At 61.3% G+C, this 56005-nt stretch carries 56 protein-coding genes (1 of these 56 cut by a window edge); 28 read left to right on the forward strand and 28 right to left on the reverse strand.

The window, feature by feature from the left end:
* The first annotated feature begins 112 nt into the window (after nt 1-112).
* The 13 genes from CLV78_RS20120 (at nt 113) to CLV78_RS20180 (ending at nt 10057) form a co-directional block, all read left to right on the forward strand.
* Nucleotides 113-898, forward strand: coding sequence for an IclR family transcriptional regulator (locus CLV78_RS20120; protein ID WP_106207422.1), 786 nt, complete (start codon nt 113-115; stop codon nt 896-898).
* A gap of 378 nt (nt 899-1276) precedes the next feature.
* Entirely contained in the window at nt 1277-1693 is a 417-nt protein-coding gene (locus tag CLV78_RS20125) for a cupin domain-containing protein (protein WP_106207424.1), read from the forward strand.
* 62 nt (nt 1694-1755) lie between these two features.
* Nucleotides 1756-2739, forward strand: coding sequence for a TRAP transporter substrate-binding protein (locus CLV78_RS20130; RefSeq protein ID WP_106207426.1), 984 nt, complete (start codon nt 1756-1758; stop codon nt 2737-2739).
* 59 nt (nt 2740-2798) lie between these two features.
* Nucleotides 2799-4073: a TRAP transporter large permease gene (locus tag CLV78_RS20135; protein ID WP_106207428.1), complete on the forward strand. Its 1275-nt coding sequence runs from the start codon at nt 2799-2801 to the stop codon at nt 4071-4073.
* A gap of 4 nt (nt 4074-4077) precedes the next feature.
* The gene (locus tag CLV78_RS20140) at nt 4078-4584 is read left to right on the forward strand and encodes a TRAP transporter small permease (protein WP_106207430.1); all 507 of its coding nucleotides are present in this window, start codon (nt 4078-4080) and stop codon (nt 4582-4584) included.
* 31 nt (nt 4585-4615) lie between these two features.
* The gene (locus tag CLV78_RS20145) at nt 4616-5344 is read left to right on the forward strand and encodes an SDR family NAD(P)-dependent oxidoreductase (RefSeq protein WP_158263618.1); all 729 of its coding nucleotides are present in this window, start codon (nt 4616-4618) and stop codon (nt 5342-5344) included.
* Nucleotides 5345-5426: 82 nt separating this feature from the next.
* Nucleotides 5427-5771 carry a hypothetical protein gene (locus tag CLV78_RS20150; RefSeq protein ID WP_106207434.1) on the forward strand — a complete coding sequence of 115 codons (345 nt, stop codon included), beginning with the start codon at nt 5427-5429 and terminating at the stop codon, nt 5769-5771.
* A 213-nt stretch (nt 5772-5984) separates the two neighbouring features.
* Complete coding sequence (gene rplB / locus CLV78_RS20155) at nt 5985-6827, forward strand: 50S ribosomal protein L2 (protein WP_106207436.1); 843 nt, start codon at nt 5985-5987, stop codon at nt 6825-6827.
* A 3-nt stretch (nt 6828-6830) separates the two neighbouring features.
* Nucleotides 6831-7109 carry a 30S ribosomal protein S19 gene (gene rpsS / locus CLV78_RS20160; protein WP_106207438.1) on the forward strand — a complete coding sequence of 93 codons (279 nt, stop codon included), beginning with the start codon at nt 6831-6833 and terminating at the stop codon, nt 7107-7109.
* 6 nt (nt 7110-7115) lie between these two features.
* Entirely contained in the window at nt 7116-7496 is a 381-nt protein-coding gene (gene rplV / locus CLV78_RS20165; RefSeq protein WP_106207440.1) for a 50S ribosomal protein L22, read from the forward strand.
* Nucleotides 7496-8218, forward strand: a complete 723-nt coding sequence (gene rpsC / locus CLV78_RS20170; protein WP_106207441.1) for a 30S ribosomal protein S3 — start codon at nt 7496-7498, stop codon at nt 8216-8218. Before rplV ends, rpsC begins: the two co-directional genes overlap by 1 nt.
* A gap of 13 nt (nt 8219-8231) precedes the next feature.
* On the forward strand, nt 8232-8645 hold the full coding sequence (gene rplP, locus CLV78_RS20175; RefSeq protein WP_106207443.1) for a 50S ribosomal protein L16: 414 nt from the start codon (nt 8232-8234) through the stop codon (nt 8643-8645).
* A 410-nt stretch (nt 8646-9055) separates the two neighbouring features.
* Entirely contained in the window at nt 9056-10057 is a 1002-nt protein-coding gene (locus CLV78_RS20180; RefSeq protein ID WP_281261158.1) for an AraC family transcriptional regulator, read from the forward strand.
* Between the two features lie 182 nt (nt 10058-10239).
* Here the strand turns inward: CLV78_RS20180 and CLV78_RS20185 are convergent, their stop codons facing one another.
* The 5 genes from CLV78_RS20185 to glpD all read right to left on the reverse strand — a co-directional run bounded on the left by CLV78_RS20185 (nt 10240) and on the right by glpD (nt 18413).
* Nucleotides 10240-12132, reverse strand: a complete 1893-nt coding sequence (locus CLV78_RS20185) for a glycosyltransferase family 2 protein (protein WP_106207447.1) — start codon at nt 12130-12132, stop codon at nt 10240-10242.
* Nucleotides 12133-12191: 59 nt separating this feature from the next.
* Nucleotides 12192-13421: an NAD-dependent epimerase/dehydratase family protein gene (locus CLV78_RS20190; protein ID WP_106207449.1), complete on the reverse strand. Its 1230-nt coding sequence runs from the start codon at nt 13419-13421 to the stop codon at nt 12192-12194.
* Nucleotides 13422-13528: 107 nt separating this feature from the next.
* A complete protein-coding gene (locus CLV78_RS20195; RefSeq protein WP_146136739.1) occupies nt 13529-14797 on the reverse strand; it encodes a porin in 1269 nt (422 codons plus the stop codon).
* 426 nt (nt 14798-15223) lie between these two features.
* Nucleotides 15224-16708, reverse strand: coding sequence for a glycerol kinase GlpK (gene glpK, locus CLV78_RS20200; protein ID WP_106207453.1), 1485 nt, complete (start codon nt 16706-16708; stop codon nt 15224-15226).
* 109 nt (nt 16709-16817) lie between these two features.
* Nucleotides 16818-18413 (reverse strand): glycerol-3-phosphate dehydrogenase, encoded by a 1596-nt coding sequence (glpD, locus tag CLV78_RS20205; protein ID WP_106207455.1) that lies wholly within the window; start codon nt 18411-18413, stop codon nt 16818-16820.
* 209 nt (nt 18414-18622) lie between these two features.
* On the opposite strand from glpD, the gene CLV78_RS20210 reads away from it, so the two are divergent.
* On the forward strand, nt 18623-19381 hold the full coding sequence (locus tag CLV78_RS20210) for a DeoR/GlpR family DNA-binding transcription regulator (RefSeq protein ID WP_106207627.1): 759 nt from the start codon (nt 18623-18625) through the stop codon (nt 19379-19381).
* A gap of 3 nt (nt 19382-19384) precedes the next feature.
* Here the strand turns inward: CLV78_RS20210 and CLV78_RS20215 are convergent, their stop codons facing one another.
* Together CLV78_RS20215 and CLV78_RS20220 are read right to left on the reverse strand one after the other, a co-directional pair.
* Nucleotides 19385-20089, reverse strand: coding sequence for a winged helix-turn-helix domain-containing protein (locus CLV78_RS20215; protein ID WP_106207457.1), 705 nt, complete (start codon nt 20087-20089; stop codon nt 19385-19387).
* Nucleotides 20061-20354, reverse strand: coding sequence for a hypothetical protein (locus CLV78_RS20220; RefSeq protein ID WP_106207459.1), 294 nt, complete (start codon nt 20352-20354; stop codon nt 20061-20063). Before CLV78_RS20220 ends, CLV78_RS20215 begins: the two co-directional genes overlap by 29 nt.
* Nucleotides 20355-20534: 180 nt before the next feature.
* Between CLV78_RS20220 and CLV78_RS20225 the strand changes: the two genes are divergently transcribed.
* From CLV78_RS20225 to CLV78_RS20235, 3 genes are all read left to right on the forward strand, one after another.
* The gene (locus CLV78_RS20225) at nt 20535-21152 is read left to right on the forward strand and encodes a hypothetical protein (RefSeq protein WP_146136740.1); all 618 of its coding nucleotides are present in this window, start codon (nt 20535-20537) and stop codon (nt 21150-21152) included.
* A gap of 152 nt (nt 21153-21304) precedes the next feature.
* Nucleotides 21305-21946 (forward strand): ribonuclease HII, encoded by a 642-nt coding sequence (locus CLV78_RS20230; RefSeq protein WP_106207463.1) that lies wholly within the window; start codon nt 21305-21307, stop codon nt 21944-21946.
* A 91-nt stretch (nt 21947-22037) separates the two neighbouring features.
* Nucleotides 22038-23153, forward strand: coding sequence for a site-specific DNA-methyltransferase (locus tag CLV78_RS20235; protein WP_106207465.1), 1116 nt, complete (start codon nt 22038-22040; stop codon nt 23151-23153).
* Nucleotides 23154-23265: 112 nt separating this feature from the next.
* Here CLV78_RS20235 and CLV78_RS20240 read toward each other — a convergent pair whose 3' ends face one another.
* Complete coding sequence (locus tag CLV78_RS20240) at nt 23266-23673, reverse strand: hypothetical protein (RefSeq protein ID WP_106207466.1); 408 nt, start codon at nt 23671-23673, stop codon at nt 23266-23268.
* Between the two features lie 78 nt (nt 23674-23751).
* Nucleotides 23752-24654, reverse strand: coding sequence for a formate transporter FocA (gene focA / locus CLV78_RS20245; protein ID WP_106207468.1), 903 nt, complete (start codon nt 24652-24654; stop codon nt 23752-23754).
* A gap of 229 nt (nt 24655-24883) precedes the next feature.
* On the opposite strand from focA, the gene CLV78_RS20250 reads away from it, so the two are divergent.
* Complete coding sequence (locus CLV78_RS20250; protein WP_158263619.1) at nt 24884-26329, forward strand: O-antigen ligase family protein; 1446 nt, start codon at nt 24884-24886, stop codon at nt 26327-26329.
* A gap of 47 nt (nt 26330-26376) precedes the next feature.
* On the opposite strand, the gene CLV78_RS20255 is transcribed toward CLV78_RS20250, so the two are convergent.
* The 9 genes from CLV78_RS20255 to hslO all read right to left on the reverse strand — a co-directional run bounded on the left by CLV78_RS20255 (nt 26377) and on the right by hslO (nt 36190).
* Nucleotides 26377-26874, reverse strand: a complete 498-nt coding sequence (locus CLV78_RS20255; protein WP_106207472.1) for a L,D-transpeptidase family protein — start codon at nt 26872-26874, stop codon at nt 26377-26379.
* Between the two features lie 73 nt (nt 26875-26947).
* Entirely contained in the window at nt 26948-27766 is an 819-nt protein-coding gene (locus CLV78_RS20260; RefSeq protein ID WP_106207474.1) for an ion transporter, read from the reverse strand.
* Entirely contained in the window at nt 27655-29031 is a 1377-nt protein-coding gene (locus CLV78_RS20265; RefSeq protein WP_146136741.1) for a class I SAM-dependent RNA methyltransferase, read from the reverse strand. The genes CLV78_RS20260 and CLV78_RS20265 overlap by 112 nt, the downstream gene beginning before the upstream one ends.
* Nucleotides 29032-29131: 100 nt before the next feature.
* Complete coding sequence (locus CLV78_RS20270) at nt 29132-30964, reverse strand: ABC transporter ATP-binding protein (RefSeq protein ID WP_106207476.1); 1833 nt, start codon at nt 30962-30964, stop codon at nt 29132-29134.
* Nucleotides 30961-32814, reverse strand: coding sequence for an ABC transporter ATP-binding protein (locus tag CLV78_RS20275; protein WP_106207478.1), 1854 nt, complete (start codon nt 32812-32814; stop codon nt 30961-30963). Before CLV78_RS20275 ends, CLV78_RS20270 begins: the two co-directional genes overlap by 4 nt.
* 50 nt (nt 32815-32864) lie before the next feature.
* Nucleotides 32865-33446 (reverse strand): LysE family translocator, encoded by a 582-nt coding sequence (locus tag CLV78_RS20280; protein ID WP_106207629.1) that lies wholly within the window; start codon nt 33444-33446, stop codon nt 32865-32867.
* 8 nt (nt 33447-33454) lie between these two features.
* Nucleotides 33455-34606 carry a CCA tRNA nucleotidyltransferase gene (locus CLV78_RS20285; RefSeq protein ID WP_106207480.1) on the reverse strand — a complete coding sequence of 384 codons (1152 nt, stop codon included), beginning with the start codon at nt 34604-34606 and terminating at the stop codon, nt 33455-33457.
* Nucleotides 34606-35208 (reverse strand): CoA pyrophosphatase, encoded by a 603-nt coding sequence (locus CLV78_RS20290; RefSeq protein WP_245925200.1) that lies wholly within the window; start codon nt 35206-35208, stop codon nt 34606-34608. Before CLV78_RS20290 ends, CLV78_RS20285 begins: the two co-directional genes overlap by 1 nt.
* Nucleotides 35195-36190, reverse strand: a complete 996-nt coding sequence (gene hslO, locus CLV78_RS20295) for an Hsp33 family molecular chaperone HslO (RefSeq protein WP_106207482.1) — start codon at nt 36188-36190, stop codon at nt 35195-35197. The genes CLV78_RS20290 and hslO overlap by 14 nt, the downstream gene beginning before the upstream one ends.
* A 76-nt stretch (nt 36191-36266) precedes the next feature.
* Between hslO and CLV78_RS20300 the strand changes: the two genes are divergently transcribed.
* The gene (locus tag CLV78_RS20300; protein ID WP_106207484.1) at nt 36267-36704 is read left to right on the forward strand and encodes an NUDIX domain-containing protein; all 438 of its coding nucleotides are present in this window, start codon (nt 36267-36269) and stop codon (nt 36702-36704) included.
* Nucleotides 36705-36710: 6 nt separating this feature from the next.
* On the opposite strand, the gene CLV78_RS20305 is transcribed toward CLV78_RS20300, so the two are convergent.
* A complete protein-coding gene (locus CLV78_RS20305; protein ID WP_425427973.1) occupies nt 36711-38018 on the reverse strand; it encodes a PP2C family protein-serine/threonine phosphatase in 1308 nt (435 codons plus the stop codon).
* A gap of 141 nt (nt 38019-38159) precedes the next feature.
* Between CLV78_RS20305 and CLV78_RS20310 the strand changes: the two genes are divergently transcribed.
* Entirely contained in the window at nt 38160-38492 is a 333-nt protein-coding gene (locus CLV78_RS20310) for an Hpt domain-containing protein (RefSeq protein ID WP_106207485.1), read from the forward strand.
* Nucleotides 38493-38501: 9 nt separating this feature from the next.
* On the opposite strand, the gene ilvA is transcribed toward CLV78_RS20310, so the two are convergent.
* Nucleotides 38502-39746: a threonine ammonia-lyase IlvA gene (gene ilvA / locus CLV78_RS20315; RefSeq protein ID WP_106207635.1), complete on the reverse strand. Its 1245-nt coding sequence runs from the start codon at nt 39744-39746 to the stop codon at nt 38502-38504.
* Nucleotides 39747-39978: 232 nt separating this feature from the next.
* On the opposite strand from ilvA, the gene CLV78_RS20320 reads away from it, so the two are divergent.
* Both CLV78_RS20320 and CLV78_RS20325 read left to right on the forward strand, forming a co-directional pair.
* The gene (locus tag CLV78_RS20320) at nt 39979-41202 is read left to right on the forward strand and encodes an argininosuccinate synthase (RefSeq protein ID WP_106207487.1); all 1224 of its coding nucleotides are present in this window, start codon (nt 39979-39981) and stop codon (nt 41200-41202) included.
* Between the two features lie 132 nt (nt 41203-41334).
* Nucleotides 41335-41622, forward strand: coding sequence for an SCP2 sterol-binding domain-containing protein (locus tag CLV78_RS20325; RefSeq protein WP_106207489.1), 288 nt, complete (start codon nt 41335-41337; stop codon nt 41620-41622).
* 10 nt (nt 41623-41632) lie between these two features.
* Here the strand turns inward: CLV78_RS20325 and CLV78_RS20330 are convergent, their stop codons facing one another.
* Nucleotides 41633-42355, reverse strand: coding sequence for a sulfotransferase-like domain-containing protein (locus CLV78_RS20330; protein WP_106207491.1), 723 nt, complete (start codon nt 42353-42355; stop codon nt 41633-41635).
* A complete protein-coding gene (locus CLV78_RS20335; RefSeq protein ID WP_106207493.1) occupies nt 42352-43272 on the reverse strand; it encodes a D-amino acid aminotransferase in 921 nt (306 codons plus the stop codon). The genes CLV78_RS20330 and CLV78_RS20335 overlap by 4 nt, the downstream gene beginning before the upstream one ends.
* Before the next feature lie 135 nt (nt 43273-43407).
* Between CLV78_RS20335 and msrA the strand changes: the two genes are divergently transcribed.
* Nucleotides 43408-44070 (forward strand): peptide-methionine (S)-S-oxide reductase MsrA, encoded by a 663-nt coding sequence (msrA, locus tag CLV78_RS20340; protein ID WP_106207637.1) that lies wholly within the window; start codon nt 43408-43410, stop codon nt 44068-44070.
* A 74-nt stretch (nt 44071-44144) separates the two neighbouring features.
* On the opposite strand, the gene CLV78_RS20345 is transcribed toward msrA, so the two are convergent.
* Both CLV78_RS20345 and CLV78_RS20350 read right to left on the reverse strand, forming a co-directional pair.
* Nucleotides 44145-45038 (reverse strand): ribokinase, encoded by an 894-nt coding sequence (locus tag CLV78_RS20345; protein ID WP_106207495.1) that lies wholly within the window; start codon nt 45036-45038, stop codon nt 44145-44147.
* 3 nt (nt 45039-45041) lie between these two features.
* Nucleotides 45042-47297, reverse strand: a complete 2256-nt coding sequence (locus CLV78_RS20350; RefSeq protein WP_106207497.1) for an NADP-dependent malic enzyme — start codon at nt 47295-47297, stop codon at nt 45042-45044.
* 234 nt (nt 47298-47531) lie between these two features.
* On the opposite strand from CLV78_RS20350, the gene mutS reads away from it, so the two are divergent.
* Nucleotides 47532-50159 (forward strand): DNA mismatch repair protein MutS, encoded by a 2628-nt coding sequence (gene mutS, locus CLV78_RS20355; protein ID WP_106207639.1) that lies wholly within the window; start codon nt 47532-47534, stop codon nt 50157-50159.
* 52 nt (nt 50160-50211) lie between these two features.
* Here mutS and CLV78_RS20360 read toward each other — a convergent pair whose 3' ends face one another.
* Both CLV78_RS20360 and hrcA read right to left on the reverse strand, forming a co-directional pair.
* Entirely contained in the window at nt 50212-50790 is a 579-nt protein-coding gene (locus tag CLV78_RS20360; RefSeq protein ID WP_106207499.1) for a nucleotide exchange factor GrpE, read from the reverse strand.
* A gap of 8 nt (nt 50791-50798) precedes the next feature.
* Nucleotides 50799-51863 carry a heat-inducible transcriptional repressor HrcA gene (gene hrcA, locus CLV78_RS20365; protein ID WP_106207500.1) on the reverse strand — a complete coding sequence of 355 codons (1065 nt, stop codon included), beginning with the start codon at nt 51861-51863 and terminating at the stop codon, nt 50799-50801.
* Nucleotides 51864-51992: 129 nt separating this feature from the next.
* On the opposite strand from hrcA, the gene rph reads away from it, so the two are divergent.
* Genes rph through CLV78_RS20385 form a run of 4 tightly spaced genes read left to right on the forward strand, consistent with a single transcriptional unit; the run spans nt 51993 to nt 54829 of the window.
* Nucleotides 51993-52706: a ribonuclease PH gene (gene rph / locus CLV78_RS20370; RefSeq protein WP_106207502.1), complete on the forward strand. Its 714-nt coding sequence runs from the start codon at nt 51993-51995 to the stop codon at nt 52704-52706.
* Nucleotides 52707-52708: 2 nt separating this feature from the next.
* On the forward strand, nt 52709-53323 hold the full coding sequence (gene rdgB, locus CLV78_RS20375) for an RdgB/HAM1 family non-canonical purine NTP pyrophosphatase (protein ID WP_106207504.1): 615 nt from the start codon (nt 52709-52711) through the stop codon (nt 53321-53323).
* Complete coding sequence (gene hemW, locus CLV78_RS20380) at nt 53274-54473, forward strand: radical SAM family heme chaperone HemW (protein WP_245925204.1); 1200 nt, start codon at nt 53274-53276, stop codon at nt 54471-54473. The genes rdgB and hemW overlap by 50 nt, the downstream gene beginning before the upstream one ends.
* Before the next feature lie 2 nt (nt 54474-54475).
* Nucleotides 54476-54829 (forward strand): YbaN family protein, encoded by a 354-nt coding sequence (locus CLV78_RS20385; RefSeq protein ID WP_106207643.1) that lies wholly within the window; start codon nt 54476-54478, stop codon nt 54827-54829.
* On the opposite strand, the gene CLV78_RS20390 is transcribed toward CLV78_RS20385, so the two are convergent.
* Nucleotides 54804-55727, reverse strand: a complete 924-nt coding sequence (locus CLV78_RS20390; protein WP_106207506.1) for a ParB/RepB/Spo0J family partition protein — start codon at nt 55725-55727, stop codon at nt 54804-54806. The two genes, CLV78_RS20385 and CLV78_RS20390, sit on opposite strands and share 26 nt — an antisense overlap.
* 10 nt (nt 55728-55737) lie before the next feature.
* A protein-coding gene (locus CLV78_RS20395) for a ParA family protein (protein WP_106207508.1) crosses the window boundary here: on the reverse strand, nt 55738-56005 show its 3' portion. It continues 539 nt past the right edge of the window; 268 of the gene's 807 nt are visible here — the last part of the coding sequence; its start codon lies beyond the right edge, outside the window — the gene reads right to left on this strand; its stop codon occupies nt 55738-55740.

The following is a 56005-nucleotide window of genomic DNA, read 5'->3' on the forward strand; positions in this document are numbered from 1 at the left end:
ACACAGATGAGCCTAGGTGTTGCAGCCCGTCGCGCCCGCCCGCACCCACTTCGGTGCAGGTGGCGTGAAACGATGTGAACGGAAGGGCTCCTGTGGTGTATCGGCGACTGACATGAACGAAACGACTGGAAAATACCGCGCTCCCGCCCTTGAGAAGGGTCTGGATGTGGTGGAGCTCCTAAGCGAGCAGGAAGAGGCTCTTTCCAAGAAGGAGATCTCTGAGAAGCTCGGTCTTTCGGTCAACGAGCTGTTCCGAATGCTCTACGTCCTCGAAGAGCGTGGGTTCATCGCCGCCGATCAGGACACCGGCAAGTTCCGGCTGACCCTTAAGACCTTCGAGCTTTCGAACCGACACCCGCCGCTTGAACGCTTGCTGACAGCTGCCAGCACCGAATTGCAGGAACTTGCGGACAAGACCCAGCAATCCTGTCACATCACGGTCCTGCACGAAGGCTCCATGGTCGTCGTAGCGAAGCAGGACAGCCCGTACAAGATGGGCTTCACCATTCGGCTGAGTGCGCGCGTTGACGTGCACGGTTCGGGGTCCGGCCTTGCGTACCTCGCATTTCAGGACGATCGTCAGGCACACGCCATCCTGGAAGGCACCAACGCAACAACCGAGCAAAAGCAGGTCGCCCTAAGTCAGCTGGAGAAGATCCGGCGGCAGGGGTACTTTGTTGGTGCCAGCCCGCAGATCAGCGGTGTTACCAACATCAGCTACCCGCTCTTCAACTCGAAGCAGAAGGTCGAGGCGGTTCTGACGATGCCTTTCCTGACTCTCAACTCGGACAGCCTACACCACCAGGTCGTCAGTTTCGAAGACTCCCGGAGAGCTGTCGGGCAAACAGCCGAGACGCTCATCGCCGCGATTGGCGGCGTGTATCCCTCAGACATCTAGTAAAACGCGCCCTCAACGCATGACCTGACAGTTGATTGACGCCGCCACCTTCCTCGGTGGCGGCGTCACTTCGTTCGTATGGGCACGCGATGAGTCGTCCATCTCCGTGCCTGAACGTTTTGTATTCATATATGAACTTAACTCGGTAGAGTCCTGCCAAACCAGCTACATTTTCGGATTCAACTTGGCGATTTTTTGCACTTGAGCCGATGCCGGTGCGTTGATTTTCTGCATGTTTTCAAATTTTTGCTAGTCGCGCCCGCATTTCTGAGCAGAACGCTCTCCCCCAATCCCATTTCATACTTGACTGGGTGCTTTCATTTGTGAATTGTAGTATTCAGCCAGCCAACGATCCTGGCAAGCGCAACGGAGACGCAAATGGCGACTGAAAGAAAACAATACGTCTACACGATCGAGGATCTGCCCCTGACGCCGATCGTCGAAGATCAGGGGATCAGCACCCGGTTCCTTCTGGGTGACAACCTCATGGTAAGTTTCATCGAAAACCCGCCGGGCGCGACCTTCCCGATCCATCAGCATGAATGTGAGCAGATCATGATCATGACCGAGGGCAGCGAAGAGCACGAGATCGACGGAAAGATCTATCCGATGAAGGCTGGCGATGTCGCGGTACATCCCTCCAACGTCCCGCATGGCGGCAAGTCCGAGACCGGCATGAAGGCGATTGATATCTTCGCGCCGCACCGTCCGGAACACCTTGCGAAGATGAAACAGTACGGAACCCTGCCGAACGAGGACGGCACCTACCCGGAAAAGAACAACCTGGCGGACTAGGCGCCAGTCCAAGTGCGGACCGCGGTCTGCACACGTATTCTGGAATGCAATGGGAGGAAACTATGAGCATTCTGTCGAAAACCCTGAAACTCGCCGCCTGCAGCACGGCACTGACGGTTCTGGCCGCAAGCGCGGGCCTTGCCGAGATCACGCTGAAGCTCGGACACTATGCCGAGACGGATCACCCGGCACATGTCGCGGCCCAGCAGATGGCCGACAATGTCGCCGAGCGGACCGACGGAGAGGTCAAGATCGAGATCTTCCCCGCCAACCAGCTGGGCGCCCCCAACGACGTGCTTGAGCAGAACGTGCTTGGCGCAATCGACATGTCGCTGCCGACCCAAGGCCACCTATCCCGCTACTCTCAGAAGTTCGCGACCGTGATGACGCCGTTCGCCTTCCGCGACCGGGAGCACGTCTACGAAGTGCTTGACGGTCCGTTCCTGGATTGGGCCGGCCCGGACCTTGAGGAGCAGGGTCTCGTCTATTTGTCCAACTGGGACTGGGGTTTCCGCAACATCACCAACGGTGTGCGCCCGGTCAACACCCCGGACGACGTCAAGGGGCTGAAGCTGCGGACGCCACCGGAAATCCAGCTGCAATCGGCCATGTCGGCTCTGGGCGCCAACGTGACCCAGATGGCTTTCAACGAACTGTACCTGGCGCTGCGTCAGGGTGTCGTGGATGGCCAGGAGAACCCGCTGTCGGTGATCTATCACCACAAGATCTATGAAGTGCAGGACAACCTGGCGATCACCCAGCACGTCTATAACTCCATGGTCAGCGTTGTTTCCAAGGCAACCTGGGACAAGCTGACCCCCGAGCAGCAGCAGATCCTCAAGGAAGAGAGCGCCGCGGCCGGAAACCTGATGCGCGAGAAGATGACCGCAGAAGATGCCAGCCTGATCGAGAAACTGGAAGAAATGGGCATGAAGGTCACCTATCCTGACCGCGCCGAGTTCCAGAAACTGATGGGTCCCGCGCACAAGGCTATCGGGGACTATGCCGGCGAAGAGAACATGAAGACCTTCCTCGACATGCTCTGACACATGTGCGCCCGGCCGGAGTTCCTGCCGGGCGCATTCCTGTTTTCCGGGAGTAAACGATGTCTGCCGCGCTGATTTTCACCGGTCTGATTTTCCTGATCATGATGGGCGTCCCCATCGCGATCGCACTCGGGGCCGTCTCGCTGGTGGCAATGAGTGACAATCTTCCCGCTCTCGGCCTGATGGCGCAGCGGATGTACTCCTCCACGACCGGGTTCACGCTGCTGGCAATCCCGTTCTTCATCCTTGCCGGGAACCTGATGAATACCGGCGGCATCACCGAAAAGATCTTCCGGTTCGCAAAGGCCAGCGTCAGCCACTACTGGGGCGGCCTGGGGCAGGTGAACATCTTCGCCTCGATGATCTTCTCCGGCATGTCCGGCGCAGCGGTCGCCGACGCGGCCGGCCTTGGCAAGATCGAGGTCAAGGCAATGGTGGACGACGGCTATGACCCCGAGTTTGCCGGGGCTGTCACCGCGGCCTCATCGACCATCGGCCCCGTGGTGCCGCCCTCCATCCCCTTCGTGATCTACGGGTCGCTGACAGGGGTTTCGGTGGGCAAGCTGTTCCTCGCAGGCATGGTGCCGGGCGTCCTGATGGCCATTGCCATGGCGGTCGCGGTCAACCTGATCTCCCGCAAGCGCAACTATCCGCGTCGCCCCAAGGCCGGCTACGGCGAGTGGTGGGCGAGCTTCAAGGACGCCATCCTCGCGTTGCTGACCCCGATCATCATCATCGGCGGCATCCTTGGCGGATGGTTCACGCCGACCGAAGCCGCGGTCATCGCCTGTATCTATGCGCTGCTCCTCAGCACCTTCGTCTACAGGGAACTGACGTGGAAGAAGCTGCTCCATATTCTCGAAGACACGCTGCTGCACACCGTCCGCGTCATGTTCATCATGGCAACCGCCGGCTTCTTCGGCTGGGTGCTGACGCTGAACCAGGTGCCGCAAACGCTTGTCTCCGGGCTGACGACAATCACGCAATCCCCGGCACTGCTGATGCTGATCATGATCGGTGTCCTGCTGATCCTCGGCATGTTCCTTGAGGGAATTGCGGTCATCCTGATCTGTGTGCCGATCTTCATCCCCGTGGTGAACCTGATCGGGATGGACCCGATACAGTTCGGCGTCGTGATGATCCTGGCATCGATGATCGGCCTGCTCAGCCCGCCTGTCGGCATGTGCCTCTACGCGGTTGCATCCATCAGCAACGTGAAGGTGACCGCCCTCAGCAAGGAGGTCCTGCCCTATATCCTCGGGATCTTCATCGTTCTGCTTATGGTGGCCTTTATCCCCGCGATCTCCCTCACCGCCACCTACCTGATCGAGTGATGCCATGACGAATGCAATTCTCAAGCTGGACAGCTGGATCTGCAAATCCCTTAGTGCGATGGCGGTCGGCCTGCTGTGTCTTCTGTTCTTCCTGATGTCCCTCAACGTGATCGCGCGCTTCGCGCCCGTCTTCTCGATGGGGTGGTTCGACGAGATCGTGGAGCTTTCCTTCGCCTGGACGATCTTTGCCACTGCCGCCGTGCTCTGGCGCAAGAAGGCGCATCCGTCGATCGACATCCTCGAAATGATGCTGGACGGACGCCGCGCCAAGTACCTTGTGCTGATCTTCATCGAGGTAGTGAACATCATCTTCCTCGCGGCATTCACCTACTACGGCTACTCACTTGTGGAGAAAGCTGCCGCCGCCTCGCCGATCTTCCAGATCCCGCGAAAGGTCTTCTACGTCGTGTTGCCGGTCACCGGCGCCTACATGACGACCGTTTCCCTGTTCTTCCTCTGCGATCATGTCCGCAAGCTTCTTGCGCCGCCGGCGCCGGGCGATGCGACCTGACGTCCATTTTCAAACCGAAAGGCACCCAGTCATGACAAAGATCCTCATCACGGGCGCGAGCACCGGCATCGGGGCCGAAACCGCGCGCCTTCTGGCACCGGGCAATGAGCTCTTCCTCGTCTACAACCGCTCCGTGGATGCGGCCAAGGCGCTTGGCACAGAGGTCGAGGCTCTCGGAGGCACGGCCCACCTGCTGCAAAGCGACATCACCAGCGAGATCGCCTGCATCGAACTATTCCGGCAGCTGGGCGAGCTGACCGACAGCCTCGATGTGCTGGTCAACAATGCTGGCGGGCTGGTGCGGCGCCAGCCGGTTGATGCGCTCCAGTGGAACCTGATGGAAGAGATCTACGCTCTCAACGTCTTTTCCCTGATGAAGGTTACGTCCCTGGCGATCCCGCTTCTCAGGAAGGGAACCGGTGCCTCGATCGTGAATATCACGTCCATCGCTTCCCGGCACGGCGCGGCGGGCGCAACGATCTATGGCAGCGCCAAGGGCGCGGTGGATTCGCTGACACGCGGCTGGGCCAAGGAGCTGGCCCCGGCGATCCGCGTGAACTCGGTTTCTCCCGGCGTCATCGTCACCCCGTTCCACGACAAGGTTTCAACCCCAGAACAGATGGGTGCCTGGGCGGAGGGCAACCCGCTGGGTCGCAACGGTCAGCCCGAGCATATCGCATCGGCCATCAAGTTCGCCATCGACAACGATTTCCTCAATGGTGAGAGCATCGACATCAACGGTGGTCTCCTTATGCGCTGAACAGCGCAAACGGCCGCCGGCATTTTCCCTCCCCGGGCCGGCGGCCAGCTCCTTTCAACCTGCTCAAAATCGGAAACTGGCAATGACTGAAGCGTCTGCCGGGTCGAATGCGCGCGACCTGATTTACAACAATATCGACAGGATCATGGCCAATGCCCAGCGTTTCCGTGCCGAAGGGTCGGTCTCGCTGGACCATTTGCTCGACGACGACTTCATGGCAAAGCACAGCCGGCTGCCTTCCCTCGCGGAGATGTTCGCACTGGCCGGAGAAGCGGAAGTGTCCGAACAGGCCCTGGCGAGGATCCCCGACGACCTCTGGGACCGGATCGTGCGCGAGACGTCGGACTTCGCGACCTGGCCAGAGATGTTCTCGGCCGCTTCGCAAGACCTCGTCCGGCGTCGCCTGCTTGAGGGCTGCGCCCCCTGACAGCCGGGTTTTCGAACGGCCGGGAATCGCTTGACCCGGCCTGTCCGCTCCCATAAGAGAGCGCATCCGCCGAGCCCCGGATTCGTCCGGGGCTTTGGCTTTGTTCGCAAGAACGCACAACCGGGGACCTCAGCCGAGGGCCCTTTACCCAGGCCGAAAGGCCCATACATAGCGGGGCCCAAAGTCCCGCAAAGCTAACGGAAGACAGAAAGCATGGCACTCAAGTCGTACAAGCCGACGACGCCGGGCCAGCGCGGGCTGGTGCTGATCGACCGTTCGGAGCTGTGGAAAGGACGTCCTGTCAAGTCCCTCACCGAGGGTTTGACCAAGAAGGGCGGCCGGAACAACACCGGACGTATCACCGCACGACGCCGCGGTGGCGGGGCGAAACGCCTCTACCGGATCGTCGATTTCAAGCGCAACAAGTTCGACATGTCGGCAACCGTCGAGCGGATCGAGTATGATCCGAACCGGACCGCCTTCATTGCGCTGATCAAGTATGAAGATGGCGAGCAGGCCTACATCCTCGCGCCGCAGCGACTCGCTGTTGGTGACAAGGTTGTGGCCGGCAAGAAAGTGGACGTGAAGCCGGGCAACACGATGCCGTTCTCGGGCATGCCCATCGGTACCATCATCCACAACATCGAGCTGAAGCCCGGCAAGGGCGGTCAGATCGCGCGCGCCGCGGGCACCTACGCCCAGTTTGTCGGCCGTGACGGTGGGTACGCACAGATCCGCCTGTCCTCGGGCGAACTGCGCATGGTCCGCCAGGAATGCCTGGCCACCATCGGTGCCGTGTCCAACCCGGACAACAGCAACCAGAACCTCGGCAAGGCTGGCCGCACCCGTCACATGGGCAAGCGCCCGTCCGTGCGTGGTGTTGTCATGAACCCGATCGACCACCCGCACGGTGGTGGTGAGGGCCGCACCTCCGGTGGTCGTCACCCGGTCACCCCGTGGGGCAAGCCGACCAAGGGTGCGCGCACCCGTAACACCAACAAGGCGTCGCAGAAGCTGATCATCCGCTCGCGTCACGCCAAGAAGAAGGGTCGCTGATAGATGTCGCGTTCCGTTTGGAAAGGTCCCTTCGTCGACAGCTACGTGTTGAAGAAGGCCGAAAAAGCTCGTGAGTCGGGCCGCAACGAGGTCATCAAGATCTGGTCGCGCCGCTCCACCATCCTGCCGCAGTTCGTTGGTCTCACCTTTGGTGTGTACAACGGCCAGAAGCACATTCCGGTCAACGTGTCCGAGGACATGATCGGCCAGAAATTCGGCGAATACGCTCCGACCCGGACCTACTATGGTCACGCGGCGGACAAGAAAGCCAAGAGGAAGTAATCCACCATGGGCAAGGAAAAGAATCCCCGCCGCGTGGCGGAGAACGAGGCGATGGCCAAGGTGCGCATGCTCCGGACCTCCCCTCAGAAGCTGAACCTGGTTGCGGCGATGATCCGCGGCAAGAAGGTCGAGAAGGCCCTGACGGACCTGACCTTCTCCAAGCGCCGGATTGCCGAGGATGTGAAGAAGTGCCTTCAGTCCGCGATCGCCAATGCCGAGAACAACCACAACCTGGATGTTGACGAGCTGATCGTCGCCGAAGCCTGGGTTGGCAAGAACCTGACCATGAAGCGCGGTCGCCCCCGGGCCCGCGGTCGCTATGGCCGGATCACCAAGCCGTTCGCTGAACTGACCATCAAGGTCCGCCAGGTCGAGGAGCAAGCCTAATGGGTCATAAAGTAAATCCGATCGGCATGCGCCTGCAGGTGAACCGCACCTGGGACAGCCGCTGGTACGCCGATACCAAGGACTACGGGAACCTGCTTCTCGAAGATATCGCGATCCGCGAATTCATCGAGACCGAGTGCAAGCAGGCAGGCGTTTCGAAGATCATCATCGAGCGCCCCCACAAGAAGTGCCGGATCACCATCCACACGGCGCGCCCCGGTGTCATCATCGGCAAGAAGGGTGCGGACATCGAGGGGCTTCGCAGGAAGCTGGCCAAGATGACCGACAGCGAAGTGCACCTCAACATCGTTGAAGTACGCAAGCCCGAGCTTGATGCGGCGCTTGTTGCCGAGTCCATCGCGCAGCAGCTTGAGCGTCGTGTGTCGTTCCGTCGTGCCATGAAGCGTGCGGTGCAGAACTCCATGCGTATGGGTGCCTTGGGTATCCGCGTGAACGTCGCCGGTCGTCTGGGCGGCGCCGAGATCGCTCGGACGGAGTGGTACCGCGAGGGCCGCGTGCCCCTGCACACGCTGCGTGCCGACATCGACTATGCAACCCGCAAGGGTGTGACGCCCTACGGCATCATCGGTATCAAGGTCTGGATCTTCAAGGGTGAGATCATGGAGCATGACCCGTCTGCTCGTGATCGTCGCGCGCAGGAGCTTCAGGATGGTCCCGCCCCGCGTGGCGCCGGCGGTGGCCGTCGCGACCGTGACCGCTAAGGAGTAGAATGAAATGCTGCAACCGAAGCGCACGAAGTTTCGCAAGATGCACAAGGGCCGGATCCGTGGCGAAGCCAAGGGTGGTTCCGACCTGAACTTTGGCCACTACGGCCTGAAGGCCATCCAGCCGGAGCGCATCACTGCCCGTCAGATCGAAGCCGCACGTCGTGCCATGACGCGTCACATGAAGCGTCAGGGCCGTGTCTGGATCCGGATCTTCCCGGATACTCCGGTTACCTCCAAGCCCACCGAAGTCCGGATGGGTAAAGGTAAGGGCTCGGTCGATTTCTGGGCCGCCAAGGTCAAGCCTGGTCGCGTGATGTTCGAGATCGACGGTGTGACCGACGCCGTGGCCCGCGAGGCCCTGCGTCTGGCCGCGATGAAGCTGCCGATCAAGACTCGGATCGTTGTCCGCGAGGACTGGTAAGCCGTGAGCAACCGGTAGGTCGGCAGGCACGATGCCTTGCCCCTGCACGGTAGAGAATCTGGAACCTTCCGCCTCCCCGGCGGGAGGTTCCTTCGTTTTCAGCTTTTGCCTGTGGGCAGGTGGAACCGCGGGGGCGACTCGTGACCACGGCTCAACCGTGGTCACGCTCCCACTTCACAATGCTTGACCTACACTCCTGGCGCTCCAGTTCACACGTTGCCAAGCATGGGCCCTGTTGGGAAATGGACACCTGGAACCGGCCAACAAGTCAGTCATTCACGGGATGTTGCCAACGCACTACCCGTACGGTCAGAATGCAGGCTGCCACCCTCAACCAGCACAAGGACTTTCAGGGATGAGAGACATCGGCCCACCCAAGTCCGCTGGATGTCGTGTGCTCCATGCCTGACATGTCGATACTGCGCCTCAAGCAATTGGCTGAGGTTCTGAAGCGCGAGCCAGCGGCAGAGCAGGTCCTCATTCCGATCCTGAGATCCGTTGGCGTGTCCACGACGATGCTCGCAGATCCGAGGTGTCGGATTTCCTATCGCCAGGAGGCTGGATTCGTCCGCCGCGTTTGTGACGCTCTTGAGGATCCGCTGTGTGTTTCCCGTGCGGCTCTTTCCATTTGCGAAGCCGACAACCTGGTGGCCTACGTCGCCCGAAGCTGTGAAACCCTGGAACAGGCTATCGTTCTTGCGTCGCGGTACCTGCCGTTGGCTGATTCCGACGCAATCCTGAAAATGACAACGATCGGCGATGGCGCTTTGGTCTCGGTTCACAACCGCACGGGCATAATGGACACGGAGTACCGCCATCGGGAATTCCTTCTCTTTTTGCTTCTCGCCCGAATGCGCCAGTTCGCGCGAACCAACGTCACACCTGTCCACATGACACTCAGGCACGATGTTCGGGGCCACAAAGCCGGGTTGGAGAGGTTGGCGGGATGTCCTGTCCATGTCGAACAGCAGGCGAACGGTTTGATGCTCTCCCGAGCCGCTCTCGATCTGCCTATCCCGACCGCAGATCCGGAACTGCACGTCTATCTCAAACAGCACGGCGACCTACTGCTGAGCGACCGCGCCGGTATCAGCTTTGCAGTGTCGGATCAGGTGGAGGCGGAATTGCAGCAGAGCCTGCCGGGCAAGCTCCCAACATCCGATGCCATCGCGAAAAGGATCGGTATGAGCCGACGGAACATGGCCCGGAAACTCAAGGAAGAACATCGCTCGTACAGGTCAATCCTCGACGATGTCCGGCAGAACCTGGCTAAAACGATGATGCGTGATGCCTACAGCCTGTCGGAAATCGCGTTCCTGCTGGACTATGCCGATCAATCCGGCTTCTCGACCGCATTCAAACGCTGGACGGGGCGGACGCCCACGGAGTATCGGGCCACGCAAGGCGAGTAGCACATTGCCGCCCCGGCTGAGTCCTCTCGGGGTCAAATCAGGTCCGCTGCACCACCTGATACGCCATTTGGGAAGTGCGCCCACGGTTTCCCCACCACATGCTTTTCTTCACATGACCAACGATGAGCCCTCTTGTTTGCCATTGGTCTGTGCCCATGCCCTCCTCCAGGAGGGTGCCGTGGTCAGGCCGCCGTTCTGAGATCGGGATCCTCGATCTTGTCGCCGGTATCCATTTGAACAACGCTGGCACTCGGTGCGTTGCCGGACAGCGAGATGCTCAGGTGACTTTCGAGCGTGAAATAGGCCCGTAGAAGGCGGAAGGCGACATAGTGCGGCAATCCCAGAATGGTATCGGCTCGTCCCGCAAGCCCGGCACTGAGCACGGCCATCAGGAACGGTGCCCCCAATGCGACAGCCAAGACACTCTGGACCGTGGGTATTGATACGGTGAAGCTCCCGGCAAGCAGTGACAGCCCACCGAAAAGGAAAAGAGGTATCATCATGGCCCTCCGACCGGAGTTCAGCAGCATATAGGGGAGCACGATCTTTCCCCGAACCAGGGAAGACCGCGCGCGAAAGATGCTCCGGTTTCTGGACGACACATGGTAGATCGACCGAAACCAACGCATCCGTTGCTCTCGCATGTGGCGATGGGATTGCGGCACTTCGGAGACATACCCGATCTCGGGATCCACGATCAGGGTGTAGCCCATTTCTCCAATGCGCAGAGACATGTCGGTGTCTTCGCCGTTCATCCCTCCGACAAACCCACCCAATCTGCGGACCACCTCTGTTCGGTAGGCCGAGAACATGCCGGGCACCCCGACGACCGCCCCGACGGCTGAGAGTGCCACGGAATAGAAGCCGTGCTTGACCAATACCTCCACCGCGCGCGCTCGGTCGAAGAACGAGTTTCCCGAAACATCCGGCATACCGCCGACAACGCCGACGCGAGATGTCGCGAAGTACGCCATGGAGCGACGGATGGCGGTCTCGTCGACCTGGGTGTCAGCATCGATGCGGATAACGAACTCCGTCGCGGTTGCGGCCAGCGCGGCGTTCAGTGCGGCGGATTTTCCCGGCTCGACGACATCAATGACGGACCCGCGGACAAAGCGGCACCGGACGAGCGCGGCCACGGCAAGTTGTCGGGTTCGGTCGGTTGAGTTGTTGTTGGCAACGATGATTTGGAGGTCGTCGGGGTATTGGCTTCCGGCCCGGTCGATTGCCTCGATGGTTCGGCCAATGACGTATTCCTCGTTGTGGGCCGGGATGATCACCGTCACCGGCGCGGCAAAGGACGGGACCTTCTTCCTCGCAAGCTGCACACGCCCAATCAGGTAGAGCGTACCATAGAACAGGCTCAGGAACAGAAAGACGCCCGGACCGATCCCACCCAATAGAGCGTGCTTGCGAAGCCATGTGACAACCATGGGATCATGCCGTGCGACCAGGAATGTGCCGATTGCAGCCGTAAACATGACCACGGTGAGGAGCGCCACCCCAACGCTTGCTTGCCTCCGCTTGTGTTCTGTCTGAACCTGTTCCGGCATGGCCGCGTGCCCAAGAAGCACACGCGCGAATATCGCAAATCCCGCAAGTCCCGACAGGATCTCCAGAACGTGGAGGTTGGGAAGTGTGCCGAAGTAACTGGTCACCGCCCAGGCTGCGCCGTCGATGGCAATCCACGTCAGGAGCAGGCCCACAAGAATACGCGCTCCGATCCCGGACCGCTCGCGCCATGTCCCCTGTGCAAAGGTCGCGAAGGCAAACGTGAAGGAGAGCAGGAAGATCCGCAGCGAAACACTGTGATAGCCGCTGGTCGGCACAAGGACGTAGTCCCCTGATGGGAAGGCACCGGCCAACATGGGGAGTTTTGATACGAGGACCAACTGACCGTAGGCAAGCACCGAAAACAGCACCAACAGCAATGGCGCTCGATATACGGGAACCGGTCCGGACAACCGCCTCGGTTGCGAGTCCACCGACCAGAAGTCGGTCTTGTTCGCCAATGATGCGTCAAATTCCGGGTGTGCATCCAGGTCGACGACCTGTGCTTTGCCAAGGTTGGCCATGGAATATCCATCTGAATGGGATTGCCGGCGGCCGTCCTGCCGCCAGCCAAAGGGTTTGGTCACGCCACGGTTGCAATCCCGAGAGACGGGGCAGCATCAGCCGGCAACACGCCCGGATTGCGATCCCTGGTCCACGTTACCATCGCCGGAACAGCATCGGTCCGGGATCGATGTGCGAATCTCTGCGCAATTTCAACGGTTTCATCCATCAGGCCGTTCTCCAGCGTGGTGGGGTTCAGGCCGAGATCCAGGAAGCTCTTGTTGGAAACCTCGAGCCCATTCTCGGCGGCCTCGTTGCGGGGATTGTCGACCATCGCCACCTCGACACCTGTGAGGCCCGATACCAGTTCAGCCAGATCGCGGATCCTGTGGGTCTCGGTCATCTGATTTCGGATCATCACGCGCCCATTTCGTTCAGGCGGGTTTTCGACCGCGAGGGCAATGCAACCAACCGTATCCTGCAAGTGGATAAATGCGCGGGTCTGCCCGCCCGTGCCATGAACTGTCAGCGGGTGGCCCACGGCGGCTTGCATGAGGAACCGGTTCAGAACAGTTCCATAGTCGCCATCGTAGTCAAACCGGTTGATCAACCGTTCATCGCGCCGGGTTTCCTCGGTCTGCGTGCCCCAGACGATACCCTGATGAAGGTCGGTAACACGGACACGGTCGTTCCTCGCGTAGAACTGGAACAGAAGTTGATCCATCGACTTTGTCATATGGTAGACGCTGCCGGGATTGGTCGGATAGAGGATCTGTCGCTTGTGAACGACGTTGTGTTCGCCCGGAACCAGAATGTCGAGGTAGCCTTCGGGGATCGTCAGCCCTGAGGAATCATATCCATAGACGCCCATCGTCCCCAGGTGGACGATGTGCGGATCCAGCCCGAGCTCGACGACGGCGGACAACAGGTTGTGCGTTCCGCTGACATTGTTGTCGACTGTGTAGCGTTTGTGTTTGACGCTCCGCATGGAGTAAGGCGCGGCGCGTTGCTCGGCAAAATGGATGACCGTTTCCGGCCGATACCGGGCCAGGGCATCTGCCAGCGCTTCGGGATCACGGGCAACATCCACCTGTTCGAAGGTGATGGGGCGACCGCCGGATTCCGCCCAGGCGGACAACCGGTCGTTCATGCTGGCAATCGGGGTCAGACTTTCGGTGCCGAGTTCCCTGTCAATTTCGCGGCGCGACAGGTTGTCGAGAATGACAACGTCGTGCCCCTTCGCCGCCAAGTGCAGGGATGTCGGCCAACCGCAGAAACCGTCGCCACCAACCACCACGATACACGCCATGTCTTTCACTCCTGTTGCCTTGCTTCACAGCAGGAGATGGTGGGCGCTTGTCATGCTTCCTTTTGAATTTGTGCCATAGGTTTGCTAATTTGTGCCAATCGTTAATATCAGAAGATCCAGCGCACTCCGGCCAGAATAGCCTTGCCGTCTTTGAACTCCGCATTTGGCTCGGAGTACTGATAGGGCCTGTAGGTCGCATAGAGGTCGAGTTTGTGTTTCGACACTTTCTGAACCACGGTGAAGCCTTGAGATCTGCTCTCACCGCCAGCGGTTCGGATGCCCCGACCATCGTAGTAATCTACCGAGAATGCTGTCGGCCCGAGGTCCGAGAGCTTCTTGAGGTAGCCTGCCTTCAAATAAGTGTAGCTTCCTTGGCCATCCACTTCCGCGCCGGCTGCGATGGTCAGGTTTAGACCTGTTGGTCGATGCAGAACCGAACCGGACCCAATTACTGCGTTGCTCCGCTCCTCCAGCGTGCGATACGCAACACCGAAGCGAGTGCGAAAATCGCCGTGATCACCGCGATACCTCAGGGACGCATCGGCATAGCTGGACTCGTCGGTATCGCTCAAGACTTCTCTGCCGGCAGCAGCCGAAAATGAAAAGCCGGAGAAACTGGGGCTAACGTAGCCGATCCGCAAGCGACGACTGCTACCAAGCGTCTTGAAAACACTCTGAATCTTGATATTCGACAGCGACCCATCGCCAAACCTCAAGTATTGGCCGCCAGCTACATCCTGAACCGCAGCCCCGGCGACAACAGTTGTCAGGGAAAGGTCCTGACCCGTCACGCCATCCGACGCCATTGCGCCCTGCCCGACGAAAACACGTCCGAACGTGTCATTGCCGAAAGAGATCTCCAGTTTTCGCAACTCGGTCTTGTCGAAAGAATACCCTGCGTCATTCGGGTCAAGGATACTAACGCGTCGCGTCTCGCGTTTCCGCATCGCAAGTTCTACACGACTTCCAATGTTCCAACCATTGTCCAGGTCCGCCGAATAGGTCGCCCCGATACGCGACACCGACTTTGAGTTGTCGACGAAGTGGTAGCGCTCCGTTGCGACGCCGTCATCGTATTGCAGTGAGCCCCTGTTGATTTGCCCATAAAACGCAAAGGTATCGCCATTCGCGCGGACATACCGTGGAGCCGCGAAGAAAGCCTCGTTGTCTGGCCATTCCCAAGATTGCGCTTGTGCGGTTTCCATATCCACGACGCAGGACACGAACAACGTCACCACCAAGGCAAACATATACCCAGATCCGCGCGTGACGATGCTTCGATTCTTCGTGCCATTCCGCTTTGGCTCGACACGCTCCGCTCCGCAATCCTGGTCGGCCCCGGCGGTCGAAGCTGAGTTCGTAGAGTGTTGTTCCATTCCGATCAGGGACTCCCCCACACACCTTCAAGCCGCAAGATTGCGCTTTGTAGATCCAATCTTGCAACGCAAGAATCCCTGCCGAAAGTGGGTTTCCGCGCAGAGTTCCATTTTGGCACAACGGGTTGTTGCGGAGCCCGAAATCAGACTCGACCTCAAGGGTACTCACCGAGTTGCGCTAGGTTCACTGTTCTTCACGCCAGCGAGGCGTCAGTCCGAGTGATGACCGCCATTTGGTTCATGGAGATCGATCCCGCCCCGCAACACGATGCCAAGCCCACCCGGAACCCTTGCCTATTTGTCGGAATCAGTTGACAGCAAACACGAAGTTCAGTCGGCCGACAACGGGACTGCTTGGCGTCGGTGAATCCTAAGCGCAGCTTGCTCCCGCGATGTGGCACGGTCGGTTCGTTCCGGCGACCAGTTTCAGACGGCGGCGATTGTCGCATGTACGGCCCTTTTCCAGGCCTCGTATCGAGCATCGCGATCGTGATCGGCCATGTCCGGCTCGAACCGCCGGTCCCGTGACCATCTCTCTGCGAAAGCCTGCTGGTCGGGATAGAGCCCGGCTTCCATGCCCGCGAGCCAGGCCGCGCCCAGCGCAGTGGTCTCCAGGATGCCCGGACGATCGACCGGCGCGCCAATGATATCGGACAGGAACTGCATGCCCCAGTCGCTTGCCGTCATGCCGCCGTCGACCCGAAGTACAGCTTCACGTGTCTCTGCCGGCCAGTCGGCCTGCATGGCCTCGAGGAGGTCTCGAGTCTGGTAGCCGACACTTTCCAAAGCCGCCCGCGCCAACTCGGCCGGTCCGGTATTCCGGGTCAGGCCGAAAATCGCCCCCCGGCAATCGGCATTCCAATAGGGCGCCCCGAGACCAGTGAAAGCGGGCACGAGGATCACGTTTTGCGCGGTGTCCGCCTGTTCGGCCAGCGGCTGGCTTTCGGGTGCCGAGGATATGATCTTCAACCCGTCCCGGAGCCACTGGATCACGGCGCCCGCAATGAAGATCGAACCTTCAAGGGCATAGGTTGGCTTGCCGCCCAGCTGATAGGCGATCGTCGTCAGCAGGCGGCTTCCCGATGCGACCGGGGTATCGCCAGTGTTCAATAGCGCAAAACAGCCTGTGCCATAGGTCGATTTCATCATGCCCGGTTCAAAGCATGCCTGACCGATGGTGGCAGCTTGCTGGTCACCAGCCACGCCAAGTATGGGTACCGCTTCTCCCAGCAGGTCGGTCTCCCCGAAGTCGGCAGCACAATCGCGCACGTCCGGAAGCATGCCGACGGGAATGTCCAGAAGATCGCAGATTGAGCGCGACCAACCGCCCTTGTGGATGTCGTAGAGGAGAGTGCGCGCCGCATTTGTGGCATCCGTGGCATGAACCGTGCCGCCAGTGAGCTTCCAGATCAGGAAACAGTCCACGGTGCCAAACAGCAGCTCACCCGACTCTGCACGCGCCCGGGCCCCGTCGACATTGTCGAGAATCCACTTCAGCTTGGTGCCGGAGAAATAGGGATCGAGCAGCAAGCCGGTCTTGCCGACCACCATGGGTTCATGCCCGGCTGCACGGAGTGTCTCGCAGGTGTCGGATGTGCGACGGTCCTGCCAGACTATCGCATTGCAGACCGGCTCGCCGGTTGCGCGATCCCACACCAGCGTGGTTTCCCGCTGGTTCGTGATCCCTATCGCCACAACGTCAGAAGCTTTCAGCCCGGCTTGCGCAATGACCGCAGTGCAGGTCCGTTCGACGGTGCCCCAGAGGTCCGCCGGGTCGTGCTCAACCCAACCCGAAGCCGGGAAGTGCTGCGGAAACTCCTCCTGCTCTGTCGCGACGATCTGCATGTCACGATTGAAGAGAATGGCCCGGCTGGATGTCGTGCCCTGGTCTATCGCAAGAATGTGGGTCATGGCTCTGCCCGTTGGTACGTGTCATGGCGACGGCCTGTCGCCGGGATGTGCTGTCTCTTGCGGTCAATGCGGCCGGGTGACCGCACGCCGCGATTGCGGGAACGCCCGATCAGGCGGCATCGGCCTCCTTCGCGCCCTGCATGAAGCGGTCGAGCGCCTCGGCCTGCTCGTCACTGAGGCGCAATCCCAACTTGGACCGCCGCCAAAGAACATCGGCTGCGGTTAGGGCATATTCCCGATCCATCAGCCAGCGCACCTCGCGCTCTGTCAAGTTGTATCCGAATGCCTGCCCGAGGCCAGCCGCATCCTTCGCATCCCCCAGAACCTGCGGTACTTCCGTGCCGTAGGCCCGCACCAGCCGACGCGCCCAAACGGCATCGAGGAAGGGATACTCGGCCGTCGTCCGGTCGATCAGCGACTGCACGCCGTTCACCGGGAAATCTCCGCCTGGTAGTGGAGCGCCCGCAGTCCATCGGCCGGTTCCGCCAGGGATATGGGCCGCCACCTTCTCCATCGCCGCTTCTGCCAACTTGCGGTAGGTCGTGATCTTTCCGCCAAAAACGTTGAGCAAGGGCGCACCGCCATTCGATGTATCGACCCGCAGCACGTAGTCCCGGGTTGCGGCCGTGGCTGACTTCGCCCCATCATCATACAGCGGCCGAACGCCTGAATAGGTCCAGACAACGTCTTCCGCCGGGATCGGTGTCTTGAAATAGCTCGATGCCAGAGCAAGGAGGTACGCTTTCTCCTCTTCGGTGCAGACCGGCGGGTTGTCGGCGCTGTCATGCTCCATGTCCGTTGTCCCGATCAGGGTGAAATCGGATTCGTAGGGGATCGCAAAGATGATGCGCCCATCGGTGCCCTGAAAGAAGTAGCACTTGTCGTGGTCATAGAGCTTCTTCGTCACGATGTGGCTTCCACGGACAAGGCGGACGCTCTCCGTCGTGTCGACATGGGTGACGTTGTCGAGAACATCCTTTACCCAAGGGCCCGCGGCATTGATGAGCATGGAGGCCTGCACAACACGCTCCGCGCCGGTGCGCCTGTCCTCCAGAGTGACCTCCCAGACATCGCCTGAGCGGAGTGCGCGTGTGACCTTCGTCCGCACGTTGATCTGCGCGCCGCGCACCGCCGCGTCGCGGGCGTTCAGAACGACGAGCCGGGAATCCTCGACCCAGCAGTCGGAATACTCGTAAGCCTTGGCGAAAGTGTCGTTCAGCGGTGCACCGACCGGATCGGTCCGGAGATCGATCGAGGAGGTGCCAGGCAGGATTTTCCGACCACCAAGGGTGTCGTACATCATCAGGCCGGTTCTGATCATCCACGACGGCCTCTGCCCTTTGGTCCAGGGCATGGTCCAACCAAGCAGCCGGGAGGCGGGGGTTTGCCCGTCGAAGCGCATCTCGGGATGGTAGGGGAGGACAAAACGCATGGGCCAGCTGATGTGGGGCATCGCCCGCAGCAGTACCTCGCGTTCGATCAGCGCTTCGCGCACCAGACGCACCTCGAAATACTCGAGGTAGCGCAGGCCGCCGTGGAAGAGTTTGGTGGATGCCGACGACGTGGCGGAGGCCAGATCGTTCATTTCGGCCAGCCCGACCTTGAGCCCCCGTCCGGCGGCATCACGGGCAATGCCGCAGCCGTTGATTCCACCGCCGATGATGAACAGGTCGAAAATTTCAGTGGTCGCAGTGCTCTCGGTCATGTCGGAGTCCAGTCCGGTATCGAGTCTTTCCGCGATTTGACCACACTGGCCACGCGGCGGTCAATCGCTTGTGCTCGATTTTGTGCGAATTAGGGCGATTTGGTCGCGCATTCATGCGCGGATCTGCGAAAACGGCGCTGACGCGGCGAAAATGGGTTGCATATGCCCATTGGTCTTTTCAAATCGATCAATATCGAACATGGTTCGGCATGGCTTACAGTTTCCGACAAACCGACATTCTCGCGCTGGCACGCCAAGAGGGCAAAGTGACGGTCGAAGACCTCGCCGAGCGCTTCAGCGTCTCTCTCCAGACCATCCGCCGCGACCTGACGGAACTGGCGGAAAGTGGCCAGTTGGAACGTGTCCACGGTGGCGCAATGCTGCCTTCCGGCGTGTCCAATATCGGATACGAGGATCGGCGTGATCTGCATTCCGAGGCCAAGGGTGACATCGCAACGCGCTGTGCGGAAGCAATCCCGAACGATTGCTCTGTCTTCCTGAACATCGGCACCACGACAGAGGCCGTTGCCCGCGCGCTCCTCCGCCATCGAAACCTGATGGTGATCACCAACAATATCAATGTCGCGAATATCCTGGTGGCCAATCCCGACTGCGAGATCCTTGTGGCCGGCGGGAAGCTCCGGCGTTCCGATGGCGGATTGGTTGGAGCGCTGACCTCTCGCGTGATCGAGCAATTCAAGGTTGATCACGCGGTGATCGGCTGCTCCGCGCTCGATCTTGATGGCGATCTTCTCGATTTCGATATCCAGGAGGTGAGCGTGTCGAAGAGTATCCTACAGCAGGCGCGCTCAACCTTCCTCGTGGCGGATGCGTCAAAGTTCCAACGCACTGCGCCCGTCCGGATTGCTTCCCTGTCCGAGATCGACACCTTTTTCACCGACCACCCGCTGCCCCATGCACTGGCCAGCCGCTGTGCGGATTGGGGCACCCGGGTCAGCCTGCACTGAGGCTCAGAGCATGCGGATCACGTCCTTGTTGATGGCAAGCACATAGCCCTTGCGGGCGATGTTTCGTACCAGCAGTTCACTGACCATCTGGTTGCCGAGTGAATCCCTAAGGCGCTTGATGCGTGTCGCGCCAGCTGCTTCCTCGCAATCCTCGGCCCGCTTGCCTTGAATGGTACCTTCCAGCTCCGCTCCGGTCAGGATTTCCTCGTCCATGCGCGCCTCTGCCAACACCGCGAGCGTCTCGATCGCGGCCTCTGTCAGCTTGAATTCCATGTTGTTGATCAGGACCAGCCGTTCCTCGCGGCTGATGATCAGGTCGTTGACCTGAATTCCCTGCCGCTCGATCTCGCCCATGCGCCGGTTCAGAACCATGATCATCACCAACAGGACAAGTGCCGCAATCAGCAGCGCCGTCGAAAGGACCAGCAGGACGAAGATGATCTGACGATAGCTTTGCAGCACATCCGAAAAAGTGGTCCCACTCTCCGCAAGGATCTCCAGCAACTTGATCTCTGCCTCGGAGGTCAGGCCGTCGTTTTCGACAAAGATCCGCTCGACCCGCGCATTGAAGGCACCGGCATCAGGGAGGTTCAGAAACAGGAGCGCCGCGGCTCCCGCGAGAATCGTGACGATACCGGCAATACCCAGGGCCACCACCCGGCCCCCGGCGCGGCGGGTCTCAATAACGGAGATAGAACTTTCCGGCACTCTTCTTCCTTTCCTGCAACCCGGCCTCGTCGAACACACCAAGCACATTCAGCAACGTCCAGCCATCGGCGGCGATCCGTTTGGGGATCTGCTTTTTCGCGGCCGCCTTCGTACAGGCATTTCCGTTCAGCGCGATCACGCCGTAGTGCAGTCGAAGGGGGTCGTCCCGCTTCGCCTTGTAGTCTGAATAGCAGGCCGCCGTAGCGGGTGCAGCCAGCAAGCTCAGCGTGACCGCGAGGGTCGGGAGGGGGATCAGGAGTCTCATGCCGAGACACTGTGTGGAAACGCCCGGATATTCAATAACCGCACGGTCTTGCGGGACGTGTCATTCGATAGCGAGCCGCCGATATTGCCCGATTCCGGGGACCGGGGTGAGAGATGGGGCATGCCGCTCGTGGCGACACGGATCACGGGCACCCAGACAGACACCCGAAAGGATGCACCCATGTTCAAGACCCTCTCCGCTGCCGCTCTGTCGTCGACCCTGGCGCTTGCCGGTTTTGCCACCCCGGCTCATGCCGATCAGGAAGACATCGCGCGCTTTATCATCGGCACCGGGCTGCTGGCGATCCTGTCGAAGGCGATCGAGGAAACGCGCGATGACGATCGCCGCATGCAGTACGTGAACCCTTCGCTCTCCGGCGCCCCGATCATCTATGGCCAGCCGCAGTACCAGCAGCCTGTCATCATCCAGCAGCCTCAACCGCAGCCGAAAGTCGTGCACAAGCACATCACCCAGGTTGTCCGGCAACCGACCCGCGTGATCGAGCACCATACCGAGATCGTGAAGAAGCCGACGAAGAAGGTCATCCACAAACAGAAGGTGACGAAACCCCGCAAGGTCGAAATTCTCAGGGATCTTCCGAGTGCGTGCGCCAAGACCATGAAGACACGTGGCGGCAATCGGACATTTTTGACCCAGGGCTGCCTGGAGAGAAGCGGCATTCGCACCACGACACTCCCGGCACAATGCGGGCGGGTGCTGGACATGCCGGGCAAGGCGCGGGACCGGAGGGGTTGGAACCGCAAGTGCCTCAAGCAGGAGGGATACCGCATTCGCTGAGATGGCAGCAGGTGGCACCGACCGTTGTGTCGGTGCCCTGTCGGCAGGGCGCGGCGTCCGGGATCCAGATGTGACGCCGCGCGGGGCGGGAGGATGAGGCCTCCCGCCCCTTTCCGCTTGCGCATCCCGGCCCATCGGGATGGGGTAGCGCCATGCAACCTGACCTTTCCTTCGAGATCGCCGCCTGGGAGCGTGGTGCACGCTGTGTCGCCGGGACCGACGAGGTCGGGCGCGGCCCGTTGGCGGGACCGGTCACCGCCGCAGCGGTCATCCTCGATCCGGACAACATTCCCGACGGCCTCAATGACAGCAAGAAGCTCACACCGGCCCGGCGCGAAGCTCTCGCGGCACGTTTGATCGATTGCGCACGCTGCACTGTCGTCCATGCCACGGTGGAGCAGATCGACCAGATGAACATCTTGCGCGCCTCGCATTGGGCCATGGCGCAAGCTCTACGAGACCTTTGCGTATCTCCAACACTGGCGCCCGACCATGTGCTCGTCGACGGCAACCGGATGCCCGCCGAGTTGCCCTGCCCGGGTGAGTGCGTGGTCAAGGGCGACGCGAAATCCCTGTCAATCGCGGCCGCCTCGATCGTCGCGAAAGTGGCGCGTGATCGCATCATGGTGGATTTGGCGCAACAGCATCCCGGCTACGGCTGGGACCGAAACGCCGGATACCCCACGCCGGAGCACAGAGAGGCGCTCCGAAATCTTGGGGTGACCCCACATCATAGACGTTCCTTCGCACCGGTGCGCAATATCTTGTATCAAGAGAATTCATCAACCCTTTGATTCAATAAAGAATTTGACGACGAATCGGCTTTGACTCATTCTGTCCACAACACGACGTCCGAAAAAACGGGACGCGGGGACAGAGGCAGACATGACAAAGACGACCACGAAGGTAGCGCAAAAGTCGCTGCCGCTGAACACGATCCTTGCCGGCGATTGCATTGAAGAGATGCGCAAGCTTCCCGAAGCTTCCATCGATCTCATCTTCGCCGACCCGCCCTACAATCTGCAGTTGAAGGGCACGTTGCACCGGCCCGACAATTCTCTGGTGGATGCGGTGGACGACGAGTGGGACAGCTTCTCTTCCTTCGGGGCATATGACCTGTTCACGGAGCTCTGGCTCAAGGAGGCGCGGCGCCTCCTGAAGCCCAATGGGGCGATCTGGGTGATTGGCTCCTACCACAACATTTTCCGCGTCGGCGCGAAGTTGCAGGATGCCGGGTTCTGGATTCTCAACGACGTGGTCTGGCGCAAGTCCAACCCGATGCCGAACTTCCGCGGGATGCGGCTCACCAACGCGCACGAGACAATGATCTGGGCCGGTAAGTCCGAGGAAAGCAAGTACACCTTCAACTACGAGGCACTGAAGGCGCTCAACGAAGGGGTACAGATGCGATCCGACTGGGTGCTTCCGATCTGCAACGGCAACGAGCGCCTCAAGGATGCAAAGGGCGACAAGGCCCACCCGACGCAGAAACCAGAGAGCCTGCTGCACCGCGTTCTCATCGGGTCCACGAACCCCGGCGACGTCGTGCTCGACCCGTTCTTCGGGACCGGAACCACCGGCGCTGTCGCCAAGATGCTTGGCCGGGACTTCATCGGGATCGAACGCGAGAAGGACTACCGGACGGTCGCCGAGGCCCGCATTGCCAATATCCGCCGGCTGGATTCCGACGCGCTGAAGGTCACCACGTCCAAACGTGCGGAGCCGCGTGTGCCCTTCGGTCAGTTGGTCGAGCGTGGCATGTTGCGCCCGGGCGAGCCGCTGTTCTCCATGAACGGGCGGCACAAGGCAAAGGTTCGCGCAGATGGCACGCTGATCGCCAATGACACCAAGGGATCGATCCACCAGGTCGGCGCGGCACTCGAAGGCGCGCCCTCCTGTAACGGCTGGACGTATTGGTGCTTCAAGCAGGACGGCAAACCGGTGCCGATCGATATCCTGCGCCAGCAGATCCGCGCCGAAATGCAGGCGCGCCCCTCCTGAATTCAAAAGTTACCGCCGGTGCCTGTGGCCTGACACTACAGCACCAGACTGCCCCGCCTTTTCCAAGGCGGGGCCCTTTTTTTGGTGGCCGTGGCGATGTCCGTCGCAAGGCTCAGCCCGTCGCCTTGTCCTCTTCCAGCGCCTGCAAGCGCCGCTCCATGGCATCGAATTTCGCCTGAATGTCGTTGGCCGGTACGAACTCGCTCCCGATGTCCTTCATGGCCGCATGCAGCCGCGATTCCAGCGCAACGAGCCGGGCTTCGATCTCGTCCACGGCGAGATAGCTTTCGCCATCTACTTCGAAGCTGCGCAACTGGCGTTCGAGCAGCGAAAACCGAGAGTGAATTTCCTTCGCGGGCACATATTCCGCGGCCTTGTCATCGTCGATGAGCGCACGGAGCGCGGAGCGAAACCCGGGACCGCCGGTCCTGATCCGTCCGATCACGTCCCGCACAAGCTGCTCATGCTCGTATTCAATACGCAGGTTGATGGCCTTCGTGGCCGCCTTCTGGTGTGGCATGACGATTTGGGACTCCCGGAGCAAGGCTGAACGCATTGATTCAATAGCATTCGGATAGCAAAACGCAAGTATTTCCAATCAACCGCGCAGGCGTACTGCGGTCTGCTCCGGTTCCGGCTGGGTCTCCGTCGGGTGACCACCGGGGCGCAGGTAGATGAACCAGTAGAGCATCCCGACCAGCAAACCGCCGCCAATGATATTGCCGATCGTGACCGGTATCAGGTTGTTCAGGAGGAAGTTTGCCCAGGTAAGGTCGGCAAATTTGGCGGGGCTGGCGCCCGCTGCGGTCCAGAACTCCGGCCCAGCGGTCTGAACGGTGAAAATCGCCATCGGGATCTGGAACATGTTGGCGATACAGTGCTCGAACCCGGCGGCTACGAACATGGCGACCGGAAGAACGACGGCGAGCAGCTTGTCCGTCACCGAACGGGCGGAAAACGTCATCCAGACCGCGAGGCAGACCATGACATTGCACATAATGCCCAGCGCCACGGCCTGGGAGAACGTGTGGTGAAGCTTGTGCTGGGCGATAGTCAGGTAGTTCAGTCCCAACGCGCCCTGCCCGAACTCGTAGTGTTTGGCCATCTGCATGAGGAAGACCAGCCCCATCGCGCCGAGGAAGTTCCCCGCATACACGATTACCCAGTTGCGGGTCAGCTGTGGCCAGGAGATCTTCCCGCTTGCTTTCGCCACCACGGTCAGCACCGTGCTGGTAAACAGCTCTCCGCCGTTCACGACGACCAGCATCAACCCGAGGCTGAAAGCCAGCCCCCCGAGCATACGGTTAACTCCCCAGCCGATGTCGCCGTTTCCGGTGGTAACCACGGTGTAGAACACGAAGGCGATGCCGATGAAGGCTCCGGCCGTGATTGCGAGGATGAAGGAGGACAGCGGGGCCTTTGTGGCCTTGGCAACGCCGATATCCTCGGCCTTGCGGGCCATCTCCGCCGGCAACAGTGCAGTGAAGTGATCGTCTGACATTCCTGTACACCCGTGGTTCAAGGTTGCGCGGCTTCGGTGCACAACGGCTATACCATCTCGGGGCGATCATTTCGGGCATGTGGCCCCGCGAGTCGAGAAAAAACCCCACAAGGCCGCGTCCCGCGCTGCGAATGGCTGCCGGATCAGGGCCGGCAATTCCCGCATGACCGGTCCTGCGGAGCATGCTAGTCCAAGGGAAAGCCAGAGGCCGTCAGAGCAAATTCCAACCGTGTCCGCACCGACAGAAATCCAACCCGGCGGGCTGCCGCGCCGCCTGCCGCACATCGAGACCGACACCAGTCTCTCGATCGTGATTGTCCTGTTCCTGCTGTCGATCGTCGTACCGGTTCTCTTCAATATCGGACCGGTGGTCATGAGCGGGACACGTGCCGTGCTCCTGCTGGCGATGGTTCCGCTCACGATCAATTTGCTGATGGGGCGGTATGGGCGGATCCTGCCGACCGACGTTCTCTTCTTCCTGTTCTCGATCTGGATCTTCGTGGCGCTGTTGGTGAACAACCCCGATCAGGCGATCCAGTCCGGCGGGGGTACCATGGTAGATTACATGGGCGCCTACCTGCTCGGGCGATGCCTTGTCCGCACCGTGGAGCAATTCGAAGCTGTCGTGAAAGTCGTCGTGATCGGCACGGTCCTGACCTTGCCGCTCGCGATCTATCAAGGTGTGACGGACGACGCGCTCATCCCCGAACTGATCACCCGCACCACGGGCCTGCAAAGCTATGGCGACCGCGTCGCCGACCAACGCCTTGGGTTCTATCGCTCCTCTGTCGTCTTCAGCAAATCGATCCACTACGGCTTTTGCGCGGCAATCGTGTTTTCCTTGTGCTTTTCCGGGCTGAAGGGCGTGATCGGCACCTTCTGGCGCCTGCTGCTGTCTCTCGCCATTTGCGCCTGCGTGTTCTTCTCCCTGTCCAGTGCCGCACTCCTAATGCTCGTGACGCAGATCGGAGTGTTCACATGGTCGGCTCTGAACCGGAACTGGAAGTACAAATGGTACCTCCTCCTCGGGCTCGTCGTGCTCGCCTACGTGGCGGTCGATCTGGCCTCCAACCGGACACCGCTGCGAGTCTTCGTTCACTACGCGACCCTGAACAGCGAGACCGGCTACTACCGGATCTCGACCAACAACGCGGTCATGGAGAACATTTACGCCAACCCGGTGTTCGGGATCGGGCTGAACGACTGGGTTCGTCCGATCTGGATGTTCTCCGGAAGCGTTGACAACCTATGGCTACTGGTCGCCCTTCAATACGGGATCCCCGGCTTTGCGCTTTTCGTCTGCGGGTATGCGCTCGCCTATTTCGGTGTTCTTCGCCGCATTTCGACGGCGCCGGCGGCCATCAAACGTGCGGGCTTTGCCTGGTTGGTCGGGTTTGGAGCCGCGACGCTGGCCTTCTTCACCGCGCATATCTGGGCATCGGCGGCATCGTTCATCTTTTTCCTTTTCGGATCAGCCATGTTCATTGCCCAGATGCCATTGCCGAAGGCCCAGACACCCGCAACAACACGGTCTGGCAGCGCGCAACCGGAGCCAAGGGCCAACGCCCCGCAGCGACAGAGCCCGGCGGCTGTAGAAGAGATCGCGCAGACCGGCGACGGCGAATCCGAAGGTATCTGCTACACGCGTTTTCCGGTCACGCCGCGGGGGGAGTGACACGCGCGCGCCCGCGACGCAGGCACGACCGTCGCAGCCGGATCCAATCAGGCGTAGATGTGGATCGGCGTCCCGATCCGGACCATGGAGTAAATGTCCTCCATCTCCCTGTCCTTCACGGCGATACAGCCAGCGGTCCAGTCCTTGCCCTTCTTGCTGTCCTTGTTTCGCCACCCGTGGATGAAGATATCTCCGCCCGGATCGCGTCCTTGTGCCCGCGCAAAGGCGACATCGCGGGAGTTGGGGTACGAAATCCCCAACGACAGGTGGTAGGAACTGCGCGGATTTCGGCGGTCGATGTAATACGTGCCTTCCGGCGTCTTTCCGTCACCACGGAACTGCTTCGGGCCCTCCGCACGGAAACCAAGGTGGACATCGTACGCATCCAGCAGGTCCCTGTTGTTGAACAGGTACAACCGCCGACGTTGCTTGACGATCATCACACGTGTGACTTCGGGTCCTTCGTACTTCTTGAACTTGCTCGAACATGCCGACAGCGCGACCGCCGCGCCGCCAACAAGCAGCGTTCTTCTCGGAACGTTCATGCCTGCTGTGCCCCTTACTCGTTTTGCCAAGTCATACCTCAAATCGGAGTGAAAATGAAGCAGTCCCGGGTGCTCACATCTTCGTGTCCTTCGAGCCTGTCACCGGGTTTTCGGCCAGAATCCGCCGATCCATGTCTTGCAACCGGCGCTCGATCTTCTCCAAACGCGTCAGGACCTCGTCGCGGTAGGCATCGGTATTGGCGTTGTCCTCCTCGTGATGCGCGTCCTGCATCGAGTTCACGATCAGACCGACGAGCAGGTTCACCACGGCGAAGGTCGTCATCAGGATGAAGGGTACGAAGAACAACCAGGCCTGTGGGTGCTGCTCCATGACCGGACGGACAATCCCCATCGACCAGGATTCCAGCGTCATGATCTGGAACAGCGAATAGGCCGATCTCCCGAGACTGCCGAACCACTCCGGGAAATCCGGGCCGTAGAGTTTCGTCGTCATCACAGCGCCGATGTAGAAGCAAAGCCCCATCAGCAGGAACACCGATCCCATGCCCGGCAGCGCTGCGATGAACCCCTCCACCACCCGTCGCAGTCTTGGCAGCGCAGAGATCACCCTCAGGATCCGGAGAATCCGCAACGCTCGCAGGACAGACAACGTGTGGGCTGCCGGCATCAGGGCGATGCTGACGATCAGAAAGTCGAAGACGTTCCAGGGATCACGAAAGAACCGCAGCCCGTAGGCCACGAACTTCAACGCGATCTCGATCACGAAGACGCTCAGGCAGGCGAAATCAAGCGCAATGACCACGGGGCCGACGCGATCCATCACCGCCGGATAGGTCTCAAGGCCCAGCAGGATAGCGTTGAAGATGATGACGCCGATGACGAAGTTTCGCGTGCTCGGTCGCTCAAGCCAGGTTCTGAGAGTTTGTTGCACGATCTGCCCTTTGGTCTTGCTCTCACAGGGATATTGCCGCGTGTCAGGCAAGCTGCAAGCTCGACATGCGGCGACCAGCGAAACTGGTCTACGACATCGACCCAATCGAGCGTGAATCCGGCCTGCACCAGCCGCGCCGCATCCCGTGCGAAGGTCGCCGGATTGCAGGACACCGCCGCAACGCGTCGAACGTCGGACCGGGCGATCTCCTCGGTCTGAGCCTCCGCACCCGCGCGCGGCGGGTCGATCACGACGGCCTCGAAACGTTTCAGCTCATCCGGCAACAGCGGACGGCGGAACAGGTCGCGTGTTTCGACGGTGACTGCCTTCAATCCCTGCGCCTGACGCCATCCGGCCTCAAGCGCAGCCGTCAGGTCCTCCAGCCCTTCAACCGCGTGCACTTCCGCGCGCCGGGCAAGCGGCAGCGCAAAGGTCCCGCACCCCGCAAAGAGGTCGAGCACATGGCCCCCATCTCCAACGGCCTCCAGAACTGACCGGCGCAGGGCGCCCTCTCCTTCTGCCGTGGCTTGCAGGAACGCCCCGGGGGGCGGAACCACGGCGATGCCGTCGAAACGGACACGTGGCGGGATCCGTTGGGCGATGACCTCATCCTCCCACGTCAACCGCGCGAGACCTTCCGACTCCACGAGGCCGGCCATTTCCATGCGAAGTGCGGCGTCCAGCGGTTTGCCGCCACTCACATGGATGTCCGGCCCGTCCTCGGTCAGCGTCACCGTCAGCGATATCTCGCCCTTCCGGGAGGCTCCCGCGCGCGTCAACCTGTCGAGGGCAGGTCGGGTCGCAAGGATCTCCGGGTGAACAAGCTGGCATTCAGGCACATCGACAAGGGTGTCCGAGGCGCGGCCGTGAAACCCCACCAGAGCACCCTTCTTTGTCCTCCGCCCGGAAAAGGTTGCGCGACGGCGGGAGCGGGGTGGCGATGTATGAATGCCCCGGATGGGCGCCGTCAGCCCTTGCGCTTCGAGGGCCTGGCGCACGATCTCCCGCTTCCAGTCGGAAACGAAATCTTCGCGCGCATGTTGCACGAGGCATCCCCCGCACCCCTTGTAGTGGCGACACACCGGCGAGACGCGCAACTCCGATGGCCGCAGGATGCGCGGTGCCGCGAGGCGGCCATCGGTGATAACACCTTCGACGACCTCTCCGGGCAAGCCGCCGTTCACAAAGACCGGACCCTCCGCGATCCCGTCACCGCGGTGGCCGAGCCTGAGGATTTCGAGGGTCTGCGGGTCTGCGTCACTCATGGCCGTACCACCCGCTTAAGGGCACCCTTGCTGCTGCACCATCCCCGCATGTCGCGGATCCGAGCGGTATCCCGCAATGAGCCGCCCCGGACAAGCCCCGCTATTCCGCCGCCTCCGGGATATTCAGGAAGCCGCCCGATTGCAGGTTCCAATAGCGGGCATAGAGACCGCCGTGCGCCAGCAACTCGGCATGGGTCCCCTCCTCCGCGATCCGTCCCTGGTCCAGCACCACAATCCGGTCCATCCGGGAGATGGTCGAGAGCCGGTGCGCGATCGCCAGCACGGTCTTGCCCTCCATCACCCGCTCCAGCGCCACCTGGATCTGTGCCTCTACCTCGGAATCCAATGCGGAGGTCGCTTCATCCAGGACAAGGATCGGCGCATCCTTCAGGATGGCCCGCGCGAGCGCGATCCGTTGCCGTTGTCCCCCCGACAGACGCACGCCGCGTTCGCCAAGATGGGCATCATATCCGGTGCGCCCCTGAAAGTCCTTGAGGTCAAGGATGAACTCATGTGCTTCCGCCCGTCTGGCGGCCTCGATCATCTCTTTCTCGCTGGCATCCGGCCGGCCATAGAGCAGGTTGTCGCGGGCGGAGCGGTTGAACATCTCCGTCTCCTGGGAAACCATTCCGATCTGGCGACGCAGGCTCTCCTGTGTCACGTCGCGCAGATCCGCGTCATCGATCCTCACGGCACCGGACTCGGTGTCATGCAGGCGCAGAAGCAAGGCGACCAGGGTCGACTTGCCAGCACCCGACGCTCCCACGAGGCCCACCTTTTCGCCCGGTGCGAGCCGCAGCGTGATCCCGTCGATCCCACCGGAGCCACGCCCGTAAGTGAAGGACACCTCGTCAAACCGAACTTCGCCCCGCACCACGTCAAGCGTGTCGGCATCGGGGCCGTCGGTCAGGTCATGTGGCCGCGCAAGGGTTCGCGCACCGTCCTCCACTTCACCGATGTTGGCGTAGATCGTCATCAGGGTGAAACTGACCCAGCCTGTCATCTGGGCGATCCGAATGGAAATCGTCCCCGCCGCCGCAATGTCCCCCGCGCTCGCGATCCCGTTCGACCAGAGCAACAGCGTGCCGCCGATCAGCAGAACGGGCAGTATCCCGGCCAGCGTCATCAGCACCGTCCGAAAAACGGAGGAGAGCGTGCCGAACTCGATAAACCGCTCGCGGTAAGTCGCCATCGCATCCAGCGCAGCGCGATCCTCCCGGCCAGCATGGGCAAAGAGCTTTACCGTCTTGATATTGGTGATCGTGTCGACGATCTGCCCGGAGACCATTGTCCGTGCCCCGGCACGCGCCTTGGAACGCACCCGGACACGTGGCATGAAGAAACTGATGATCGCAACATAGCCCACGAGCCAGATCGACAACGCCATCGCCACCCGCCAGTCGATCGCCGTCAGCATCAGGGCCGCGCCAATCAACGAGGCAAGAGCGAAGAAGACGACGTTGATGACCTCCGCGACCACATCGGTGACGGCACGGGCGGTCTGCATTTGCTTCTGCGCGATGCGGCCGGCGAAGTCGTTGTCGAAGAAGGTCACGGATTGACCAAGCGTCCAGCGGTGCAGACGGGCCTGAACCAGCGGCATGACGTTGGGTTGAACTGCAATCGTGTTGGCCGCGGACGACAGACCGAAGGCGATCGGCCGCAAGACCACGAAGAAAACAAGCGCGCCAAGCAGCATCCAGCCATGGTCGGAGAAGAAAGTGTCCGGCCCGCTGTCGAGCGCGGAGTCGATGATACGGCCCAACAGCAGCGCGGAAACGACTTCCAGCAGCCCGACAAAAGCCGACAACATCCCCGCCGCAAGCAGGACCGGGAACGAGCCTTTCAACGCCCAGCGCATGAACGCCAGAAGACCAGACGGTGGCGCCCCTTCGGCCTGCGCGAAGGGATCGAGAAGCGCGGCGATCTTCATGCGTCCTCCGTGGTGCCGGCCTCCAGGCCGATGAATCCGCCCGATTGCCGCTCCCAGAACCGGGCATAGAGCCCGCCGCGTTTCAGGAGGTCTTCGTGGGTCCCCTGTTCAACGATATGCCCCTCGTCGAGGACAAGAATGCGATCCATTCGGGCGATGGTGGACAGCCGGTGCGCAATGGCGATCACCGTCTTGCCCTCCATCACGCCGTAGAGCGTATCCTGGATCGCGGCCTCGATCTCGGAATCGAGCGCCGAAGTCGCCTCGTCCAGCACAAGTATCGGCGCGTCCTTCAGGATCACACGTGCCAGCGCAATCCTCTGCCGCTGGCCACCCGACAGCTTCACCCCGCGTTCACCGACCTTGGCGGCATAGCCCGTGTTACCCTCCTGGTCCGTCAGTTCCGCGATAAATTCGCTCGCCGCGGCGCGATCGGCGGCGGCCATCATCTCCACCCGGGTCGCCTCGGGACGACCGTAGAGGATGTTCTCCTCGATGGAGCGGTGCAGCAGCGCATTGTCCTGCTGCACCATGCCGATTTGCAGGCGAAGGCTGTCCTGCGTGACCCGTGTCACGTCCTGCCCGTCGATCAGGATGCGCCCCGCCTCCGGGTCGTAGAACCGTAGCAGGAGCTTCACCAGGGTGGACTTGCCAGCACCCGAACGCCCGATCAGCCCGACCTTTTCCCCCGGCCGGATGGTCAGGGACAGGCTGTCGAGCCCACCGGCGCCGCGGCCATAGTGATGGCTGACCCCTTCAAACTCGACCTGCCCGGCGCGAAGCTCAAGATCGGGAGCGTCGGGTGCATCCACGAGCGTGATCGGCTGGGCGATGGTTTCCATCCCCTCCGCCACGATCCCGAGGTTGCGAAAGAAGGACGACACCGCCCACATGATCCAGCCGGTCATGGCGTTGAGCCGCAACGAAAGCGCCGTCGCCGCCGCCACGACACCGACCGTGGCCGTACCCTGTACCCAGAGCGCGACGCACATTCCCACCACGCCGACGATCAACACGCCATTCAGAAGCGTCAGCGCGATATCCATAACGCTGTAGATCCGCATCTCCTTCTGGAATGTGCTGCGGGTCCGGTCGATGGCCTCCTTGGCATAGGCGACCTCCCGGTCATGGTGGGCGAACATCTTGACCGAATGGATGTTCGTGTAGCTGTCGACGACCCGCCCGGTCACGGCACTGCGGGCGTCCGACGCGGCCTTCGACGCCGGTCCGATACGTGTGATGGTCCAGCGCAGGAGCGCGAGATAGAGCGCGAACCAGATCACGAGGGGAACCGCCAGACGCGGATCCGCCTGTGCCAGCAGAACAGCCGCGCCTATCAGGTAGGCCAGCGCGAAACTCAGCGCGTCGAAGACCTGAAACATGGATTCGCCTGCCGCCGGGGGCGTCTGCATGATCCGGTTCGCGATTCGACCGGCAAAATCGTTCTCGAACCATCCCACCGACTGGCGCAGGACCTGCCGATGCGAGCGCCAGCGGATCAAGGTGCCGAAGTTCGGCAGCAGGGCGTTGTTGAGCACCAGCACATCCAGTGCCTGCAGGGCCGGTCGCAACAACAGGATGAACAAAGCGATCCCGATGAGCTCCGCACCGTAGCGGTCCCAGACCTCTGCTGGCGCACCTTCGGACAGGATGTCGACGACACGGCCCATATAGTGAATGAGCCCGATTTCGACCGCCGCCACGATGACAGACAACGTGCCGGCAACCAGGAACAGCCGCTTGAACGGCTGCGAATAGGCCCACAGAAAGGGCCACAGCCGCTGTGGCGGCGTGTCGGTCTCCTCATACGGCGTATAAGGGTCGATCAGGTTTTCGAAGTATCGGAACACGGGCGAGCAATCTCACAGACCTGCAATGGTCCAGATGTAACTCGCCCGTGTTACAGGAAAACCATCGCGGCGGAAAGCGCCAGCGCCGCTGCCATTGTGCCGTTGAACAGGGTCCAGGCGCGCGGCGTGGTCAGAAGGAACGTCAGGAGCGACCCGGCGAAGGACCAGAAGAGGCAGACGAACAGGTTGATTCCCGAGAACGCCGAGGCCATGCGGAGCGCCTCTCCGGTCGGTGACAACCCGGCCGAAAACCCGGCGGAGGCGGCGACGGCGATTGCCCAGACCTTGGGATTAACCCATTGAAACAAAACTGCCTCGTGAAATCGAAACGGCCGGTCCGCTTCCGACAGGACCTGCGCGCGGGCAGCGTGAAGCAGCTTCCACGCCATCCACAGAATCCATCCCGCCGCGGCGACCTTGAGAAGCAGCGTCAGCCAGGGCTGCGCGAGGAGCAGTGCACCAAGCCCGAAAGCCGTGAGCCCGCTGGTGATCCCGACGCCAAAAGCCACGCCAAGCACATGGGGCAATGTGCGCAGAAACCCGAACCGCGCCCCCGAACTCGTCAGCAGGATCACGTTCGGACCTGGCGAAAAGAGCCCGGCAAACACGAAGGCGTACAGTGGATCCAGCACAAACCCGGTCAAGACAGCAACTGTGCCCGCGACAACTGGAATCCCGAAGCGATCCAGCGGTTTTCGAGTGTTTTCAAGGTGCGGCCAATCTCCGCCCCGGTCACCTCGGGCATCAGGTCGCGGGCACTGACCGGAAAGCGTGCCTCGGACCCGGCCTCGACCGCTTGCAGATCAGCCGGGGACACGGTGACACCCATCAAAGCATCACGCAGGATCAAGGACGCCCGCCCATCGTCACGGCCCAGCCGATATCCGGTTTCGCCCGGCCCCATTTCGGATCGCGCGGCGCTACCGATGTCCTGCAACCTGCGGGAATCGCGCCGACTGAGGCGCAGCCGCGTGGAGACATCCTGCGCCCCCAGCGCGGCAAGACGCAACATGGCGTCCGGTTCCAGGCCCAGGTGCTCCTCGTGGTGAACCACGATCGGCAAGGCAGTGACATCCGATCCCGTCAGTATCGCATTCAACACCCCGGTTGTGGCCATGACGGACACGGACCGCGACGGGTCAGGCGCCGCCAGGAGCTTTCGGATCTCCGCCCCGATCCGTTCCGCGGAAATCTGCGCCAGCCCGGTCGAGTTTCGTCCACAGGCGTCCAATGCATCTGCATCGAAGCCGAGGTCGGGATCCCCGTACCATGCCGAAAACCGAAAAAAGCGCAGGATTCGCAAGTAGTCCTCCCGCACGCGTTCGTCGGCATCCCCCACAAATCGCACCCTGCGCGCCCGAATGTCGGGCAATCCATCAAGCGGATCGATCACCGTTCCCCGGCGGTCACAATAGACCGCGTTCATGGTGAAATCACGCCTGCGCGCGTCGGCCGCAACGTCCCGGGCAAACTCGACGACAGCCCTGCGACCGTCCGTTTCCACGTCCTTCCTGAACGTCGTGATCTCGAAGGGTTCGCCATCCGCGACAACAGTCAACGTGCCATGATCGATACCCGTCGGCACGACCTTCAGGCCTGCGGCCTCCATGATCTCCGCCACCTGTTCGGGGCGGGCATCGGTCGAAAGGTCGTGATCCGAAACCGGCTCGCCCAGAAGCGAGTTCCGCACGCAACCCCCGACAAAGAGGGCTTGAAATCCACCCTCCTCCAGCAACGTGCAAACGCGTTGCACGGCCGGAACAGCGAGCCATGGCGCACGGAGGTGGAACATCAGCCCATCCTGTCGGCCAGGCCACGCAGAATGCGCGCGGTGGCCCCCCAGATGTAGTAGGGACCGTGCGGCACTGTGTAGAACCGGCGCCATTCACCGCGCCAGCGTCGCCGTTCAATCGAGAAACGGGCCGGATCGGTCACCAGATCCAGCGGGACGGTGAAGACCTCTGCCACTTCACCGGGCTCCGGCACAGGTTCGAAAGGGCCGCGCAGCATCCCGACAATGGGCGTCACATTGAAGCCGGTCACTGTTTCGTGGCTGGGCATGCATCCGACGATCTCCACATTCGAGTCGGGCAATGCGATCTCTTCACGGGCCTCCCGCAGGGCAGTCGCAGCGAGGTCCGTATCGCCCTCATCCTTCTTGCCGCCCGGAAAGGCGACCTGCCCGGGATGGTGCTTCAACCTGGACGAACGCTTCGTAAGATAGACCCGGACGCCCCGCGGTTCGATCGATACGGCAACAAGCACCGCCGCATCGCGCAGTTTCCGGTTCGGCGGCAATACGGTGCCCGGATTCAGATCGAAATCCGACGACGGCGCCCCCTTTCCGGCGAGCGCCGCAGCCAAGCGCGTTTTTAGGTCCTCACGTGCTGTCACCCGGCGCCTCCCCGGCCTCGAAGCCGAGTGTTTTCGGGTCCAGCGTGTAGTGCGCCCCGCAGAACTGGCAATCTGCGGTCACTGTTCCTTCCGGTGTCGTCATGTGACCGATATCCCTTGCCGAGTAGATCGACAGCGATTGGCGCACCTTTGCTTCCGAACAGGTGCACCCGAACTCCACCCTCAACGGGTCGAAGACGCGTGGCTCGTCCTCGTGGAACAGACGCACAAGCAGTTCCGTCGGCTGCACACGGGGACCGACCAACTCCAGCTCCTCGACGGTCTCGAGAAGGACGTTGGCGCGCTCCCAGTTCTCGCTTTCCTCACCCTCAAGAATATCCTCGGCGCTGAGCAGACGCTCCTCGCCGCTCTCAGTCTCCGTCGAAACCGATGGCGAGGCCTTGGGCATCGTCTGCAACATCACGCCACCAGCACGCCAACCGCTTCCATGCTCGTCCGTGGAGTGGCCGAAGCTGAGTTCGAACCGGGTCGGCAATTGCTCGGATTGGGCAAAGTAGGTCTGCGCACAGGCGGTCAGGCTGCCGCCGGCAATCGGGGTGATCCCCTGATAGGGCGTCGTGCCCTTGCCCTGGTCGATGAGGATCGCGAAATACCCGTTCCCGACAAGGTCGAAAGGCTTGCCATCCAGCGGGCGTTCCTTGTCGAAGCTGGCATAAGCACGGATCCGTGCCGGCCCGCCCTCTTCCGTTGGCGCGTGGTAGTCGGTGGCGATCAGCCGGGCGGGGCCGTCGCCGCGCACCTGCAGCGACAGCTTCCAACGCAGCTTCACCGTTTGCCCGATCAGAGCCGTCAGCAACGCCATCTCTGCAACGAGGGCTTCGATCGCGGGTGGGTAGTCGTGCTGTGACAGCACCTGGTCCAGCACGCCGTCAAGCCGGGCGATCCGGCCGCGGATATCGGAACGGTCAAGCTGGAAGGGCAGGACGGTGTCGTCCCACGCGATTTTGGATCCAAGAGTCATGGGGTTTCCTTGAGCGCCTGTGGCTGGCATATCGCAGCCATGTAGGTACGGCAATCCACCATGGGAAGGGGCAAGTATGATCCGCAGGGTGGGAGAGCCTGTGAAATCGGGGAAGCGGTACCGCTTGCGACCCGGGGTCTATGGCATTCTGGAGCGCGACGGCCTGGTGTTGCTGACCCATCAGGCGGAACCGATTCCCGAGTTGCAATTGCCCGGTGGCGGCGTCGATCCGGGCGAACAGCCGGTCGCCGCGCTTCACCGGGAGGTCTACGAGGAAACCGGCTGGACGATGCGCTGTCGCAAGCGGCTCGGCGCATTCAGACGTTTCACCTACATGCCTGACTACGACATCTGGGCCGAGAAGCTCTGCGCGGTCTACCTATGCCGCCCGGGACGTCGCATTGGCGCCGTACCGGAGCCGCACCACATGCCTGTCTGGCTGCCAGTGCGTGATGCCGCGGAGACATTGGGCAATGCCGGTGACAGGTTGTTCCTGCGGCGCCTGCTCGCCTGATCCGTGTTAGTCAAGATTTCGCTTTTCGCCCCCGAACTCGAACAGAACGGCGGAAATATCGTCGGACAGTTCCGTGTCGCCGGTGAATCTGGACAGGTCCCAGGTCAAAGCGTCAAGGAAGTCGTGCGATCCAAGGGATGCATTGCGCTGCATGATGTCGCGAAGCCCTTCCAGTTCCAGCATCTCACCGCTCGCGTCTTCGCACTCTGTCACGCCATCGGAGACAATGAACAGGCGGTCTCCCTCCTGTAGCGTGGCCGTGACAGTCTCGAATTGCGCATCGGGCAACAAGCCTACTGGCATACCGCCTTCGCCGATAAATTCCACCTCGCCATTGGCGCGCTGCACTGCGGGATAGGGGTGCCCTGCCTGGACCATTGAAATCTCTCCCGAGACGAGATCGACATCGGCAAAGAGAAGCGTGAAATAGGTCTCGGTATCCATCTCCGTCAGGATCAGGCTGTTGAGTTCGGCGGCAACCTTGTGCGGCGGATGGGCATCGTAGATCCCGTATTCACCCTCATAGAGGGCCACGTTCTGATCCGGCGACGTTCCCGACAGGAACCCGGCAAGTCGGGCTGTCATCAGGGCCGAGGCCACCCCATGCCCAGAGACATCGATCGCAAAGAGCGCCACCCGCCGCGCGTTGATCGGAAAGAACCCCACCAAGTCGCCACCGACATGCCCGCTTGGCCGCAACAGAAGGGAAACATGGGATTCCCCGAAGCTGCGGTATCTCTCCTTAACCAGGGATTGTTGCAACTTGCGGGCTTCGACCAGGTCACTTTCCAGCGAATTGTAGAGTGTTTGCAGCTCCTGAAGGGTCGACGTCAACAACCGGTTCTTGCTGACAAGTTCGCCCTCCATCTGAAGGACACGTTCGCCCGCATTCAGGCGTGCGCGGAGCTCGTCGCCACTGACGGGTTTCGTAAGAAAATCATCCGCGCCCGCATCAAGACCATGCGCGACCTCGACTGCTTCGGACTTGGACGTCAAGAGAATGAAATAACCGTAGGAGTCCCGATCCATCCCCCTGAAGGCCTGGCAGAATTCGGGTCCATCCATACCGGGCATCATCCAGTCGCTGATCACGAAATCCGGTTCGACACTGGCGCAGAGTTCCAGCGCCTCGGGACCGGAACCTGCCTCCAGGACGTCGTACCCCCATCGCCGGAGCGACGTGCACAGGATTCGGCGTTGCAATCGACTGTCGTCGACAATCAGAACCCTGCGTTGGGTCGGGTCGTTCCGCCGTTGCTGCTGATGCTGGTCCCTGTCGGCCGATGTACCCAATTCGCCCTCGGCGCTGTTCAAACAATTCGGGGACCAGCCTTCGCACAGCTCGATTAACGCCGAATGAACTCACACATGTTCGGTGCGGCTAAGTGGATGTTAAGGTTCGCCGCATAGCTATCGGTTGCGGGCCACGACTGCGGAGCCAATGAGGACCAACACATGATCGATTGGAAACGTGTCTGCGAGTTGCGTGAGGAGATCGGGCCGGACGAGTTCGACGAGGTGGTCGACCTCTTCATTGAGGAAGTCGAGATGGTCATGAACCGTTTGCGCACAGATCCAAGACCAGGACTCTACGTTGAGGATCTTCACTTCCTGAAGGGTTGCGCAATGAACATTGGCTTCAAGCTCCTGGCGCGAAACTGCCTGACCGGCGAGGGTATTGCTGCCGGGGGCAATCCGGAACGGGTCGACATTGCCGGAATCATCGAATGCTACGAGACCTCCAAGCAAGCGTTCCTGGAAGGAGTCGAAGGCGGTCTGGCTGCATGAGGGCGGAACCTAGATCACGAACTCGGCCATGGTCTCGTTGGTGGTGATGTCATTGTATACAAAGCCTTGCGCATCCAGACGGGCAAACAAGGCCGCGAAGTTTGCGGCATGGGTGGTCTCGATCCCCAGAAGCACAGATCCGAAGTTGCGGGCCGACTTCTTCATGTATTCGAAGCGGGCGATATCGTCCTCTGGTCCGAGTAGATCCAGGAAGTCGCGCAATGCGCCAGGGCGCTGTGGGAGGCGCAGAATGATGTATTTCTTGACCCCCGAATAGCGTTGCGCCCGCTCTTTCACCTCTGGAAGACGTTCAAAGTCGAAATTCCCGCCAGAGGTCACACATACGATCCGGCGTCCCCGGATCTGGTTGGCGAGGTCTGACAGAGCATCCACGGACAGTGCTCCGGCGGGTTCCAGAACGATCCCCTCGACGTTCAGCAACTCGAGAATTGTCGTGCAGATGCGATCTTCGGGCGCCTTGAGCACATCGGCCGGCGCGACGTGGGAGAGGGCCTCGAACGGCAGATTTCCAATGCGGGCAACAGCAGCCCCGTCGACGAAACTGTTGACCTCGGCAAGGGTTTCCGGCGCGCCGGCAGCGACGGCGGCCGCCAGGCTCGCCCCACCTTCCGGCTCGACATATCGAAGTCCGACCATCGGCGCCGTCTGGGAAAGATAGCGTGTCACCCCACCCGACAGCCCACCGCCACCGACCGGCAGGATGACCATGTCCGGTGGGTCGATTTCATCAAGTATCTCGACCATGACCGATGCCTGACCTTCGATGACGTCCGCGTCATCGAAAGGCGAAAGGAAATGACCTCCCTCGGCCGTGCACCACGCCTTCGCCTCTGCCAGCGTATCGTCGAAATAGTCTCCGGTCAGGCGGATCTCGATCGCATCTCCGCCAAAGGTACGCGTCTTCTGGATTTTCTGCTGGGGCGTGGTGACCGGCATGAACACAACACCGCGAACTCCAAAGTGGCGACACACATAGGCAACGCCCTGCGCGTGATTGCCTGCGCTTGCACATACAAACAGACCCTGTTCCGGATCGTCGGCCAGCACCTTCCGCATTGCGTTGAAGGCGCCTCGCAGCTTGTAGGACCGCACAGGCGCCAGATCCTCGCGTTTCAGGTAGATCTCGGCGTCGAACCGTTCGGACAGGAAGTCATTTCGCTGCAACGGTGTCGGCGGAAACAGCTTCCGCATCTCGACGGTGGCGGCACGGGCCTTTCGGGAGAAATCGGTCATGACTTCATCTGACCCAGCTTTGCCCGACACGCAATACCACGGCAGGGGTTGCGCCTCCGATACCGTCGTCACCTTTTCCTGCAAGTACAGCGCCCTTCCGGTTGGCTTCGGGCGCCGATCCGTTTCGGCACTATCCTCCCCAACATGCGGCCATTCGCGGTTTTGCGCGTCCTTGCCCTGCCCCCCAAAAGGCGATATCGCGCCGGAAACCAACGAGACAAGGGGAACCAGCATGACGTCGCCCAAGAAAGTGGTGCTTGCCTATTCGGGCGGCCTCGATACGTCGATCATCCTGAAGTGGTTGCAGGTGGAATATGGCTGCGAGGTCGTGACATTCACCGCCGATCTCGGGCAGGGCGAGGAACTGGAGCCCGCCCGCAAGAAGGCCGAGATGCTCGGCATCAATCCCGACAACATCTTTATCGAGGATCTGCGCGAAGAATTCGTGCGCGATTTCGTGTTCCCGATGTTCCGCGCCAATGCGCAGTACGAGGGTCTGTACCTGCTGGGCACGGCGATTGCACGTCCGCTGATCTCCAAGCGACTGGTCGAGATTGCCGCCGAAACCGGCGCCGATGCGGTTTCTCACGGGGCCACGGGCAAGGGCAACGACCAGGTCCGTTTCGAGCTTTCAGCTTATGCGCTCAATCCCGAGATCACCACGATCGCGCCCTGGCGTGAGTGGGACCTGGGATCCCGGACGCGCCTTCTGGAGTTTGCCGAACAGCACCAGATCCCGATCGCCAAGGACAAGCGCGGCGAGGCTCCCTTCTCCGTAGACGCGAACCTTCTGCACACCTCCTCCGAAGGCAAGATCCTGGAAGACCCGGCCCAGGAAGCGCCCGATTATGTCTACCAGCGGACGGTTCATCCCGAAGATGCGCCCAACGAACCCGAATACGTCGAGATCGATTTTGAACAGGGTGATGCGGTTGGCCTCAACGGCGAGCGCATGAGCCCGGCCACGATCCTGACCAAGCTGAATGACTATGGCCGCAAGCACGGTATCGGCCGTCTGGACCTGGTCGAGGGTCGTTTCGTCGGCATGAAGTCCCGTGGCATCTACGAAACCCCGGGCGGCACGATTCTGCTCGACGCGCATCGCGCCATCGAGTCGATCACCATGGACCGTATGGCCATCCACCTTAAGGATGAGATCATGCCGAAATACGCGGAACTCATCTACAACGGCTTCTGGTTCAGCCCGGAACGGGAGATGCTTCAGGCGCTGATCGACAAGAGCCAGGAACACGTGACCGGCACCGTTCGCATGAAGCTCTACAAGGGTCTGGCGCGTTGCGTCGCCCGCTGGTCCGACCATTCCCTCTATTCGGAGGAACAGGTGACCTTCGAAGAGGACATGGGCGCCTATGACCAGTCGGACGCGCAGGGCTTCATCCAGCTCCAGGGTTTGCGCCTGCGCCTGCTGGCCAACCGGAACCGAAAGTTCCAATAAGTCCATCCGGTTGACCCGACGCGGGGCCGCCCTCTAGGGGGCGGTCCTTTTCGTTTCGCGGCAACGCAGCGTTATCCTTGCCGGGCGGTCGGCCCGCTTCTACCGCTTGGCCGGCAAAGAAGGAGCGCATGCATGGAACTCGCCGCAATTGCCCGGAAAATCCAGAAGGGTCTCGACACCAGCGATTTCACGGACAGCCTGAAATTCGATTGTAGCCCGGCAGGCACGATCACGCTCGCCGATGGGCAGGCAACGCTCGCCGATGGTCCGGCCGCCTGCACACTCAAGATGAGTGCTGACAACCTTGAAAAGCTGATCATGGGAAAGCTGAACCCGATGACAGCCGTGGCGCTGGGAAAGATCAAGGTTTCCGGAAATCCGGCCGTTGCGATGAAGCTCGGTCAGCTCCTGAAAGCATGACGGGCGCCGGTCAGTCGAGCCGGAGCCTCCGCTCTGCCAACCGCTGATAGTGCGGAAGCGCGGCATCCAGCACATGGCGCAAATGCTCCGGGACCTCTGGCAGCGGCCCTTCCAGCCCGGCGAACCCCATGCTCTTCCAGACGGCCCCATACCAATGCGGCGCCCAGACACCGTCGCATTCTTGTCCGCCCGCAGACCACCGGAGCATGGCCGGATCGAAGGCAAGCCCGATTTCGTCGCAAAGCCTGCGCAGCATCCCGTCCGGGTTCGCGCGGATATCATTGCTGTCGATCACCACGGCCTTGCCCTGCATCCGCCGCACATGGTCGAACAGATCGGTTTGCTGCCAGAACCCGATATCATCGAGCGTCGGGTTCTCTCGCTTCGCGCTGTATGAGGCGATGACACGCGCCGGGTGACGGATAAGAAACACGTTCACCACGTCGCGCATCCACCCGCGCGGAAAGCCAGGCACCATATGTTGCGTCATGTGTTTCTGGTAGAAATGCGCCTTGCCATCCGGCACCGCGCCCAACAGCCGTGATACCACGACGTCGGGATCCTGTGGTTGCACAGCAAGGATTTCTGCCCGCATCGGGTGATCGAGCCCGGTCGCGGCAAGGTAGGCTGCGTAAAAGGGCTCATCCACGGCAGCGAAGTCGCCGCGATTGGCGAAGGCGTACATCAGGGCCGTTGAGAGGTTGCGCGGCCCGGACCACATTGCAATCCTCATGTCGCGGCGTCCCGGGCAACCAGAGCCTTGTACAGGTCCCTGATGCGCATCGTCATCGGGCCAAGCTCACCAGTGCCGATCTGCCGACCGTCAATCGCGGCCACCGGGGTTTGCGCGCCAAACGTGCCGGTCAGGAAGGCTTCATCGGCGCCGTAGGTCTCCACCAGCGAGTAGTTCCGTTCGAACACCGGAATTCCTTCCGCTCGGCAGATATCGATCACCTTCTGGCGGGTGATGCCGTTCATGCAGTAGTCCCCGGTCGAGGTCCAAACCTCTCCCTTTCGGACGATGAAAAAGTTGCAGGCGTTGGTCGTGTTCACGAATCCATTCACATCCAGCATCAGCGCCTCGTCCGCGCCAGCTTTCTCCGCGGCGATACAGGCAAGAATGCAGTTCAGCTTGGAGTGAGAGTTCAGCTTGGGGTCCTGGCTCATTGGCAGGCCCCGGATATGCGGAACGGTTGCAAGCCGGATCGGGCGCGGCAGCGATGGTGTGGAGTGCTCCATGATGATTGTGACCGTCGGCCCCTGCTGCGACAAGGACGGGTGTTGGAACGGCCGCGTCTTGACCCCGCGCGTCACCATCAGGCGGGCGTGGGCATCACTCGTCATTCCGTTGGCCGCCCGCGTCGCTTCCAGCGCCGCGACCACGCCGGCCTTATCCATCCCGATATCGAGGTCAATGGCCTTGGCTGCCTCGAACAGCCGATCCATGTGCTCGCCCAGAAAGGCCCAGTGCCCGTCGTAGAGCCGCAAGCCTTCCCACACACCGTCCCCCAGCATGAACCCGCTGTCATAGACGGAGACGAGCGCCTCTTTCTTCGGCACGATCCGGCCGTTCAGGTAAATGAGAATGGCGTCGTTCCGAGTATCCTCAGCCGCCTGGTGCGTGGAGATCTGGTCAGTTTTCTGCGTCATGCGCGCGACCCTAAATCCGCCATGAATGGAGGAAAAGCCCGAAACATGACTCACCTGTGCGTGACCTCACGCGTGGGTGAATTGCAGGTGACGTCCGGCTGCCCGCATGGTGATTTCAACGAAGTGGAGAGCATCATGCAAGCCATCATGGACAATATCCGACCGACCGTTCTGGCGATTGCAATCGCGCTCGGTCTGGGCGTTCACTGCAGTGAAGCGAATGCCGCACCTAGCGAGACTGCAGTCTTTGCCGGCGGTTGCTTCTGGTGCGTGGAGTCGGATTTCGAGAGCGTTCCGGGCGTGATCGAGGCCGAGTCCGGCTACACCGGTGGCACTGTCGCCAATCCCAGCTACAAGCAGGTCGTTGGCGGCGGGACCGGCCACTACGAAGCCGTCCGCATCACCTACGACCCCGGGAAAGTCAGCTACGAGACCCTCGTCGACCTGTTTTTTCGCTCGGTTGATCCGACAGACGACGGCGGACAATTCTGCGACCGTGGCCACAGTTACACCACGGCGATTTTCGCCACACCATCGCAGGAAGCCGCCGCCAGAGCCGGAAAATCAAACGCCCAGGCGGCGCTGGGCGAGACGATCGTCACTCCCATCCGTGCGGCCGGGCCCTTCTACCTCGCGGAAGAGTACCATCAGGATTACTACAAGAAGAATGATCTGGTGTTGACGCGGTTTGGTCCAACATCGAAAGCGAAGGCATACAAACGCTACCGTGATGCCTGCGGCCGCGACGACCGTGTGCGGCAACTCTGGGGTGCAGACGCACCGTTTGCGGGAAGCTGACCGCGCGTCCACCGCTGGCCGGCAGATTCCCTCGCCCTGGGTAGCAAGGCAGCTTGTGGCCCAAAGGCCGCGCCTCACGTGGTTTCCGAGATACCCTCGAGGAAACACCGTACGTCTTTGAGGGCCGGAATGGCCTCTGATGTGCCGTCCTTTGTGGCCTTGAGGGCGGCTGCTGCGATGGCGAGTTCCATGCATTCGGCGATCGGGGAGCCCTGGTCGCGCAAGGCGCAGAAAAACCCGGCAAACGTATCCCGGGCCCCGGTGGTGTCGAGCGCCTCCACGCTTGGTGCCGATACCTTGAGCGTCTCGCCGGACTTGAGATCGTACCAGGTCGCGCCCTTCACCGCATCGACGACGACCAACTCCGGCACCGGAAGCGCGGTGACCTCGACGGCCAACGCGGCGGCGATCTGCTCCGCCTCCCCTGGCTTCAGGATCAGAAGGTCCACGTAGCCCAGAACCTCGCGCACAGCCGTGAGATCGAATGGCGCGGCCAGGTAGACGACCCGCATCCCACGTTTCCGCGCCTTGCGTGCGGCCAACAACTGGGCGTTGGTTTCGTTCTGCATTAATAGCGTGTCACCCTGGGCGACCTTTGCCAACGCGGCCTTCACATCGCCATCGTCAATCATTCGATTGGTGCCGGGGTAGATCACGATCCGGTTTTCGCCATCGGGCGTGACGAAGATCATCGCGTGACCTGTCGGCGCCGCGATTTCAATCGACACATGGGTGACGTCCACGCCCATCGACTTCATCTGCTCGACCGCCCAGACGCCCTCGCCACCGACCGCGCCCACATGATGCACGACGGATCCGGCGCGCGCGGCGGCGACGGACTGGTTCGCACCCTTGCCGCCCAGCCCGGACCGGCATTGCAGTGCCGCCAGGGTTTCGCCGTTCACGGGAAACCGTGTCACCTTGTAGAACCAATCCGTGTTGATGGAACCGAGGTTGTAGATTGCCATGGGCTATCCGATCTTGCAGGCCGCAATTGCCGCCATGTGGAGGATGTCGCTCACCGTCGCCCCGGTGTGACAGATCTGGATCTGCGTGCCGACGCCGGCAAGAATTGGACCGATCACCGTTGCCCCCGACATCTCCTGTAGGAGCTTCACCGAGATCGACGCCGAATGGCGGGCCGGCACGACAAGGATGTTGGCGGGGCCTGACAGGCGGCAGAACGGGTAGGCCGCCATCTGCTCACGGTTCAGCGCAACATCGACTGTCATCTCGCCATCATACTCGAAATCCACGCCGCGCCGATCGAGGACCTGTGGCGCCATATGCATCTTGGTCGCCCGCTCGGAGACCGGGTAGCCGAAGGTCGAGAAACTGGCAAAGGCAACCCGCGGCTCCAGCCCGATCCCCCGGGCAACCCGCGCGGCTGCTTCCGCGATGTCGGCCAAATCCTCCTCGTCGGGCCATTCATGCACGAGCGTGTCGGCGACCAGAACCACCCGGCCCTTGTGCAGCACGGCCGTCACACCCACGGCGCCATCCTCGGCAGAGGCAGGAAACACCCGGTTGATCTGGTGCAGAACATGCGCCGATTTGCGAGTCACCCCAGTGACAAGGCCATCCCCATGACCGTGGGCCAGCATCAATGCGGAAAAGACGTGCCGGTCGCGTGCCGCCATCCGGTAGATGTCCGACGTGTCAAACCCCTTGCGCTGCAAACGTTCATACAGATACGCGGTATAGGATTCGAGGTGCCGCGTGTTCGCGGCATTCACGACCTCCAGTTCGCGATAAGCCTCGCCCATGCCGGCATCCTCGAGCTTCTGCTTGACGCCCGCCTCGCGTCCAACCACCAACGCCTTTCCGAACCCCTGACGTTGATAGGCCACCGCGGCGCGCAATACGCGTGCATCGTCCCCCTCGGCAAAGATCATCCGCGCCTGTGCCGCCTTGGCCCGGGCCGAGATCGACGACAGGATCGAGGCCGTCGGGTCCATCCGCTCTCGCAAACGCTGTTCGTAGCCCTCCAGATCGACGATCGGCTTGCGGGCAACGCCGGTGTTCATCCCCGCAAGAGCGACGGCAGGCGGCACCCGGTAGATCAGCCGCGGATCGAAAGGTGTCGGGATGATGTAGTCACGGCCAAAGTGCAGCTTCCGCCCGTAGGCCATCGCGACTTCGTCCGGCACATCTTCGCGCGCCAACTCGGCGAGCGCTTCGGCGCAGGCCAGTTTCATCTCGTCATTGATCGCCCGGGCGTGGATGTCGAGAGCCCCGCGGAACAGGTAGGGAAATCCGAGAACGTTGTTGACCTGATTGGGATAGTCCGACCGACCGGTGGCAACGATGGCGTCGCTGCGAACCTCGTGGGCTTCCTCCGGCGTAATCTCCGGATCGGGATTCGCCATCGCGAAGATCACTGGATCGTCGTTCATCGAGGCCACCATCTCAGGTGATACGGCGCCCTTCGCGGACACACCAAGGAAAACATCGGCGCCCTTCATCGCCTCTTCCAGCGTACGGTCGTCGGTCCGGGCCGCATGAGCGGACTTCCATTGGTTCATCCCCTCCTTCCGGCCCTGGTAGATAACACCCTTGGTGTCGCAAACGATGCAATTGTCGTGCTTTGCGCCCATTGCCTTGACCAGCTCGATGCAGGCAATTCCCGCAGCCCCCGCCCCATTCAGGACGAACTTGCAATCCTCGATTTTCTTGCCCGTCAGGTGAAGCGCGTTGATCAGGCCCGCCGCGCAGATCACGGCCGTTCCGTGCTGGTCGTCGTGGAAGACGGGAATGTCCATCAACTCCTTGAGCCGTTGCTCGATGATGAAACACTCCGGCGCCTTGATGTCCTCCAGGTTGATGCCACCGAACGCCGGGCCCAGCAGCTTCACCGCATTGATGAACTCATCCGCATCCTGCGTGTCCAGTTCGATATCGATGGAGTTCACGTCGGCGAACCGCTTGAACAGAACGGCCTTGCCCTCCATCACCGGCTTGGACGCCAGCGCCCCAAGGTTGCCCAGCCCCAGGATTGCGGAACCGTTGGAGATCACGGCAACCGTGTTGCCCTTCGTTGTGTAGTCATAGGCGGATTCCGGATTCTCCGCGATCGCTTCCACGGGCACAGCGACACCCGGCGAGTAGGCAAGCGACAGGTCCCGCTGGGTGGTCATCGGCTTGGTGGCAACGACCTCGAACTTGCCCGGCTGAGGATCCTGGTGATAGTGGAGCGCCTCTTCGGACGTGATTTTATTCTTGCTCATGGCCAGCCTCGCCTCCCCGGATCTTGCTGTTGTGATTCAGGAATTAGACCTCTCGGACGCAAAAAGCGAAACCGCCGATTGACGCGGGGAGGACGCTGCGGCAATGCGCAGTTTCTACATGGTGCGAGAAGCTGTGGATGAATCCCGGATCCGCCTTCAAAGCGGGCGCACACTGGCCTAAGCTGTGCCGAACGTGAAATACCATATGAGGGGGCAGCCGTGACCGTCACGCCGATGATGGCACAATATCTGGAGATCAAGGCAGGCCACCCGGAGGCCCTGCTGTTCTACCGGATGGGCGATTTCTACGAGATGTTCTTCGATGATGCGGTGGCTGCCGCCGAAGCGCTCGATATTGCCCTGACCAAGCGCGGCAAACACGCGGGCGAGGATATCCCCATGTGCGGTGTGCCCGTTCACGCCGCCGAAGGGTACCTGCTGACGTTGATCCGAAAGGGATTCCGGGTCGCGGTCTGCGAACAGATGGAGGATCCGGCTGAGGCCAAGAAGCGCGGCTCCAAGGCGGTCGTGCGGCGCGAGGTTGTACGCCTCGTCACGCCTGGAACCTTGACCGAAGACTCCCTGCTGGAGGCGCGGCGCAACAATTTCCTCTGCGCCTATGCACAGGTGCGGGATGCAGGTGCGCTGGCGACTGTCGATATCTCCACCGGAGAGTTGCGTGTCGGGCCCTGTCCGCTGGTGAAGCTGGGACCGGAACTGGCGCGACTGGCCCCGCGGGAAGTGTTGGTGTCGGAGGTCGAGGCCAACGCACTCGACGACGTTGTGTCGGAGGCCGGGGCCGCGTTGACCCCGGTATCGCGGGCAAGCTTTGACAGCGCCGGTGCAAAGGTGCGCCTTCAGGACGTCTTTGGCGTTGCCGGGCTGGACGGCTTCGGAGCTTTCGAACGCGCGGAGCTGGGCGCGCTTGGGGCGGTGGTGGCCTATCTCGAACTGACCCAGAAGGGGAAACTGCCCCTCCTCCGTACTCCGCAGCGCGAGAGCACCGGTACGGTCATGCAGATCGATGCCGCCACGCGACGAAACCTGGAGCTCACATCGAGCCTGTCCGGCGGAAAGGACGGCTCGTTACTGTCCGCCATTGACAGGACAGTCACCGCCGGCGGCGGGCGGTTGCTGACGCAGCGTATTTCGAGCCCCTCCTGCGATACACACGTTATCCAGTCGCGGCTCGATGCGGTCGGCCTGTTTGTCGAGGACATCTCTGCCTGTGAAACCCTGCGTGGTGCATTGCGGAAAGTGCCCGACATGGACCGTGCCTTGTCCCGGCTGTCGCTCGAACGCGGCGGGCCAAGGGATTTGGCCGCGATCCGCTCCGGCTTGGAGCAGGCCGAACAGATCGTCGGGTCACTTTCCGGATTGCCCGGAGTGCGGATACTGGACGTCTTCCTGAACGACTTGAAGGGTCACGATGCACTGGTCGATTCTCTCGACAATGCGTTGGTGGCCGAGCCGCCTCTCATGGTGCGGGACGGTGGTTTCGTGGCCAGCGGCTATGACGATGAACTGGACGAGGTTCGCACGCTCCGGGACGAAGGGCGCAGCGTTGTTGCCTCCTTGCAGGCGCAATATGCCGAGCTGACTGGGATCTCGTCGATTAAAGTTAAACATAACAATGTCTTGGGGTATTTCGTCGAGGCGACGGCCACCCATGCGGAGAAGATGCTCTCCGCACCGCTGTCAGAGACTTTCATTCATCGACAGACCACTGCCAATGCCGTCCGCTTCACCACGGTGGAGCTGTCCGACCTTGAAACGCGCATTCTCAATGCCGGAAACCGGGCGCTGGAAATCGAACGAAGGATCTTTGACGCGCTGCGCGCCACTGTGCTGGACGCAGCCGGAGCCGTCGGCACTGCTGCACGGGCGCTTGCCGAGCTCGACGTGGCATCTGCCTTCGCCGATCTGGCGAGGAGCGAGGATTGGTGCCGCCCAACGGTGGACGAAAGCCGTGACTTCCACATCGAGGAAGGCCGGCACCCGGTTGTCGAGCGGGCCCTGAAACAGGACGGTAAATCCTTCGTTGCCAATGAATGCCAGCTGTCGGCGGAAAGCGAGAACGCCCATGTGCGGCTGCTCACCGGTCCGAACATGGCCGGTAAATCGACCTACCTCCGCCAAAACGCGCTGATCGCGCTGCTGGCGCAGTCCGGCAGTTTCGTGCCGGCACGAACTGCAACCATCGGCCTAGTGAGCAGCCTTTTCAGTAGGGTCGGCGCGTCGGACGATCTGGCGCGTGGGCGATCGACCTTCATGGTCGAGATGGTGGAGACCGCCACGATCCTCAACCAGGCGGACGCGCGCAGTCTCGTCATCCTTGACGAAATCGGTCGCGGCACCGCCACCTATGACGGTCTTTCCATCGCATGGGCGACGCTGGAACACCTGCACGCGGTCAATCGCTGCCGGGCGCTCTTTGCCACGCATTATCACGAGTTGACCACGCTGGCCGCCAAGCTGAATGGTGTCGACAACGCGACGGTTGCTGTCAAGGAATGGGAGGGAGAGGTGATCTTCCTGCACGAGGTTCGCGACGGCGCCGCCGACAGGTCGTACGGTGTGCAGGTGGCGCGGCTCGCCGGGCTTCCCACTTCGGTGGTTGAACGCGCCCGCGTGGTGCTTGATCAGCTGGAGAAAGGTGACCGTGAGGGCGGCAAGCGCCAACTGGCGCTGATCGACGACCTTCCCTTGTTCTCGGCCGTGCCGCCCGCCCCGGAACGCCCCGCCAACGCGCCGGATGCATTGACGGAGAAACTCGATGCCATCCTTCCAGACGAACTCACGCCGCGGGAAGCCCTCGGTCTGATCTATGAACTGAAGTCGCTGGCTGCCCCACAGAAATAGGGGCAGCCCGCAGACTGCCCCCCAACTCTCTCATCGTGACCGTTTTCCGCGATCAGCCCGCAGGCGTCGAGGAAACCCCAACCTGCGCCGGACGTAGCAGTCGGTCATGCAGCAAGAAACCTTCTGTCATGACCTGAATGATGTCACCCGCCACGGTGTTGGGCACCGGGGCTTCGAACATCGCCTGGTGGATCTGCGGATCGAACTTGTCACCAACCTCCGGCTTTACAACGGTAATTCCGTGCTTGGAGAAAACGTTCGTCAGCTCGCGCAGGGTGAGTTCGACGCCCTCGATCATCGCGGCCGACTGGGCTTTCTGCTCCTCGGTCACAGTCTCCAGGGCACGGCTCAGGTTGTCGTAGACCGGTAGCATATCCCGCGCCAGCTTGGAGCCGCCATATTGTTCTGCCTCGCGACGATCCCGTTCGCTGCGCTTGCGGGAGTTTTCGGCATCGGCAAGCGCGCGCATGAACCGATCGCGAAAATCATCCCGCTCTGCCCGCAATGTCTCGACTTCGTCGTCCATCGCGAGCGGATCGCCCTCGAACGCGTCGGCGTCTTCGGCCAGACCCTCGATCGAGATCCCCTCGACCGGATCTTCCGCCACTTCATCTTTCTTCGTTTCCGCCATCGTACCCTTCAACTCCGGTCCGATATCATCCTGCCCAGCAGCTGCGCGGTATAGTCCACGATGGGCACGATGCGTCCATAATTCAGTCGCGTGGGTCCGATCACACCGACGGCCCCCACGATCTTTCGATCAGCGTTCATATATGGAGAAATGACCAGAGAGGAACCCGAAAGTGAAAAAAGCTTGTTCTCGGAGCCGATAAAAATCCTCACCCCTTCCCCTTCGTCGGTCAACTCCAGAAACTCGGCGATATCCCGCTTGCGCTCCAGATCGTCGAAGAGAGTGCGGATGCGGTCCAGATCTTCTGGCGCTGCGCCCTCCTCCAACAGGTTTGCCCGACCTCGGACGATGAGGCGCTCATTCGACCCACCCTCGTCAGCCCAGGTCGCCAAACCGCCCTCCACCAGGTCCCGAGCAAGGGAATCGATCTCCTGCCGGCGCTGTGAGATCTCCGTGCTGATCTTGCGGCGAAGCTCCGCGATGGTGAGACCCTCCGCCAGCGAATTCAGGAAGTTGGCGGCCTCCCGCAGGGAGGACGGTGTCTGTCCCGGGGGTGGGGTGAAAACGCGGTTCTCGACCTGCCCATCGGCAAAGACCAGTACGACAAGCGCCCGATCCGCCGCGAGCTGGACGAACTCGATGTGCTTGATCGGCGCCTCGTGCTTAGGCGCGAGGACAAGGCTGGCAACCTGGGTGGCGCCGGAAAGGGCCGACCCGACACGTGTCATCAGGCCACTGATGTCCGCTTCGCTTCCGCTGACCATCGCATCCAGACGTTCCCTGTCGTCGGTGTTCAGATCACGCACTTCCAGCAGGCCGTCCACGAACATCCGCAGCCCCTGTTGCGTCGGGATACGACCAGCGGACACATGGGGGGAATCCAGCAGGCCGAGGTACTCAAGGTCCTGCATTACGTTCCGGATCGTTGCCGCCGAAACTTTCTCCGACATCGTCCGGGTCAATGTCCGCGAGCCGACCGGATCCCCACTGCTCAGGTAGCCTTCGACGACCCTGCGAAAGACCTCGCGGGATCGCTCATTCATTTGGTCGAGAATTCTTGCGCTGTCGCTCATGGGGCCCTGCCGTCGGCTGAGTTCGCAGATCGGACCCGAATAAACGAAGGATCGCGGCGCGGGTCAATCGGGCTTGCATCACGACAGCGACAACGCCAAGACGGAAGCAACCAATATGGAGAACACCCCATGCGCCCTTCCGGCCGCCAGACGAACGAAATGCGCCCCATTCAGATTGAAACCGGAGTGACCCGGCACGCCGAGGGATCCTGCCTGATCAAGTGCGGGGATACCCACGTGCTGTGCACGGCGAGTATCGACGAACGCGTGCCGCCCTTCCTCAAGAATTCGGGTCTGGGCTGGGTGACTGCGGAATACGGCATGCTGCCGCGTGCAACGCACAGCCGGATGAACCGCGAAGCCAAGCGTGGCCAGTCCGGCCGCACACAGGAAATCCAACGGCTGATCGGTCGGGCGCTTCGTGCCGGCGTGGACCGAGTGGCCCTCGGCGAACGTCAGATAGTGGTCGACTGCGATGTGATTCAGGCGGATGGCGGCACCCGCTGTGCATCCATCACCGGAGGCTGGGTCGCGCTGCGGCTGGCCGTGAACAAGTTGATGAAGGCCGGAGACGTCCTGAGCGATCCGATCACGGATCACGTGGCGGCAGTCAGTTGCGGAATCTACGCAGGTCAGCCTGTAGTCGATCTGGACTATCCCGAAGACAGCGAGGCCGGGACCGATGCGAATTTCGTCATGACCGGACGCGGGCGAATGATCGAGGTGCAAGCCTCCGCCGAGGGTGCAACCTTCGGACGGGACGAGTTGACGACATTGATCGACCTTGCCGAGGGTGGCGTTGCGGAGTTGGTCGCCGCACAGAAAGCCGCGCTGGAGGGCTGACGATGCGCAAGTTCGACGGTGGCGAGCTGGTGATTGCCTCTCACAATTCCGGCAAGGTCCGCGAAATCGGGAAGTTGCTGGAACCGTTTGGAGTTGCAGTAAAATCTGCCGGTGACCTGAACCTCCCGGAGCCTGAGGAAACCGAGGATACCTTTGTCGGGAATGCCCGTATCAAGGCCCATGCGGCCGCCAGGGCCAGCGGCCTCCCGGCCCTCTCGGACGACAGTGGACTGAGTGTCGACGCCCTGGATGGCGCGCCGGGCGTCTACACGGCCGACTGGGCGGAGACCGGCAACGGACGCGACTTCGTCATGGCAATGACAAAGGTCTGGGAAAAATGCGAAGCGCTCGGCGCCACGGAACCGAGAACGGCCCAGTTCAACTGCACTCTGTGCCTCGCCTGGCCGGATGGACATGACGAGGTGTTCGAGGGCGTGGTTCAAGGGCAGCTCGTCTGGCCGATGCGTGGAACCAACGGGTTTGGCTTCGACCCTGTCTTTCTGCCCATCGGCGAATCTGAGACCTTCGGAGAGATGGACCCTGCCCGCAAGCATGACATGAGCCATCGTGCCGACGCCTTCGCCAAACTGGTTGCCGGGTCCTTTGCCGGTCGCTGACTGGCAGAACGCGGGCTTCGGGCTCTATTTGCACTGGCCGTTCTGCCAGTCGAAATGCCCCTATTGCGACTTCAATTCGCACGTATGGGCGGAGATCGATCAGCGGCGTTGGCGCAATGCCTATGTCGCCGAAATCGAGAAGGCTGGCACGCTGACCACCGGGCGCAAGCTCGACACCGTCTATTTCGGCGGAGGAACACCGAGCCTGATGGATCCGGATTCTGTCGCGGACATACTGGACGCGATCCTCCGCACCTGGCCGGTGTCCAATGACTGGGAGGTCACGCTCGAGGCCAACCCGTCGTCCGTGGAGGCTGGACGGTTTTCGGGGTATCGGCAGGCTGGCATCAATCGGGTGTCTCTCGGCGTGCAATCCTTGCGGGACGATGATCTGCGGCGGCTTGGACGGCTGCACAGCGCGAAGGAAGCTCGGACCGCCTATGATATCGCACGGTCGACTTTCGAACGCGTGAGCTTTGACCTGATCTACGCCCGGCAGGATCAATCCATGGAGGAATGGTCCAGTGAATTGTCGATGGCGCTCGATCTCGCAATCGACCACTTGTCGCTCTACCAATTGACCATCGAACCCGGTACCGCCTTTGGCGACCGTTTCGCAAGAGGCCGCCTTCCCGGTTTGCCGGACGAAGACCTGTCCGCCGACATGTATGACTACACCGTCCAAACCTGTGCCGAACGAGGGTTGCACCGCTACGAAGTCTCCAATTTCGCGCGCCCGGGTTCCGAGAGTGAACACAATATGTTGTATTGGTCTGGTGGCGACTACCTAGGTATAGGGCCCGGCGCTCATGGACGCTTGACCACGGACCATGGTCGACATGCGACTGTCTGCCCATCTTCACCGGCGTCCTGGTTGGCCAGTGTCGAAGCAGGAGAAAGCTCCTACTCCACCTTTGATCCTCTGACTGGTCAGGAGACGGCAGAAGAATACCTTATGATGGGCTTGCGGTTGGTCGATGGCATCTCGATGTCACGTCTGACCGGAATGTGGGCGGATGACGGGATGAACGACCGGATCGCGGCAATGATCTCGGCAGGCTTTCTTGATCTTGCCGCCGACAGGCTATGGGCAACGGATCGTGGTCTCGCGATCCTCAATGCGGTGCTGAGAGAGGTTTTGGCAGGATGAGCGTGCGGATATTGTGGGGCGTTGGTGGGGCCACGTCGCTCAGCCTCGGTGCCGTCGGCATCGTGCTACCGCTGTTGCCCACGGTGCCTTTCCTCATCCTCGCTGCATTCTGCTTTTCGCGGTCATCCGACCAGCTGCACGACTGGCTGGTAAATCACGAAACGCTTGGGCCGCCAATTCGGGACTGGCAGGAGTATGGCGCGATCTCCAGACGTGGTAAGTTACTGGCAACGCTGTCAATTTCTGCCGTCTTCTGCCTGTCCTTGGTCCTTGGCGTCAAAGACTGGGTTCTGGTGCTTCAAGCTATTGTGCTGACCGCCGTTCTGACCTTCATATGGTCTCGTCCAGAGGGCTAGACGTCAGCAACTGACACAATGCATCCAGTTGATCCAGGTTCTTGTACCGGAGTGTCACCCTACCCGTTCCGTCCGAGTCCGAGTGATCAATGGAAACCTTCATACGAAGGTTCGCAGCCAGATCCTGTTCCAGAGAACGCGTATCTGCATCCTTCTCAGTTCGCCCGCGCGTTCTCCTTGTTGTCGGGGCATCCCCTGAATTGGCCCGTTTTACCAATGCCTCGGTTTCACGAACGGAGAGGTTCTTGGCAACAACCTGCTTTGCGAGGGCGCCGGGGTCCTCCGCAGTGATCAATGCACGCGCATGGCCGGCGGTCAGTTTCCCGCCCCGAAGGAGGAGTTGAACCTCACCGGGCAGACTCAGCAACCGCATCACATTGGCAATGTGGCTGCGGCTCTTGCCGAGCGCTTGCGCGAGTTGTTCCTGGGTATGTCCAAAGCGATCAATAAGCTGACGGTACCCGAGGGCCTCTTCGACAGCATTGAGGTCCGCGCGCTGGATGTTCTCGATAATCGCGATTTCAAGAACTTCTGTATCGTTCAGGTCCCGCTGAAGGATCGGCACCTCGTGGAGCTGGGCCATCTGGGCCGCGCGCCATCTCCGTTCTCCGGCAACGATTTCGAATTGTCCCTCGACACGCGGACTGGCGCGAACGATCAGCGGTTGCAGGATGCCTTTGACGCGGATGGAATCCGCCAGCTCGGTCAGGGCCTCCTTCGAAAAGTCCTTGCGCGGCTGATCCGGATTTGCCTCCAATCGCTCGATCGGAATCATCCGATCCGCAGGATTGTCGCCCGTGCCACCGGATTTCGGTGCCGGTTCATCCAGCGAAACATCCGCCATAAGCGCAGACAGACCGCGCCCCAAGCCTCTGGATTTCTTGTTTTTCTTTTCCATTCTGCTCTCCCTACCGTAGCCCGGCAAGATCGCGTGCGATCATTTCCTCGGCCAACGCCTTGTACGCCACGCTTCCTTTCGAAAGGGGATCATAGTCCAATACCGATTGGGAATAGCTCGGCGCTTCGCTGACGCGAACGTTCCTGGGAACACGCGTCTCGAAAACCAGATCCCCGAGCGCCTCCCGTGCGTCGGCCTCCACCTGTTGAGACAGGTTGTTGCGACCGTCGTACATGGTGAGGACCACGCCTTCGATCCGAAGGTTCGGGTTCGCCGTC

This window comes from Aliiruegeria haliotis, assembly GCF_003003255.1.
GTDB lineage: Bacteria > Pseudomonadota > Alphaproteobacteria > Rhodobacterales > Rhodobacteraceae > Tropicimonas > Tropicimonas haliotis.

Excerpts from the sequence above, each read along its gene's own strand:
- CLV78_RS20150 (WP_106207434.1), top strand. The coding sequence starts at position 5,427 with ATGACTGAAGCGTCTGCCGGGTCGAATGCGCGCGACCTGATTTACAAC.
- CLV78_RS20145 (WP_158263618.1), top strand. The coding sequence starts at position 4,616 with ATGACAAAGATCCTCATCACGGGCGCGAGCACCGGCATCGGGGCCGAA.
- msrA (WP_106207637.1), top strand. The coding sequence starts at position 43,408 with ATGCAAGCCATCATGGACAATATCCGACCGACCGTTCTGGCGATTGCA.
- CLV78_RS20325 (WP_106207489.1), top strand. The coding sequence starts at position 41,335 with ATGGAACTCGCCGCAATTGCCCGGAAAATCCAGAAGGGTCTCGACACC.
- rdgB (WP_106207504.1), top strand. The coding sequence starts at position 52,709 with ATGCGCAAGTTCGACGGTGGCGAGCTGGTGATTGCCTCTCACAATTCC.
- rplP (WP_106207443.1), top strand. The coding sequence starts at position 8,232 with ATGCTGCAACCGAAGCGCACGAAGTTTCGCAAGATGCACAAGGGCCGG.
- CLV78_RS20390 (WP_106207506.1), bottom strand. The coding sequence starts at position 55,727 with ATGGAAAAGAAAAACAAGAAATCCAGAGGCTTGGGGCGCGGTCTGTCT.
- CLV78_RS20330 (WP_106207491.1), bottom strand. The coding sequence starts at position 42,355 with ATGAGGATTGCAATGTGGTCCGGGCCGCGCAACCTCTCAACGGCCCTG.
- mutS (WP_106207639.1), top strand. The coding sequence starts at position 47,532 with ATGATGGCACAATATCTGGAGATCAAGGCAGGCCACCCGGAGGCCCTG.
- rplB (WP_106207436.1), top strand. The coding sequence starts at position 5,985 with ATGGCACTCAAGTCGTACAAGCCGACGACGCCGGGCCAGCGCGGGCTG.
- ilvA (WP_106207635.1), bottom strand. The coding sequence starts at position 39,746 with ATGACCGATTTCTCCCGAAAGGCCCGTGCCGCCACCGTCGAGATGCGG.
- CLV78_RS20135 (WP_106207428.1), top strand. The coding sequence starts at position 2,799 with ATGTCTGCCGCGCTGATTTTCACCGGTCTGATTTTCCTGATCATGATG.
- glpK (WP_106207453.1), bottom strand. The coding sequence starts at position 16,708 with ATGACCCACATTCTTGCGATAGACCAGGGCACGACATCCAGCCGGGCC.
- rplV (WP_106207440.1), top strand. The coding sequence starts at position 7,116 with ATGGGCAAGGAAAAGAATCCCCGCCGCGTGGCGGAGAACGAGGCGATG.
- CLV78_RS20360 (WP_106207499.1), bottom strand. The coding sequence starts at position 50,790 with ATGGCGGAAACGAAGAAAGATGAAGTGGCGGAAGATCCGGTCGAGGGG.
- glpD (WP_106207455.1), bottom strand. The coding sequence starts at position 18,413 with ATGACCGAGAGCACTGCGACCACTGAAATTTTCGACCTGTTCATCATC.
- CLV78_RS20230 (WP_106207463.1), top strand. The coding sequence starts at position 21,305 with ATGCAACCTGACCTTTCCTTCGAGATCGCCGCCTGGGAGCGTGGTGCA.
- CLV78_RS20185 (WP_106207447.1), bottom strand. The coding sequence starts at position 12,132 with ATGGCCAACCTTGGCAAAGCACAGGTCGTCGACCTGGATGCACACCCG.
- CLV78_RS20235 (WP_106207465.1), top strand. The coding sequence starts at position 22,038 with ATGACAAAGACGACCACGAAGGTAGCGCAAAAGTCGCTGCCGCTGAAC.
- CLV78_RS20310 (WP_106207485.1), top strand. The coding sequence starts at position 38,160 with ATGATCGATTGGAAACGTGTCTGCGAGTTGCGTGAGGAGATCGGGCCG.
- CLV78_RS20130 (WP_106207426.1), top strand. The coding sequence starts at position 1,756 with ATGAGCATTCTGTCGAAAACCCTGAAACTCGCCGCCTGCAGCACGGCA.
- hslO (WP_106207482.1), bottom strand. The coding sequence starts at position 36,190 with ATGACTCTTGGATCCAAAATCGCGTGGGACGACACCGTCCTGCCCTTC.
- hrcA (WP_106207500.1), bottom strand. The coding sequence starts at position 51,863 with ATGAGCGACAGCGCAAGAATTCTCGACCAAATGAATGAGCGATCCCGC.
- focA (WP_106207468.1), bottom strand. The coding sequence starts at position 24,654 with ATGTCAGACGATCACTTCACTGCACTGTTGCCGGCGGAGATGGCCCGC.
- rpsC (WP_106207441.1), top strand. The coding sequence starts at position 7,496 with ATGGGTCATAAAGTAAATCCGATCGGCATGCGCCTGCAGGTGAACCGC.
- CLV78_RS20320 (WP_106207487.1), top strand. The coding sequence starts at position 39,979 with ATGACGTCGCCCAAGAAAGTGGTGCTTGCCTATTCGGGCGGCCTCGAT.
- CLV78_RS20240 (WP_106207466.1), bottom strand. The coding sequence starts at position 23,673 with ATGCCACACCAGAAGGCGGCCACGAAGGCCATCAACCTGCGTATTGAA.
- CLV78_RS20265 (WP_146136741.1), bottom strand. The coding sequence starts at position 29,031 with ATGAGTGACGCAGACCCGCAGACCCTCGAAATCCTCAGGCTCGGCCAC.
- CLV78_RS20140 (WP_106207430.1), top strand. The coding sequence starts at position 4,078 with ATGACGAATGCAATTCTCAAGCTGGACAGCTGGATCTGCAAATCCCTT.
- CLV78_RS20335 (WP_106207493.1), bottom strand. The coding sequence starts at position 43,272 with ATGACGCAGAAAACTGACCAGATCTCCACGCACCAGGCGGCTGAGGAT.
- CLV78_RS20225 (WP_146136740.1), top strand. The coding sequence starts at position 20,535 with ATGTTCAAGACCCTCTCCGCTGCCGCTCTGTCGTCGACCCTGGCGCTT.
- CLV78_RS20350 (WP_106207497.1), bottom strand. The coding sequence starts at position 47,297 with ATGAGCAAGAATAAAATCACGTCCGAAGAGGCGCTCCACTATCACCAG.
- CLV78_RS20270 (WP_106207476.1), bottom strand. The coding sequence starts at position 30,964 with ATGAAGATCGCCGCGCTTCTCGATCCCTTCGCGCAGGCCGAAGGGGCG.
- CLV78_RS20345 (WP_106207495.1), bottom strand. The coding sequence starts at position 45,038 with ATGGCAATCTACAACCTCGGTTCCATCAACACGGATTGGTTCTACAAG.
- rph (WP_106207502.1), top strand. The coding sequence starts at position 51,993 with ATGCGCCCTTCCGGCCGCCAGACGAACGAAATGCGCCCCATTCAGATT.
- CLV78_RS20195 (WP_146136739.1), bottom strand. The coding sequence starts at position 14,797 with ATGGAACAACACTCTACGAACTCAGCTTCGACCGCCGGGGCCGACCAG.
- CLV78_RS20125 (WP_106207424.1), top strand. The coding sequence starts at position 1,277 with ATGGCGACTGAAAGAAAACAATACGTCTACACGATCGAGGATCTGCCC.
- CLV78_RS20285 (WP_106207480.1), bottom strand. The coding sequence starts at position 34,606 with ATGTTCCACCTCCGTGCGCCATGGCTCGCTGTTCCGGCCGTGCAACGC.
- CLV78_RS20220 (WP_106207459.1), bottom strand. The coding sequence starts at position 20,354 with ATGAGACTCCTGATCCCCCTCCCGACCCTCGCGGTCACGCTGAGCTTG.
- CLV78_RS20300 (WP_106207484.1), top strand. The coding sequence starts at position 36,267 with ATGATCCGCAGGGTGGGAGAGCCTGTGAAATCGGGGAAGCGGTACCGC.
- CLV78_RS20180 (WP_281261158.1), top strand. The coding sequence starts at position 9,056 with ATGTCGATACTGCGCCTCAAGCAATTGGCTGAGGTTCTGAAGCGCGAG.
- rpsS (WP_106207438.1), top strand. The coding sequence starts at position 6,831 with ATGTCGCGTTCCGTTTGGAAAGGTCCCTTCGTCGACAGCTACGTGTTG.
- CLV78_RS20120 (WP_106207422.1), top strand. The coding sequence starts at position 113 with ATGAACGAAACGACTGGAAAATACCGCGCTCCCGCCCTTGAGAAGGGT.
- CLV78_RS20210 (WP_106207627.1), top strand. The coding sequence starts at position 18,623 with ATGGCTTACAGTTTCCGACAAACCGACATTCTCGCGCTGGCACGCCAA.
- CLV78_RS20190 (WP_106207449.1), bottom strand. The coding sequence starts at position 13,421 with ATGGCGTGTATCGTGGTGGTTGGTGGCGACGGTTTCTGCGGTTGGCCG.
- CLV78_RS20255 (WP_106207472.1), bottom strand. The coding sequence starts at position 26,874 with ATGAACGTTCCGAGAAGAACGCTGCTTGTTGGCGGCGCGGCGGTCGCG.